A 57671-nucleotide genomic window follows, 5' to 3' on the forward strand; every position below is an offset into this window, starting at 1 on the left:
TGCGGGATCCGCGGACCCGGACGCCTCGGTGCCCGCAGAGGTCGCCGGGTCCTCCGACACCACGGATCCCGGGGACTCGGACGCCGGGGTGCCCGAGTCCGCGGATGCCGCCGGCTCCAGGCCGGGTCGCCGTCGTCGTCGCGCCACCCGCCGCCCGGCGGACGGGGCCATCGACCCGGTCGTCGCCGCGGAGGACGCAGCGGTGGCGGAGACGGCCGAGACGCCGGAGGACGAGGCGGCGGTGGTCGCGGAGGCGACGGAGGTCGTGAAGACCGTCGAGGCCACAGACCCGGCCACTGAGCCGGCCGCCGAGCCGGCCGCCGAGCCGACCACCCAGCCGGCCACCGACGCCCAGCCCGATTCGTCCGGCCGGCGTCCCCGTAGACGGTCGACCAGACGGGAGGCCGGCGCCGCCGCCGGCCAGGACACCGCGGGGGAGTCGGCCCCGGTGGCGGCGGCCGCGGTGGAGGCCGCCCCGCTCGCCGAGGCGCCTCCGGTCGTCGTCGCGGAGCCGCGTCGGCGACCGGCACGGCGACGCGCGACCAGGTCCACGACCGCCCCCGAGGGTGGCGATCGTTAGAGGTGTCGGGCCCGGTGACACGGTCGGTTTGACCTGCTGTGCCGCCGGGCCGTAACCTTGACAAGTCGCTCGTGGCGGCGCTATGTCGTCGCGCGAGAAGTCGCGGGCCGGGCCGTCAAGGCCGCGGGACCGGCGATCCCGGCTGACGAGAGTCGGCCGGTCAGAGAGAACACCGCACAGTAGTTGTGGACGTCCCAGCGGCGGCCACACACCCGAGAAGCAAGGGGAAGCCCTCGATGTACGCGATCGTCAAGACCGGCGGCAAGCAGTACAAGGTCGCCGAAGGTGACCATGTCAAGGTCGAGAAGATCGAGGGTGAGGCCGGTACCTCCGTGTCCCTGTCCCCGATCCTCGTGGTCGACGGTTCGACCGTCACCTCCGCTGCCGACGCCCTGGCCAAGGTCTCCGTCTCCGGCGAGATCGTCGAGCAGACCAAGGGCCCGAAGATCCGGATCCACAAGTTCAAGAACAAGACCGGGTACCACAAGCGTCAGGGCCACCGTCAGAAGCTGACGGTGCTCAAGATCACCGGTATCAAGTAAGCAACCACGGCCGCCAAGGCCACCAGCTCAGCGCCCTCGGGCGTCTTCCCTGAAGGAGGGGTTCGGACATGGCAAGTAAGAAGGGCGCATCCAGCACCCGTAACGGTCGTGACTCCAACGCGCAGCGTCTCGGCGTCAAGCGTTTCGGTGGCCAGGAAGTCAACGCCGGCGAGATCCTGATCCGCCAGCGTGGCACCAAGTTCCACCCGGGCGTCGGCGTCGGCCGTGGCGGCGACGACACGCTGTTCGCACTGGCCGCCGGTGCGGTCGAGTTCGGGACCAAGCGTGGCCGCAAGACCGTCAACATCGTGCCGGTCGGCGTCGAGGCCTGACCCGGCGACACTGACGCGATTCGCCCTCGGGGGCCGGGCGGGGTCTGATGACCCCACGCCCGGTCCCCGAGAGCATTTGCGCCACATCCGTTAGTCCCACCACCAGCAGGAGGAGTCCGCATATGTCGAGATTCGTCGACCGCGTAGTGCTCCACCTCGCGGCGGGGGACGGCGGCCGCGGTTGCACGTCCGTGCACCGGGAGAAGTTCAAGCCGCTCGGCGGCCCCGACGGGGGCAACGGCGGGAGCGGCGGGGACGTGGTGCTGGTGGTGGACCCCCAGGTCCACACGCTGCTCGACTTCCACTTCCGGCCCCACGCGCGCGCCGGTAAGGGAGAGCCCGGGATGGGCGCCAACCGGAACGGCGCCCAGGGTGATGACCTCGTCCTGGCGGTGCCGCCCGGGACCGTCGTGCTGGACCAGAACGGTGAGCTCTTGGCCGACCTGGTCGGTGCCGGAACGCGCTTCGTGGCGGCCGAGGGCGGCAAGGGTGGGCTCGGTAACGCCGCGCTCGCCTCCAGGGCCCGCAAGGCCCCGGGGTTCGCCCTGCTCGGTGAGCCCGGCGAGGTCCGCGACCTCACGCTCGAACTCAAGTCCATGGCCGACGTCGGACTGGTCGGATTCCCCTCGGCGGGCAAGTCCTCTCTCGTGTCGGTGCTCTCCGCGGCCAAGCCCAAGATCGCCGACTACCCGTTCACGACCTTGGCCCCCAACCTCGGGGTGGTCTCGGTGGGCGACGACACGTTCACCATCGCGGACGTGCCCGGGCTCATCCCGGGCGCCAGCGAGGGGCGGGGCCTGGGCCTGGACTTCCTGCGCCACATCGAGCGCACGGCCGTCCTCGCGCACGTGGTGGACTGCGCGAGCCTCGAGTCCGACCGCGACCCCATCTCGGACGTCGACGCCCTCGAGGCGGAGCTCGCCGCCTACCAGCCGGAACTCGCCGACGCCGGTCTCGGGGACCTGGCGGACCGGCCGAGGGTCGTGGTGCTGAACAAGATCGACGTGCCGGACGCCGCCGACATGGCCGAGATGGTCACCGCCCACTTCGAGGCCAAGGGCTGGCCGGTGTACGCCATCTCCGCGGTCGCGCACAAGGGCCTGGACGAACTGCGGTACGGGCTCTACGAGCTCATCAAGGCCCACCGCAAGGCGAACCCGCCGGCGGCGCCCGAGCGGATCGTCTTGCGGCCGAGGGCCGTCGACGTGGCCGAGTTCACGGTCCGGAAGGACCCGAACGAGGCCGGCGCCTACGTGGTCTCGGGATCCAAGCCCGAGCGCTGGATCCGCCAGACCGACTTCGCCAACGACGAGGCCGTCGGTTTCCTCGCCGACCGCCTGGCCCGGCTGGGCGTCGAGGACGCGCTCATCAAGGCCGGCGCGCAGGCGGGGTGCACGGTCACCGTCGGCGATGTCTCCTTCGACTGGGAGCCACAGACCCCGGCCGGTGTGGACCTCATGCGTACGGGCCGCGGCACCGACATCCGCTTGGAGTCCGACGAGCGCGTGGGCGCCCATGAGCGCAAGTACCGCAAGCGTGTGCGCCGCGGACTGATCGACCCCGACGAGGAGATCCTGGAGTGACCGACGAACCGGAGCTGCGGCGCCGGATCGGCACGGCCCGCCGGGTGGTGGTGAAGATCGGCTCCTCGGCGATCACGAGCTTCGGTGGCGGGATCCGCCGGCCGCAGCTCGACGCCCTGGCCGACGTCTGCCAGGCGCGCATGGCCGCGGGGTCGGATGTCTTCGTGGTCTCCTCCGGCGCGATCGGCGCGGGGATGTCACCACTGGGGATGACCACCCGTCCCGCCACCCTGTCCGCCAAGCAGGCGGCCGCCAGCGTGGGGCAGCTCGAACTGGCCCGGGCGTGGGGCGACTCGTTCTCCAGGTACGACCGCGTGGTGGGCCAGGTCCTGCTGACGGCGGGTGACATCGGTCGCCGGGAGAGCGCGGCCAACGCGCAGCGCACCCTGGACCGCCTCCGCACGCTCGGCGCGGTGCCGGTGGTCAACGAGAACGACACGGTGGCCACCAACGAGATCCGCTTCGGGGACAACGACCGCCTGGCCGCGCTGGTGGCCCACCTCATCAGCGCCGATGCGTTGGTCCTGCTCTCGGACGTGGACGCGCTCTACGATTCCGACCCCCGCAAGGGTGACGCCACCGCGGTGACGATGGTGTCGGGCGCGGCCGACCTCGACGGGGTGGTGGCCGGGGCCGGCGGGGCGCTCGGGACCGGCGGGATGGCCTCCAAGCTCGCGGCCGCGCGCCTGGCCGCCGACGCCGGCATCCCGGTGCTGCTCACGGCGGCCGAGCGGGCGGCGGAGGCGCTGGCCGACGACCCACAGGTGGGCACGGTGTTCGCGCCCAGGCCCGAGCGGATGACCGCGCGCCGGTTCTGGGTCCGACACGCGGCCGACGCGCGGGGTGCGGTGATCCTCGACGACGGCGCGGTGCGTGCCGTCACCGGTTCGCGGCGGTCGCTGCTGCTGGCGGGGGTGACCGGTGTCGACGGGTTGTTCCACTTCGGGGACGTGATCGAGATGCGCGACACCGCCGGCGACACCGTCGCCAGGGGGATCGCCCAGTACGACTCGATCGAGGTGCGCTCACGGCTGGCCGAGCGCGCCTCGGGCACCGGCACCACAGGCCAGGGGCGACCTCTCGTGCACGCCGACGACCTGGTGGCGCTCTGACGGCCCCGTGGCCCTCTAGAGTTCGACCCCGCCTTCGGTGTGGACCGGGGTGACCGTGCCCTCGGCCAGGTTGTACAGCGCCCCGACGATCGCGGTGCGTCCCTCGGTGATCGCGCGGTCCACGGCCGACGACTTCTCGCGGATCGCCGTGACCGCCTGGCGCACGTTCTCGATCACCACGTCCTCGTATCCGGCACCGGGGTCCCGCCGGGCCTCGAACACGGCCGGGGCGATCCGCTCCACCACGTCGCGCAGGTATCCCGAGGGGGTGGTGTGTGTGTCGACGGCGTTGATCGCCGCGCCCACGGCGCCGCACGAGGTGTGCCCGAGCACCAGCGCCAATGGGATTCCCAGCACGTCCACACCGAACTCGATCGAGCCCAGCACCGACGGGTCCACGATGTGGCCGGCGTTGCGGATGACGAACAGGTCGCCGAGGCCCTGGTCGAAGACGACCTCGGCGGGCACGCGCGAGTCGGCGCAGCCGAAGACCATCCCGAACGGGTGCTGCTCGCCGGTGAGTTCGGCGCGCCGTGCGGGGTCCTGGTGGGCGTGCAGGCCCGCGCCGTCGACGTAGCGGCGGTTTCCGTCGAGTAGTCGCCGCAGTGCGGCGTCGGGGGTCAGGTCGGTGCTCATCCCTGCAGTCTGCCGCTCCGCTCCCGGTTCGCCTACAGGGACCGGTCGACCAGGGTCAGCACCTCGACGCAGTCACCGTCGACCGTCAGCGTGGCCTCCGCGTGCGCCCGGGTGTGGCCGCGGTTGACCACGGCCACGGGGGTGCCGGTGGTCACCGCCCGCCGCACGAACCGGTAACCCGACCGGACGGTGAGGGAGGACCCCACGACGACGACGAGGTCGGACCCGTCGACCAGGGCGTTGGCCTCCGCCACCCGGTGCGCCGGGACGTTCTCCCCGAAGTAGACGATGTCGGGCTTGAGCACGCCCGAGCAACGGCGGCAGTCCACCATGCGGAAGTCCGCGGTGTCGTCGAGGACGGCGTCGGCGTCCGGGGCGACCTCGATGGCCCCGCGAGTGGCCACCCGCTCCGCGAAGCCGGGGTTGAGACGGTCGAGATCCTCGTGCAGGGCCCATCTGCTCTGGCGCAGGCCGCAGTCGAGACAGGTCACCACGGCGTAGCTGCCGTGTAGGTCCACGAGCCGGCGACTGCCGGCCTTGAGGTGGAGCAGGTCCACGTTCTGGGTGATCACCCCGCTGACCAGCCCCCGGCGTTCCCAGTCGGCCACCAGCGCGTGGGCCGCGTTGGGCCGGGCGGCCTCCATGTGTCGCCAGCCCAGGTGGTTGCGGGCCCAGTAGTGGCGGCGGTACCCGGGGTCGCCGACGAACTCCTGGAAGGTCATGGGGGTCCGGGCGGGGGAGTCCGGTCCGCGGTAGTCGGGGATTCCGGAGGGGGTGGAGATCCCCGCCCCGGTGATGATCGTCGCCCGTCGACCCCGCATGAGGTCGGCCAACGCGGCCGCCCGCGCCGGCAGGTCCCGGTCCGGGTCGGTGCGCGCGGCGGGCGTCCAGGCGGTGTCCCGGATCTTCATCCCGGGACGCCTCCCGGGCCGGTCGGGTCGTGGGCGCACACCACCCGCAGGTCCCCGCTTCGACGCCCGGCCAGCGCGGAGAGGCGGGCGTGGGTCAATTCCACGGCCGACGGGACCAGCGACAGGGCACGTTCGGCGACCGCGATCGTCCTCGGGTAGCCGACCGACGGGTCGATCTGACCGCGCAGGTAGAACGCGTCCCCGGCGTGCAGGACGTCGACCTCGCCGGGGTCCCCGGGATCACCGGGGACCAGGACCCCGGCGTGTCCCACGGTGTGGCCCGGTAGATCGACCAGGGCCATCCCCTCGAGCACGTGGTCCAGGGGGTGCACCCGGAAACCCTCCCACCGGTCGGTCCCGTACGTGTATTCGGTGAACGTCGGGCCGTGCGACCACTGGGCGCGGCGGTAACGACGCCGCTCGATCCAGCGCGGGGTGCGCACCGCCCACGTCAGCGCCTCGGACGCCACGTGCACTTCCGCATCGGGGAAGTCGGCGAGCCCGCCGATGTGGTCGAAGTCCATGTGGGTGAGGACGATGTGGCGCACCTCGCGGGGGTCGTACCCCATGTCCTCGATGCGCCGGTACGCGGTCTCGGACGGGTCCAGTCGGGGGCGCATCGCGTGTCGGGAGGCGCCCAGCCGCGCGGCGGGGTCCGCGATGTCGTGGAGCCCGATGCCGGTGTCCACCAGCACCAGACCCCCCGGGGCCTCCACCAGCAGCACGCGGGTGGGGACCCGTCCGGCGAACGTCCCGCAGTTCATCTGGTGGATCCGCATGTCGGCCACGGTACCGTGGCCGGGTGAGTCGAGACGGCGTGCTGGACCCGCGTCCGCTGGTTCGCGTCGCGGTGGACCCCGGTCTCGTCGCGTCGCCCGCGACGTGGCCGTACTCGGTGCCCGCGGTGGCCGATCTCGTGCGAGACGGGTTGGAGCTGGACGACCTCACCGTCCTGGTGGGGGAGAACGGGTCCGGCAAGTCCACGATCGTCGAGGCCGTGGCCATGGCGTTCGGCCTGAACGCCGAGGGCGGGTCCACCGGGGCCCGGAACTCGACGTGGGCGTCGGAGTCCCCGTTGCACGAGGCGCTGCGACTGGTGCGCGGGGGCGGGGCGCCCCGGTGGGGTTACTTCGTGCGGGCCGAGACCATGCACGGGTTGTTCACCTACCTGCAGTCGTCGGGGCCGGGCCAGGACTTCCACGCGCGCAGCCACGGCGAGGCGTTCTGGGACCTGGTGGACTCCTCACGGTTCTCCGGTGGCGGGTTGTTCGTGTTGGACGAGCCCGAGGCGGGACTGTCCTTCGACGCCCAGCTCCGCCTGGTCGCGCTGCTGCTCGAGCTGGCCGACCGGCGGGGAGCACAGGTGCTCATGGCCACCCACTCGCCGATTCTGGCCTCCGTGCCGGGGGCCGCGGTATACGAGCTGTCGGGGGACGGGATGCACCGCAGCCGCTGGGAGGACCTGGCGATGGTGGACCACCACCGCCGGTATCTCGCGGCCCCCGAGCGGTATCTGCGTCATCTGCTGGAGTGACCCGGCACACTGGACCCATGACCAACTCCGCGTCCCGTCCCGCCCGCACCGCCGGGGAGGCCCGGCCCGTCCACCCCGAGTACCCCTCCTACGCCCCGCCGTCCACCTCGACCGCGGCCAATGCCGGGCCGCTCCCGGCACCCGAACCCGGCTTCACTCCCGACATCATCGTGGTGGGCCACGGACTGGCGGGGCTGGTCGCCACCTACGAGGCGAGCCGGTCGGGCAAGAAGGTCCTCGTGGTGGACCAGGAGAACGAGAAGAACCTGGGCGGCCAGGCCTACTGGTCGCTCGGCGGCCTGTTCATGGTGGACACCCCCGAGCAGCGGCGCATCGGCGTCCACGACTCGCTGGACCTGGCGTGGCGCGACTGGCTGGGTTCGGCGGCCTTCGACCGGCCCGAGGACCACTGGCCCCGGCGGTGGGCGCGGGCGTACGTGGAGTTCGCGGCGGGGGAGAAGCGCACGTACCTCAACGCACTGGGGCTCAAGATCATCCCCACCGTCGGCTGGGCGGAGCGCGGTGGCGGGGACGTCGGGGGCCACGGCAACTCCGTCCCGCGGTTCCACGTGACCTGGGGAACCGGCCCCGAGGTCGTGCGCGTCTTCGAGGAGCCGGTCCGCACGGCCGCCGCCGAGGGGCGGGTGCGATTCGCGGTGCGTCACCGGGTCGACGAGATCGTGGTCGAGGACGGGCGGGCCGTGGGCGTCCGCGGCGCCACCCTCGTCCCGTGCGATCTGGACCGGGGCGTGTCCTCCCCCCGCGAGGAGACGGGGACCTTCGAGTTCCGGGGGGGAGCGGTGCTCGTGTCCTCGGGCGGGATCGGTGGTAACCCCGACCTCGTCCGCCGGTACTGGCCGGCGGACCGGCTGGGCGACGCGCCCCGGGACCTCATCCTGGGGGTCCCGGAGCACGTCGACGGTCGCATGCTCGAGATCTCGGGCACGGCCGGGGCGAACCTCATCAACCGCGACAGGATGTGGCACTACACCGAGGGGGTCGCCAACTTCGCACCCATCTGGCCCTCGCACGCCATCCGCATCATCCCGGGCCCGTCGACGCTGTGGCTGGACGCCACCGGCGCACGGATGCCGGTGCCGCTGTTCCCGGGCTTCCACACCACCGCGTCCGTCGAGGCCATCCGCCGGACCGGGTACGACCATTCCTGGTTCATCCTGGACTCGGCCATCGCGGAGAAGGAGTTCGTGCTCTCGGGTTCCGAACAGAATCCGGAGATGACCGACAAGGTGGTCAAGAAGTTCCTGTCCCGCGCCAAGAAGGGGCTGCCGCCCTCGGTGGGCGAGTTCGCCGAGAAGGGCGTGGACTGGGTGGTGGCCGACTCCCTGGAGGAGCTGGTGACGGGGATGAACGGGCTGGTGCGCGAGGGCGAGCCCGAGCTGGAGGTGGAGAAGGTACGCGAGTTCGTCCTGGCGATGGACGGCCAGATGGACAACCCCTTCGCCAAGGACGCGCAGGTGCAGGCCATCCACAACTCACGCCGGGTGCTCACCGACAAGCTCACCCGCATCGCCAAGCCGCACAAGCTCCTCGCGGACTCGGGCGCAAGCAAGGGCTCGGCCGCCGGCTCCGGTGGCCCGCTGATCGCGGTCAAGGTGCACCTCATGACCCGCAAGACCCTGGGCGGGATCGAGACCACCCTGGACTCCCAGTGCCTGCGCCCCGACGGCGAGCCCTTCCCCGGCCTCTACGCGGCCGGCGAGGTCGCCGGATTCGGTGGCGGGGGAGTGCACGGATACAACTCCCTCGAGGGCACCTTCCTCGGCGGCTGCATCTTCTCGGGGATGAAGGCCGGGCGGGCGATGGCGCGGGCGGTGTGACCGCCGCAGGGGGGAACGGTGAGGCCACGCGCTCGGCCGCCAGGATAGGACTCGCCGGGGCGGCTGTCGTCGGTGTCGCCTTCGGCATGGCGCGGTACGTCTACGGACTGACGCTTCCCGATATCCGCCGGGAGCTCGGGCTCTCGGAGCTGGTGCTGGGGCTCATCGCCAGCGCCACGTTCGCGGGCTACCTCGCCGGGCTCGTCCTCGCGGGGCCGCTGTCGGCGAGCCGGGGCTCACGTGCGCCGACGACGGTGGGAGGCATCTGCGGCGCGCTGGGGGCGGTGATCGTGCTGGCCGCGCAGTCGCCCGGGCTCCTCGCGGTCGGAGCTGTGCTGTGCGGCAGCGCGGGCGGCTGGGTCTGGGCACCGTACTCCGACATCGTGACCCGCGTCGTGGCACCCCGCCACCAGTCGAGGGCGCTGGCGATGATCACCACCGGCACCGGCGCCGGCCTGGTGGCGCTCGGGGGGCTGGCGGTCCTCGCCGCGTACACATCGTGGCGTCTGGTGTGGGCCGGGGTCGCGCTGGCAGCGGTGATCGCGGCGGTGGTGAACCTCGGCCTGGTGCCGCGGACGGAGCCGATCGGGCGCGCCCGAGGCACGCGCGATCTCGGCGCCCTGGCCAGGGCCCTTCCGGTCCCCGCCGGCTACTCGATCGTCTACTTCGCCGTCGTCGTGATCTACTTCACCTATGCCGCGGACGTCCTCGGCGGCACCGACCTGCCGGCGCTCGCGGTCCCGATCATCTACGTCCTCATAGGGGCGAGCGGTCTGGTCGCGCTGGCGACCGGAGCCATGGCGGGGCGGTGGGGCAGCACCCGCGTCGCCGCGATGTGCCTGATGATCGTCGCCCTCGCCCTCGCGTTGCTGGGCCTGGCCGGCGACTCCCTGGTCGCGACCGTGATCTCGGCATGCGTTTTCGGGGTGGGGTACATGACCGGCTCGGCGGTGCTGGCGGTGTGGACCGCCGAGCTGGTGCCGGATCGCGCGGGCGCGGCGTTCACCGGGTGCCTGGTCGTGGGGGCGGTGAGCTCCGTCGTCGCACCGGCGATCGCGGGCACCGTGATCCCGACAGTCGGGCTCGGAACGCTGCTCTTGATCAGTGCCGCGGTCTCACTGGTCAGCGGGGTGGGGCTGGCACTGCTCGGCGGAACCCGCAGGAACGCCACCGTTGCATCGGACACCACCGCCTCCCGGTCACCGCTGTCTCCCTGAATCCACCGTGCGGCACGGGCTCGTGCGCAAAGGTGACAGGTATGCAGAGCGCGGGCGACGTCATGGGCCTCCTCGATCCGTCACGTGTGTCGCCGGGGATCGAACGAGTCGGGGACTCGTCGTTCTTCGCGGTCCGGTCCTGGGACCTCATGGTGGAGGCGACAGCCCGGGTCGAGGACTTCTCGTCCAACCTCACCGCGACGATGGTCGTGGCGCCGGACGGGCAGGTCACCGAGTTCCCCGTCGCCGAACTCGGGTCCCCCGTGCACGTGTTGGCCACCGCGGACGGTGAGATCCACCGGGCCCACCGGACACTGGTCATGCCGTCGATCACCCCGCGCACGCTCCGGGCCTGGAGACCGGTCATCGACACCCGATTGCGCGAACTGTGGGCGGAGGGCCACCGGGACGGCGGCATCGACTGGGTCAAGGACATCGCCGAACGCCTCCCGGCCTCGGTCGTCGCCACCCTCATGGGTCTGCCCCAGCAGGACGGCGACAGGCTGTGCCACTGGGCGTTCGCCAGTACACGGATGCTGGACGGGATGGTCACGGCCGACGAGCTCGACGACTCGGTCCGATCGGTCGGGGAACTGATCGAGTACCTCTCCGAGAAGCTCGCAGAGGCGCGCGACACGCGTCCGGCCTCGGTGCTCGGGGACCTCGCCCGACTGGTCGACGACGCCGATATGACGCACGAGGTCGCGGTGCAGGTCCTGGTCCAGCTGGTGGCCGCGGGGATCGAGTCGACTGTCGGGCACCTGGGATCGCTGGTCTGGCGACTGGGTCAACACCCGGAATGGCTGGATCCACTTCGGTCGGACCCCGCCGGGCGTCCGCTCTTCATCGAGGAGACGCTCAGGCTGGAGGCGCCGTTCCGCGGGCACTATCGCCACGTCATCAGGGACACCGAACTCGGTGGGGTCGATCTCGCCGCCGGTACCCACCTGTTCCTGCTCTGGGGTAGCGCCAACCGGGACGACCGGCATTTCAGCCGACCGGGTCAGTTCAGGCCGGACCGCGGGGAGGGCTCGCACCTGTCGTTCGGGCGTGGGATCCACTTCTGCGTGGGCGCGGCGCTCGCACGGATGGAGTCGCTCGCCGCTCTCGACTTCCTCCTGGGCCTCGACCCGGTCCCCGAGATCGATTCCTCCCACGCCGAGTGGCACCAGAGTCTGCTGGTCCGACGACTCCGGACGCTCAGTCTCTTGATGTGAGGCGACCTCAGGGTGCGAGGGGGCTCAGGGTGTGAGAGGGCTCAGGGTGTGAGACGACGCAGCGGATCGCCCCACCGGGACAGGGCCTCGTCCACATGCGTGTGTCCCGGCGGTGGTGCTGCTCCGCGTGAGGAGCTCATCCGAGGGGCGGCGGCGGGCATCGGGTAGCCCCCCGCGTCGACGAAGGCCCCCCGTTGCACCGCATGGTCGTGGAGCGTGGCCTCCCGGAGCGAGAGCACCGGTGTCACGCACGCGTCCAGCTCGTCGAAGACCCCGGCCCAGGCGTCGCGGTCACGCATGGCGAACCGTTGACCGAAGGTCTCGGTCAACGCGTCCCAGCTGGCGGTGTCCCAGCGGTTCGGCAGGGCGGCGGGATCCAACCCGAGACCGCGTACGACGCGGTTGTAGAACACGTCCTCGAGCGCCCCCACCGCCACGAACCCGCCGTCGGCGCACTCGTAGGCCCGGTAGAACGGCGCCGACCCGTCGAGCAGGTTGGTGCCCCGCCGCATGGACCACCGGCCGGCGTGCTGCCACGAGCGGACCAGAGCGGTCAGCGAACCGGCACCGTCGACCATCGCCGCGTCCACGACCTGCCCGCGGCCGGTCCGCTGCCTCTCGTGCAGGGCGGAGAGGAGCCCCACCAGCAGGAACATCGACCCCCCGCCGAAGTTCCCGACGAGGTTCAGCGGCGGCGACGGCGGTCCCGAGGCCGGTCCGAGTTGCCCCAGCGCGCCGGACAGTGCGAGGTAGTTGATGTCGTGTCCGGCCACGCGGGCCAGAGGTCCCTCCTGACCCCAGCCGCTCATGCGGCCGTAGATCAACCCCGGGTTCTCCTCCTGCCACACGTCGGGGCCGAGACCGAGCTTCTCCATCGTGCCGGGACGGGATCCCTCCATCAGCACGTCTGCGCGGCCCACCAGGTCGCGCACCCGGCGCAGCCCGTCCGGGTCGGTCAGGTCGACCGCGACCTCGGTCCTACCCCGGAGCATCCCCGAGTTCGCGTCATCGTTGCCGTCGTCGGCACCCACCGGGACGGGTCGCACCACGCGGATCACGTCGGCACCGAGGTCCGCCAGCATGAGCCCCGCGTGCAGAAGCGGGCCGATGGCCTCCATCTCGACCACCCGCACGCCGTCCAGAGGCCCGCCGTGCGGGTCCCCGGCGGCCTCGTCCCGCACGCTCACCGTCCGGTGGTGAGGGCCGGGGACGATCCGGCGTGGACCGGTTCGGTGTGGAAATCCGCGGGGTCGACCGCGTTGGTCATGGCCCAGTAGTCGTTGATGCGCCAGGGGAGCACCGACACGACGCGACCATCCGGGTTGCGGTACCAGTTCTCCATCGCCGGATGGGTCCACACCATCTGCGCGTGTTGCCGATCGACGGCCTCGTTGTATCGATCGTTGACCTCACTGCGGCACTCCAGCGTCCCGAGGTTCTGCGAACGCATCATCTCCACGGCATCCATGATGTACCTGACCTGGCACTCCAGGATCGTGATGAAGCTCCCCCCGTGGCCGAGGCCCGTGTTGGGCCCGGTCATGATGAAGAAGTTGGGGAAGTCGGGAACCGTGATCCCCAGATAGGCGCGAGCGTCGTGTTCTCCCCAGATCTCGCGGGTGGACCGGCCTGATCTACCCACGATGTCCATCGGGTGCAGGATCCGCACGCTGTGGAAGCCGGTCGCCATGACGATGATGTCCAGCTCGTGCTCGACGCCGTCGGAGTCGATCAGTCCGGAGGGTGTCACCGCCCGGACGCCGCGGGGGACCAGGGTGACCTGGGGCTTGCGCAGCATCGCGAACCAACCGTTGTCCAGCAGCATCCGCTTGCCGAATGGGGGATAGTCCGGCAGTGACGCCTCGATGAGATCGTCGCGGTCGCCCAGCTGATCGCGGAGATAGCGTTCGTAGAACTTTCGGTGACCGTGGTTGGTCGCGTTGATCGAGGCGCTCGGCTCCGGCCACTCGGGGTCCACCTGGAGTGTCGGGTACACCTTGTCGTTGAAGATCCACGAGAGCCTGGCGCGGTACCACTCCCGGTACCCGGGCACGTGGTCCATCAGCCAGTGCACGTCCTCGTCGATGGGCGCGAAGTAGTCGTCGTTGGGGGCGATCCACTGGGGCGAGCGTTGGAAGATCGTCAGGGATCCGACGCGGTCCGCGATGGCCGGCCCGATCTGCATGGCGCTGGCGCCCGCCCCGACGATGCCCACCCTCTTGCCCCGGAGGGCGTCCGGGTCGTCGAGCTCACTCGGCCACTCGGCGGAGTGGAAGAGACGACCCCCGAAGCTCTCCATGCCCGGGAAGTCCGGGACCTTGGGGCGGTTGAGCAGGCCGACCGCGCTGATCAGGATCGGTGCCTCGAGGATCTCCGACCCGCCGTCGGGCCGCCGGACCGTCACCCGCCAGGACTGCCCGTGCTCATCGAATTCCGCGCGCGTCACCTCGTGGCGGAAGCGGACGTGCCGCCGGATGTCGTTCGCCTCGGCGAAGTCCTCGAGGTAACCCTGGACCTCATCGCGCTTGCCGAAGTGCGTCGACCAGTTGTGGTGGAACGAGGAGATCGAATAGAGGTGGCTGGGGGTGTCCACCCCGGCGCCGGGATAGCGGTTCTCCCACCAGGAACCGCCGACGTCCTCGTTCTTCTCCAGGATCACGTGGGGGATCCCGGCCCGGGTGAACTCGACGGAGGCCAGCATCCCCGCGATGCCGGCACCGATCACGATGGCGTGGAGACGCCCGTCGGGTTCGGAGGCGGCCGGCGCGACCCGCGGCCCGTTGACGATCTCCGCCATCATCGGCGCGAAGTCCGGCGGCACGGTCTCACCGCAGGTGAAATTGAGCAGCCGTTCGACGTCCGAGCTGTCCATCTCCCGTCGGGAGGGCGCGTCCGAGTCCCACCAGCGCTCGACCGCATCGACCAGCGCCTCCTGGATCTCTCCCCGGACCTCGTCCGGAAGGCCGCCGCTCGAGTTGTCGTCCATTCCCCGGCTGCGGGTGGGCTGGTATCGGGGGGCCATCCACCGCTCGTCGGCCGTCAACTCGAGCAGGACGGCGAGCATGGTCGGGACGTTGCCCCGGCGTACCGCCGAGCGGAGTCGGCGACGGTCCGAATCAGTGACTGTGGTCATACTCCGCAGACTAACAGCAGTTAGTCAGACGGCCAAGGGGTTGGAGGACTTCGCCGAACAAGATATGGCAACCTGCGTCTGCCTCGGGGTTGACCGCATCCGGCCGCAATGCAAGTATGAGCCAGATCATACTAACGGCGGTAAGTAGTGCGGGAGAGCGAGAAATCATGGAACAGCCGGTACGTGTCGAGTCGAGTGTCAGCGATCCGCGCCAACCCTCGGGCGACGGGGCCACCCCGGGCCGCTGCCTGACCTCGGCTCAGTCCGCTCCCCTGGGACGGGCGACCCTGGGTGACCAGCTCCGCCGCCATGCGCAGAGCCGGGCCGGCAAAGCCGCGATCGTGTCCTACGCACCCGGTGGCGGTCGGACCGTGACCACCTACGGCGAGCTCGACCGGGGCGCCAACCGGGCCGCCCACATGCTCCTCGGGCTCGGGGTCGCCCGCGGCGACCGGGTCGCGGTGATGGCGCGCAACCGTGTGGAGTCGGTCATCGCCTACTACGGAACCCTCAAGATCGGCGCCGCCTACTCCGGGATCAACGTGCTGTTGGGGGCGGGCGAGGTGGCGCAACAGCTTGACCACCTCGAGCCCGCCGCGGTGGTCGTGGCCGCGGAGTTCCTCCCGGTCGTCCGGGAGGCGCTCGGTGAGTCGGAGAACCGGCCCGAGATCGTCGTGCTCGACTGCACGGGACCCGACGGTACGGACCTCGTGAGCACTGAGGAGGCGGGCTGCCACGATTTCGACCGCCTCCTCGGGTCCTCCCCGGACACGGAGCCCGAGTGTGACGTCGACGAGCTCGACCTCGCGATGATCGTCTACACCAGCGGGACCGAAGCGGCCCCGAAGGGGGTCATGCTGCCGCACCGCAACTACCTCATCTCCACCGCGCCCGCGTACACGTGGGGACTGCGCTGCCTCGACGACGACGTCTGGCTGTTCGTCATGCCGTTTCACACCATCGCCGGGATCGGGTCCCTGACCTCTCTCATCCTGCTGGGCGCGACCCTCGTCCTGCCGGCCAGCCTCGCGCCGGCCGATGTGTTGACCATGATCAGGACGGAGCAGATCACGGTCCTGGCCCAGACTCCGACGTTCTTCATCTCCCTGGCGGACCATCCGGGCTTCGGGCCCGACGCGGTGGGGACCATCCAGCGGTGTCTGACCTACGGGGGACAGGTCTCCCCGCGGACGGTGGACGCGTGGCACCGCGCCGCCCCCTCGTCGATCTGGGGAACCTACTGGGGGCAGTCGGAGTTGACCCAGTTGGGATCGGTCGGCTGGTTCAAGCAGCTCGAGGACGTTCCCGGGCAGGACCCCACCTGGATCGGCAAGCCGGTCGGCCATCTGGAGGTCAGGGTGGTCGACGCCGACGGGAACGAGGCCGAGAGCGGGGAGCTCCTGTGCCGCACGCCCTCGGTGATGGCGGGGTACTACAAGGATCCCGAGAAGACCGCCGCGGTCCTCGACGGCGGCTGGCTCCACACCGGTGACATCGTCCGACGCGACGCCGAGGGCAACATGTTCTTCCTCGACCGCAACAAGGACATGATCAAGACAGGGGGATACAACGTGTCCTCCCAGGAGGTCGAGCGGGTTCTGCAGGCACATCCCGGGGTGGCACGCGCCGCCGTCGTCGGTCTCCCGGACGAGTACTGGTCCGAGGCCGTCACCGGCTTCGTCATCGCGGTCGACGGCAGCGACGTGTCGGGTCCGGAGTTGCGAGAGCACTGCAAGACGGTGCTCGCAGGCTATAAGGTCCCCAAGGTGATCACGATCGTGGACGAGCTCCCCACGGACCCACAGGGCAAACTGCTCAAGAGAGAGCTACGCCGCCTGCACGCAAAGGACTGAGACGCTGAACACCGAGCCCAGCAGACGCGATTCGATACTGGCCGCGGCGGCCGAGTACTTCGCCGAGCAGGGCTACCACTCGGCGGGGATGCGGGGCATCGCCGATTCGGTGGGGATCAAGGGGGCCAGCCTCTACAACCACTTCAGCTCCAAAGAAGAGATCCTCTACGCGATCGCACTCAAGATGACCCGGGTCCCGGTGGAGGATCATCTGCTCGTCCTCGACGAGGCCGGGACGCCGACCGAGCGGCTCACCTCGCTGGTCGACGTCCACCTCCGCCACCTGGCCGTGAACCGGGTGGAGCATCTGGTGAGCCTGCGGGAGCTCTCCGCGCTGACGGAGGAACACCGTGAACGCGTGGTCGAGTACCGGAAGTACTACCAGCGGCGGGTGCGCGACGTGATCGCCGCGGGCATCCGCGCCGGCGAGTTCGGCGTCGATGATCCGCTGCGCGCGGCCGTCGCCGTCCTGGACCTCATGAACGGTGTCAGCTGGTGGCTGCGGGACGACTACGACATCGATGCGCTGGTAACCACCTACGTGGACTACATCGTCGACGGCATTCTCGGGCCCCGGCGCGGGGTCCGAGGCGGGGCGGCGGAGGCGGCCCGGTAGCACTCTCACACGCCGCGCCCGCGCAGACGAACCGGCCCCCTCCGCCACAGGCGAGAGGGGGCCGGTTCGGTCCGTATCGCTGATCAGATCGCTCGGCGCAGCAGCGGGACCAGCGCGTCCGCGTCCGCGATCGGATTCGGGTTGGTCCCGCACCAGATGTCCTTGAAGGTGTACGCCGCGAGGCTGGGGAGATCGTCCTCGGACAGTCCGACCTCGCCCAGCGACCGCGGCATGCCGAGCCGCCGGATGAGCGAGTCGGCCAGCTCGTGCGCGGGCGTCTGCGGTTCGCCGAAGGCGACGCTGATCAGTGCCTGACGATGCTCGTTGACCTCTCGGTTGTACTCGAGGGCGAAGGGCGCCATGACGCACGAGGTGTACCCGTGCGGGACCTTGAACGACCCGCCGAGCGCGTGCCCGACCGCGTGGCTGATGCCCATGTCGAGACCCGCCACGATCGCGACCATCGAGGACCAGGCCCCGACCTGGCACATCCGCCTGGCCTCCAGGTCATCCGCGTCCTCCTTCACACGGACGAGCCCCTCGGAGAGCAGGCGGATGGCGTTCATCGCCATCCCGTCGTAGTACCCGTTCGACTCGAGTGAGCCCAGGGTCTCGAAGGCGTGGTCCAGGGCGCGCACCCCGGTCGAGAGCCACAGCCATTCCGGCGTGTGCCGCGTGAGCGCGGGATCGAGGATGACGGCCCGCGGGGTCATCGCCGGGTGGATGTAGCCCTCCTTGACGTTGGTCTTCTCGTCCGTCGATCCCGCCAGGGCGTTGAACTCGCCGCCGGCGAGCGTGGTGGGCGCCACGACCACGGGGATGCTCGGAGCCGAGAAGCTCGGGGCGGTCACGGAGGTGTCCGGATTGACCTGGAGGTGATATCCGTCCATATCGGACGCCTCGCGGATCCCGTGCTCCAGGGTGACCGCGAGGATCTTGGTCAGGTCCGTCGCCGACCCGCCGCCGACGCACAGCAGCATGTCCGGGTCCGCCTGGGCCGCGACCCGGGTCGCCGCGATGACGTCCTCGCGGGGCACGTGGGGCCGGACCGCGTCGAACAGGCCGACGAAGCGCTCACCCAGGGCTTCGATCACCCGCTGGATCTCGTCGGTCTGGGAGTTCAGGGTCCCACTGCAGACCACGAAGACACGGCTCGCGCCGAGCATCTCCGCTTCCTGCGCCGCGGCCTCCGCGACCGGGGTCCCGATGTGGACTCTCTCCATGGAGGACAGAGAGATGAGTGATGACTGCACGGCGGTACCGTCCTTCGTTGTCGTCCTCGACCCGTGGCGTCGGCCGGAGCGCTCCGGCACACCGGAGATGACGTCAGGGTTCGAGCGGGGATCGGGCGCAGCGCGATGAGTGGCGTTCCGCCCGTGGCTAACGGTGGTTATCCTACCTCAGGATTGTGGCGTGGGCCACAGTTGGTGGTCAACTATCTGAGGCAGTCCGCCGCGAAGGTTGCTGGGTGCGAATGATGGCGGTTTCTCCAGCGCCTTTGCGGGAGTTGCTGCGGTCCGCGACAAACGCCGTCAACGTGGTGTCGCTAGCGAGGGAGTCGCTTACCGACTCCCCTGCGTGTCTCGACTCTGCCTAACAGTGGATCGTCTACTGGTGTGGATATGACGGGTTCAGAGACCTCTGTCGGGAATCGTGGGTCTACAGTCTGTGGTCGTGACTGGTGGTGGCAGGCGGGTGTGGCCGTCCGGGGTGCGGCGGCTGTCCGGGTGGGTGGTGTTGAGCCCGGTCCGGGTCGTGGCGATGAGCTTCGCCGCGGCGATCGTGGTGGGTACCGCGCTGTTGCTACTCCCCGGAGCTGTCGAGCCAGGTGGCGGCACCGGGGTGACGGAGGCGTTGTTCACGGCGACGTCGGCGATGTGTCTGACCGGGTTGATCGTCGTGGACACCCCTGTGCACTGGTCAGGGTTCGGGCAGGTGGTCATCCTCGCCCTGATCCAGGTCGGAGGCCTGGGAATCATGACCATGGCCTCGATGGTCGGACTGATGCTGGCCGATCAGATCGGCCTCAAGGCCCGGATGAACACCGCAGCCGAGGCGCGGGCCTCCGAACTCGGCGACGTCCGCGACGTCGTCGTCGGTGTGATCCGGTTGAGCATCTTCATCGAGCTCGTCACCGCGGCGGCGCTCACCCTCCGTTTCGCGCTGGGCTACGACGAACCCGTGCTGCGGGCGCTGTGGCTCGGGGTGTTCCACTCCATCTCGGCGTTCAACAACGCAGGGTTCGCCCTCTACAGCGACAACATGATCGGGTTCGCCACCGACCCGTGGATCTGCGTCCCCCTGATGCTCGCGGTGATCCTGGGCGGCCTGGGGTTCCCGGTCCTGTTCGAGGTCGGTAGGCGGCTGCGACGGACCACGCCGAGGAGCCGGTCACGGGCGGGGTGGACCCTCCACACACGGTTGACGGTCTCGGTCACGGCGGTGCTGCTGGCTCTCGGCTTCGGCGCGGTCCTCGCGTTGGAATGGGCCCGCACCCTCCAGGGCTACAGTGCGGCGCAGAAGGTCCTGGTGGCCGCGTTCCAGGGCGTGATGCCCCGGACGGCCGGGTTCAACAGCGTCGACTACGCGGACCTGGACGACGCGACGCTGCTCGTCACCGATGTGCTGATGTTCATCGGCGGGGGCAGCGGCGGGACCGCCGGCGGGATCAAGGTGACCACCTTCGCTCTGTTGTTGTTCATCATCATCGCCGAGGTCCGTGGTGAGCGGTCGGTGACCATCCTCGATCGTCGCGTGGACACCCGGGTGCAGCGCCAGGCACTCGCGGTGGCGTTGATCGGAATCGGGCTCGTCATGACCTCGACCATCGTGCTGCTGGCCGGGACGCCCTTCGGTCTCAACGAGCTGCTGTTCGAGGTCACCTCGGCGTTCGCCACGGTGGGTCTGTCCACGGGGATCACCGCCGAGCTTCCCCACTGGGGCCAGTGGATACTGATACTTCTGATGTACCTGGGTCGAATCGGCCCGATCACCATGGTCAGTGCTCTGGCCGCGCGACAGCGTGGCCGACGGTACGACCTCCCCGCAGAGAGGCCCCTCATTGGCTAGGCGACGAGCCCCCGATGCTGTCGTGGTCCTGGGACTGGGCCGGTTCGGCAAGTCCCTGGCCCTGGAACTGATGGCGCAGGGCGCCGAGGTCCTGGGCGTGGACTCCAGCGACGCCGTGGTGCAGAAGATCTCCCACCGTCTGACCCACGCGGTGGTGGCGGACACCACCGACGACGAATCACTGCGCCAGTTGTCGGTCCACCAGTTCGACCGGGCGGTCGTGGGAATGGGCTCCGATCTCGAGGCCAGTCTGCTCACCGCCTCGGTGCTCATCAACCTGGGCGTGCCCAACATCTGGGCCAAGGCAACCAGCAACTCCCACGCCAAGATCCTGACCCAGATCGGCGTCCACCACGTCGTGCGACCCGAGCACGACATGGGTAAACGGGTGGCCCACCTGGTGCGGGGCCGGATGATCGACTACATCGAGTTCGACGACGGCTTCGCCATGGTCAAGACGTCCGCACCGACCTTCGCTCTGGGCCAGCCGCTCGGACAGAGCAGCATCCGCACCGACTTCGGCGTCACCGTGGTCGCCATCAAACGCCCGGGGGAGGGGTTCACCTACGCCACCGCCGAGACGGTTCTCACCGCAGGCGACACCATCATCGTCTCCGGCCGTGTGCGCGACACCGAGCGCTTCGCCGAGCTGGCCTGACCCCGGGCTGAACCGGGCTGGCCCGGCACCGGGCTGAACCGGGCTGACCCGGCACCGAGCCGGACCGATGCACGGCCCCGTGTCAGGCAGCGCTACTCCTCGGGGACGAGGTGTCGTCGCATCTGCCTCCGTCCCCGGATCACCCCGAGTTCGTAGGTCGCCAGCACGATCAGCCACACCGCGGTGAAGGGGATGACAAACCAGAGCATCGCGGTGCTGAACGGCTCCAGCGCGTCGTGGTCGGACGCCTGGAGCACCACGTAGGCGATGTAGGCCGCGTAGAAGCCGGCGAAGAGGAGCCCCTCCCAGCGCTTGATCGCCATGCCGGTGAAGGCGATGGGCAACAGGGCCAGCGCCACCGCCACCATGATCGGCAGGTCGAAGCGGATGGCCCCCGCCGCGACCTCGATCGGCGTGATGAGCGAGGTGAGCCCGAGGACGGCCCCGATGTTGAACATGTTGCTGCCGACGATGTTCCCGACGGCGAGGTCGCGCTCCCCCCGGAACGCGGCCACCAGGCTGGTCGCGAGTTCGGGGAGCGACGTGCCGATCGCCACCACCGTGAGGCCGATGACCAGATCGCTCATGCCCCATGCCGCCGCGAGGTCGCTCGCCGCGGTGACCAGCAGCCTCGCGCCGACGACCAGCATGAGCACGCCCAGAGCCACCAATGCGCTGCTCTTGAGCACCGAGTGCGACGCCCCGGCCTCGGCCGAGTCCACGCCGACCGCGCCTGCTGCGCTTTCCGGCGTCCCCGAGCCCGCTGGGCTCTGTTCGCCCGTCGTGCCCTCCGCACTCCCCGCGTCCCCCACAGTCGGCTCGACCTGCGGCGCGTCCGTCGGGTCGGCGGTGCGCCTTCGCGAGATGACGACGGTCGCCACCACGTACGCCACCACGCCGACGAACAACAGCAGTCCGTCGAGGGAACTGATCACCCCGTCCAGGGCGACCACCAACAGCAGGATGGAGAACCCCACCATGATGGGGATGTCGACGCGGACGATGCGGGAATTCGCGAGCAGCGGGGCGATCAACGCCGTGAGCCCCAGGATGAGCAGGATGTTCGCGATGTTGCTGCCCACCACGTTGCCGACCGCCAGTCCCGGGTGGCCGCTGAGGGCGGCGTCGACGCTCACCGCCAGCTCCGGGGTCGAGGTGGCAAAGGCGACGACGGTCAACCCGACCACCAGAGGCGAGATCCCCAGGGTGACGGCCAGCCTGCCGGCCCCCCGGACAAGTGACTCCCCGCCCGCGACGAGGAGCACGAACCCGACCGCAAGGGCGGCCACCGTCAGGGCGCTCACGTGAGCTCCCGTGTGTCGGAGGTGGCGAACCCGGGCCCGAGGCGCCGTGGCGGAGACGCTGAGAAGTCCATGGCCGCGATTATCCCGTGTCGACGGCTCGGCCGCTGCTGCACACCCGTCGGGTCAGCCGGCGGTGGCCACCGCCAGAGGCAGGACGGCCGGGGCCCCGGCGGACCGCAGATGCCTGGCGGACTCAGTGGTCGTCCAACCCGTCCCGAAGAGATCGGTGACCAGCAGGACGGGCCCGGTGGGGTCGGTCTCCGGGCCGGCCAGTGTCCCCCACAGCTGGGCGACCCGGTAGGCCGAGTTCTGGGCGGTCACCGCGGGGAGCGCGACGTCTCGGGTGAGCTCCCCGAGGTGGTCCATGCGACCCATCTGCGCGAGCGCGCGGGCCAGACTCCCCACGAGGATCGGTCGCTCGCCCGTGAGCAGGGCCACCACGCCGGTGGGTCGTTCCTCCCACCCCCAGTCGCGCAGAACCGGAACGCAGGCACGGACCACCCAGTCGGGCGCCTCCTGGTCGGGCCCGGCGAGTAGTCCGCGAAGTTTCTGGCCCAGGCCGAGGTCGGTCAGTCGGGCCAGCGCGCGACCCTCGGCGGGGCCATCGGAGATCTTGCCTTTCAGCGGAACGTCCAGCCGCGCGAGCCCGGTGGGCCACTGACGTCGGGGAGGGAGGACGACGCCCGGACGCTCCAGTGCCTCGCGTGCCCGGGTCAGCGCACCGTCGTCGACGGAGGTCGACCTGCGATCGCCGGTGCAGTTGTCGCATCGTCCGCATCCGCCGGAGGCCGGGTCGAGAGTGGGGTCGTCGAGTTGAGTGCGCAAGAACTCCATCCGGCACGAACCGGTCCGCTCGTACGCGATCATCGCCTCCTGCTCCGACCGCCGGGCCTCGGCCAGCCCCGCGTAGCGCTGGGCGTCGTAGTGCCACTGTCGCCCTGTGGCGATCCACCCGCCCCGCACGCGCTGGACCGCGCCGTCCACGTCGAGCACCTTGAGCACCATCTCCAGCCGGGTCCGGCCCAGATCGACTGCGGGCTCGAGGGCCTGGGTCGACTGCGGCCGGTCGGGTTCGAGGGCGTCGAGCACCCGGCGGACCACCTCCTCGGGGGGAAAGGCCAGGGAGGCGAAGTGGTTCCAGATGGCCCGGTCCTCGGGGCCGGGCAGCAGGACCACCTCGGCCCGGTCGGCCGCACGACCGGCGCGACCGATCTGCTGGTAGTAGGAGATGGGCGACGGCGGGGCTCCGAGGTGGACGACGAAGCCCAGGTCGGGCTTGTCGAATCCCATGCCCAGCGCGGAGGTCGCGACCAGTGCCTTGACCTCGTTGTCCAGCAGCGCGCGCTCGAGCTCCTCGCGCTCGCCCGCGTCGGTGCGGCCGGTGTAGGCGCTCACACGGTGCCCGGCGGAGGTGAGCAACTCGGCCATGTCCTGGGCCGCCGCGACGGTCAGGCTGTAGACGATCCCGCTGCCCGGCAGGGAGTCCAGGTTCTCCACCAACCACGCCGCGCGACGCTCCGAGTCGTCGATCGCCACGACCGACAGACGCAGCGACTCCCTGTCCAACCCGCCCCGCAGGACGAGGGTCTCGGACGCCGCGGGGTCGCCCTCCTCCGAACCCGGGCGATCCGGCCCGCCCGGCCGTTCGCCCACACCGAGCTGCTGCGCCACGTCGCGCACCACCCTGTCGTTGGCCGTGGCGGTGGTGGCCAACACCGGCACGCCCTCGGGCAGATCGGCCAGCAGCGTGCGGATGCGCCGGTAGTCGGGCCGGAAATCGTGCCCCCAGTCCGAGACGCAGTGGGCCTCGTCGACCACCACCAGGCCGGCGTCCGCGGCCAGGGCGGGCAGCACGGTGTCGCGGAAGTCCGGGTTGTTGAGCCGCTCCGGGCTGACCAGCAGAACGTCCACCTCGCCGGCGCGGACCGAGGCCCGCACGTCGTCCCACTCGGTCATGTTGGCCGAGTTGATGGTGGCCGCCCGCACCCCGGCCCGCGCGGCCGCCTCGACCTGGTTCCGCATGAGTGCCAGCAGCGGCGAGACGATCACCGTGGGCCCCGAGCCGAGTTCCCGGAGCAGACGGGCGGCGATGAAGTACACGGCCGACTTTCCCCAGCCGGTGCGCTGCACCACGAGGGCTCGTCTGCGGTCGGCCACGAGCGCCTCGATCGCGGTCCACTGGTCCTCCCGCAGCGCCGCGCCCGGCCCGGCGAGCGCGGCCAACAGTTCGTCGGCGCGCGAGCGGAGTGCGTGACGGTCGGGTCCTGTGGTGGAGACGGCGCCGGGAACTGAGGTCATGTCGCCCATCGTGCACCACGGCTCCGACACTCGGGATGCGGTGGGCGGCCGGATGCCAGAGACTCGGTTCTGTGGACGGCGAGGATGTTCCGGCCGGGGCCCGGAGGAGCGACCGCTCGGGGCTCGTGGCCAGCGTGACCGAACGGTTGGCGCGTCGGCGAGTCGGACTCGTGGTCGGCGGCGGGCCGTCCGGGAACGTGTCGATCTCCTGTGGGGGCGACGACGGCCACGGAGGGGTCCCGGACGAACGCACGCTGTTCGAGATCGGGTCGATCACCAAGACGGTCACCGCGCTCCTGGTCGCCGACGGCGTGATCCGGAGGGATTGGCGGCTCGACACCCCTGTACGGGAGCTACTCCCGGCCGGGGTGCAGGTTCCGAACCGGGACGGGGTGCAGATCACGCTGCAGCACCTCGCGACCCACACCTCCGGGCTCCCGCGGTCGCCGGTGCGTCTCGGCCTCCGGGAGAATGTCGCATACCAGCGCACCGGCGCCGACCCGTACGCGGCGCTGACCGAGGACGACGTACTCCGGAGTCTGGGCGACACGCAACTGAAGCGGGTGCCCGGGAACGGCACGCCGGCGTATTCCAACCTCGGGTTCGGCCTGCTCGGTATCGCGATGACCACGGCGACCGGTCTGGACTACGGCACGCTCGTGCGAGAGCGGGTCTGCGGTCCGCTCGGGCTGGTGGACACCGTGGTCGACGCACACATGACCGCCGATCAGCGGCAGCGGATGGCGGTGGGATTCCGGAGTCGTCGTCGTCCCGCGGCTCCCTGGCCGCTGGCCGGATTCCCAGGCGCCGGTGCACTGCGGTCCACGGCCTCGGACATGGTCCGGTTCCTCTCCGCACAGGTCGGCCCGGGGGGCACCGCGCTCCGTGACGCCATCCGTCTCACCCACGCCACGCCACGGGGAGGGCCGGGGCAGATGGGGCTCGGGTGGCACCGTGCGGGGGACAGGACCCTGTGGCACAACGGCGGGACAGGCGGATTCCGGTCCATTGCCCTCGTCAGTCCCGCCTCCGGCACCGTCGTCCTCGCGCTCGTCAACCAGAACCGGGGCGTGGACCTGACCGCGTTCCGACTGATGCGGCGGCTGGACGCATGACATCGGCACCGGTCGAGGCGCGGCACGGCCATACTGGGTGACATGACGCAGACGTGGAAGACGATCGTGGACGCCGACCCCGGGCACTCGCATCGGTACGCGAAGCGGTGGGACGACATGGTGGCCGAGGGCGTGGACATCGACGGCGAGGCGCGGTTGATCGATGCGATGGCGCCGCGTGGCGCCCGAATCCTCGACGCGGGGTGCGGACAGGGGCGCACGGGGGCCTACCTCCACGGGTGCGGGCACCGGGTGACCGGTGTGGACCTCGACCCCCACCTGGTGAACCGGGCGCGGGAGCTGTGCCCTGACGCCTCCTGGGAGGTCGCGGACCTGGCAGGGGAGGGGTGGGCGGCCGGGCCGTTCGACCTGGCCGTTTCCGCCGGCAACGTCCTGGCGTTCGTCGACCCCGCGGACCGAGGCAGCGTGCTGGCCAATCTCGCCGCGCGTCTGGTGTCGGCGTCCGACGACGTCGAGGGACGACCCGGGCGGCTCGTGGTGGGGTTCGGTCTCGACCGTGGGTGGTTGCGTGAAGAGTTCGACGCCGACGCCCGCGAGGCGGGTCTGGAGCTGGAGCAGCGCTGGTCGACCTGGGACCTCCGTCCGTTCGACGAGGACAGCGGTTTCATGGTGGCCGTGCTGGTACGCCGATAGCTCAGGGCCGGTAGCCCCGGCCTCTCGCTCCTGTTCGCTCAGTGATGGAAGTGCGATCCGGCGCCCCTGCGCGGCATCGGTGAGTCGAGCTCGTCGAGGAACGACACCTCTCCGGCCAGGTCCTTGATCAGGGCCGACGCCAGATCGCGGCTGAGGCCGACGCGGACCACGATGCGCAGTACGGTCAGGTGCGCCAGATCGTCGGCCAGGGGATACGCGGGCACGAGCCAGCCCTTCATCCTGAGTCGATCCGACAGGTCGTAGAGGGTCCACGTCTCCGTGTACCCCTCCTTGAGCCGCCAGGTGACGACCGGGATCGTGTCGCCACGGCTCACCAACTCGAACGGGGCGAGCCTCCCGATCTCCGTGGACAGCAACTGCGCGACGTCGAGGGATCCCTGCTGGACCCGGCGGTAGCCCTCCCGGCCGAGCCGCAGGAACATGTAGTACTGTAGGAGCACCTGCGCCCCGGGTCGCGAGAAGTTCAGCGCCAGGGTCGGCATGTCGCCGCCGAGGTAGCTGCAGTGGAAGATCATGCTCTCCGGGAGGGCGGCCGTATCCCGCCACACGATCCATCCCACACCCGGGTAGACGAGCCCGTACTTGTGGCCGGAGGTGTTGATGGACGCGACGCGCTCGATGCGGAAGTCCCACTCCAGATCGGGTTGGCAGAACGGCGCGACCATACCGCCGGACGCGGCGTCGACGTGGATCCTGACATCGAGGCCGGTGGCCTCCTCGATCTGGTCGAGCTTCCCCGCGATCGCGGCGACCGGTTCGTAGGCGCCCGTGTAGGTGACGCCCATGATGGCGACCACCCCGATGGTGTTCTCGTCCACGTACTCCTCGAGATCGTGGCCGTCGAGCATCGGGTGCTCCGCCGAGATCGGCACCCAGCGTGGCTCGACCTCGAAGTAGTTGCAGAACTTCTCCCAGCAGACCTGCACGGCGGTCGAGAGCACGATGTTGGGGCGCTCGGTGGGCTCGTTCCGCGCCCTGCGTCCGGCCTGCCAGCGTCGCTTCAGCGCGAGCCCGCCCAGCATGCAGGCCTCCGACGAACCGATGGTCGAGGTGCCGATGGACTCCTCGACATCCGGCACGTTCCAGAGATCGGCGATCATCCTCCAGCACCGCTCCTCGATCGCCGCGGTCTGGGGGTACTCGTCCTTGTCGATCATGTTCTTGTCGACGGTCTCGGCGTACAGGCGCCGGGCCTCGTCGTCCATCCATGTGGAGACGAACGTGGCCAGGTTGAGCCGCGCGTTGCCGTCGAGCATCGCCTCGTCGTGCACGATCTGGTAGGCCGTCTCGGGAAGAGACTGGTCCCTCGGCAGTTCGAAGCGGGGCAGTTCTGTGGCCTCGCCCGGACGGACGAACACGGAGTTGAGGTCCAGTGACTCACCGCCCTCGTTGGTGGTGTGACGCGCTGTGGTGTGACGAGCGGTGGTGTGAGGGATCTCGGCCACTGTCTCTCCTCGGATCGGGACTCGTCCCGCGGTGACTCATCGGGTTTCAGAGTGTGCCACCGATCACAGGTGGTCGTCGTCGACTTCCCGAGTTGCGCCTGATCAGCGGTGATCAACACCGCGAACGGTATCGGCCCCGCTCGGCCCGCGGTCGCAGCACACTGGGCCCATGGGCGCACAGAAGTGGACCGTGGACCGCCTCCCGGACCTGACCGGTAAGACCGTCATGGTGACCGGCGGCACGAGCGGGATCGGCAGGGAAGCCGCTCGCGAGTTCGCACGTCGCGGCGCCCATGTGGTTCTCCCTTCCCTCACCCGCGCCGAGGGCGAGTCGGCAGCGGCGGAGATCGGCGGATCGACGGAGGTTCACGAGCTCGACCTGAGCCGCCTCGACGCCGTGCGCGGGTTCGCGGCGGGATACGCGGACCCGATCGACGTGCTGCTGGACAACGCGGGGCTCATGAGCAAGAGCCGCAGGGAGACCGACGACGGATTCGAGCTGCACCTGGGGGTCAACGTCCTCGGGCCGTTCCTTCTCACCGAGCTGTTGCTGTCGCGGATCCGGGAGCGGGTCGTGATCACCTCCTCTATGGCCCACGCCAAGGGGAGGATCGACTTCACCGACCCCCACTTCCGCCGGCGACGGTATTCCATGGCGGCGGCCTATGCCCAGTCCAAACTCGCGTGCATGCTGTGGGGACTCGACCTGCAGAACCGGCTCCACGCTGCCGGGTCGCCGGTGGACGTCCAGCTCGCGCACCCCGGGTTCGCCGCCACCTCGATCCTCGATCCGACGCCGTTCCCGAAGGTCAACTCGATCCTCACACTGCTCGGTCGCCGGATCGTGCCGACCGCGTCCGACGGGGCGCGACCCCTCCTGTACGCCGCGACGGAGACGCTCCCACCGGCCTCGTACACCGGCCCGTCGGGCTTGCGCCAGATCGCCGGGGCGCCGGGCCCGTGCGAGCGCTCCGCGCCCGCCGCTGATCCGGACCTCGCCCGCCGCTTCCGCGAGTTCGCCGTGCGCGAGACCGGGGCTGATCTCGCCGTCTGACAGGTCCCGTCGGGCTCCCCGGTAGCATCGGTAAGCTGGCGCGCATGACCACGAGCCACCTCGACGCCCCCGACCTCTCCGGCCAGACGGACGCCGATCGGCCCGCCCACGACCCGACGCCCGACGCCGCCGACGACCAGACGCGCGAGGCCGTCCGCGACGCGGCCCGGCGCGCCCGGACCGCGTCGCGTGACCTGGCACTGCTCACCGCGGAACGCAAGAACGCGCTCCTGCTGGCGGCGGCAGACGCCCTGGTGGCCGCACAGGCGGAGATCCTCGGGGCCAACGCCCGCGATATCGAGGAGCAGTCGGCGGAGGGTACCGGCGAGGCCATGCTGGATCGCCTCCGTCTGACCGCCGACCGGATCGAGGGCATCGCCGGTGGCCTCAGGCAGGTGGCGGGGCTGGCGGACCCGATCGGCACCGTCACCCGCGGCTCGACCCGTCCCAACGGTCTGCAGTTGCGTCAGGTGCGGGTGCCGCTCGGCGTGATCGGCATGATCTACGAGGGCCGGCCCAACGTCACCGTCGACGCCTTCGGCCTGGCGTTCAAGTCGGGCAACGCGGCGCTCCTGCGCGGGTCGCGCTCAGCCCGGCACTCCAACGAGGCGCTGGTGACGGTACTGAGGGACGTCCTGGGCCGTCACGACCTGCCGGTGGAGGCGGTCCAGTTGCTGCCGTCGGCGGACCGATCGTCGGTCACCCACCTGATCCAGGCGCGCGGTCTGGTCGACGTGGTGATCCCCCGGGGCGGCGCGGGACTGATCCAGGCCGTGGTGGAGAACGCCAAGGTGCCTGCCATCGAGACCGGCACCGGGAACTGCCACCTCTACATCCACGGGGACGCCGATCTCGACGAGGCGATCAGGCTGCTGCTCAACGGCAAGACCCGCCGCTGCAGTGTCTGCAACGCCACCGAGACGGTGCTACTCGACGAGGCCCTCGGCGACGCCGCCGTGGACCGCGTGGTGGGGGCACTGCAGTCCGCCGGCGTCACCGTCCACGGCGACCGCGAGGGCCTGGTCCCCGCCGACGACGTGGACTGGGGCGAGGAGTACCTGAGCATGGACATCGCGCTGAAGGTGGTCGACGGCGTGGACGCGGCCATCGACCACATCGCCCGCTGGTCCTCGGGGCACACCGAGGCGGTGGCCACGCGGAGTATCGAGGTGGCCGACGCGTTCTGTGCCCGGGTCGACGCGGCCGCGGTGATGGTCAACGCCTCCACCGCGTGGACGGACGGCGAGATGTTCGGCTTCGGCGCCGAGATCGGCATCTCCACCCAGAAACTGCACGCCCGCGGGCCCATGGGTCTCGAGGAACTCACCAGCACCAAGTGGATCGCCCACGGCAAGGGTCACGTGCGTCCCTGACGCGCGGCACCCGGGTCGACGGCCCACTACACGCGATTCCCACTGAAAGGACCCACCCATGGACCGAGCCCGGACCGCGCAACGACCGGCTTTCGAGAGCATCGACCACGTGATCGAGAGTCTCGGAACCCAGGGCTACCTGGCCGACCGCTCGACCGCGACAGTGGTGTATCTGGCCGACCGGCTGGGCAAGCCGCTGCTCATCGAGGGGCCGGCGGGCGTGGGCAAGACCGAGCTGGCCAAGGCCGTCGCCGCGGCCACCGAGGCCGAGCTCATCCGTCTCCAGTGCTACGAGGGCGTCGACGAGGCCAGGGCCCTGTACGAGTGGAACCACGCCAAGCAGATCCTGCGCATCCAGGCCGGCCAGGGGGAGGGATGGGACTCCACGCGGGACGACGTCTTCTCCGAGGAGTTCCTCCTGTCCCGGCCGTTGCTCACCGCCATCCGTCGCAGCGAACCCACCGTGCTGCTGGTCGACGAGGTGGACAAGGCCGACATCGAGATCGAGGGCCTGCTTCTCGAGGTACTCAGCGACTTCGCGGTGACGATTCCCGAGCTCGGGACGATCGAGGCGGTCCGCAAGCCGTTCGTGGTCCTGACCTCCAACGCGGCCCGCGAGCTCTCCGAGGCGCTCAAACGGCGCTGCCTCTACCTGCACCTGGATTTCCCGACCCCCGAACTGGAGCGCAAGATCCTCGGTTCGCGGGTGCCGGAGCTCGACGACCGGCTGGCCGAGCAACTGGTCCGGGTGGTCGGGGTGCTGCGCGCGATGGCGCTCAAGAAGGTGCCGAGCGTGTCCGAGACCATCGACTGGGGCCGCACCCTGGTCGCCCTGGGTCTGGACACGATCGACGACGACACCGTCCTGCAGACCCTCGGAGTGGTGCTCAAACACCAGTCCGACCAGCTCCGCGCGGCCGCCGAGCTGCGGCTCAACTAGCGTGCGGCGATCAGGAGGTCAGGCGAGATGACCACGCGTGCGCCCGGCGGGCTGTCCGGGCACCTCGTCGACTTCGTCGACGCCCTGCGCCGCAAGGGCATCCCCGTGGGGCCGAGTGAGGCGGTCGACGCGGCCGCGGCGATGGTCCACATCGACCTGCTCGACCGTGCGGCGCTCAGGGAGGCGCTCGCGGCCACGATCCTGCACAAGCCCACCCACCGAGGGGTGTTCGACCAGCTCTTCGACCTGTGGTTCCCCGCCGCGATCGGGGCGCACTCCGCCTCGGACGGGGTGGCGCTCGAGGTGGAGATCCCGACGGACGACGAGGGCAAGGTGGACCCGGAGGCGCTCAACGACCTCATCGCCTCGCTTCTGCTCGAGGACACCGAGGAGTCGCGGGCCAGGGCCCGGGCGTTGGCCGAGCTCCTGGTGGAACAGCTCGGCTCATACGACTCGGCGGGCGGTCCGCGCTACTCCGCCTACCAGGCTCTCAGTCCGCTGGACACCACCGCGATCATGCAGAAGATCCTCGACGGCCTGATGGGGGCCGATCCCTTCGACCCGGACGGTTCCAAGCGTCACGCCGAGAAGTCCGCGGCCGCCAACTCGGCGGCGGACATGGTGCGGGGCTTCCTGCGCGAGGTCGCCGACGAGACCCGGCGCCGCACCGCGGAGACGGTGGGTCGCGACCGGGTGGCCGACTACGCGGTGGGCCCCGCGGCGGAGCAGGTGGATTTTCTGCGGGCCAACGACCAGGACCTGCAGACGCTGCGACGGCGGGTGGGTCCCCTCGCCCGTCAGCTCGGTAGTCGCCTGGCCGCGCGACGTCGTCGTCACCGCCAGGGTGCGATCGACATGCGCAAGACGATGCGCCGGTCCATGTCCACCGGCGGGGTGCCGGTGGAGCTGGTGCTGCGCAAGCCCCGGCCTGCGCGGCCCGAGCTGGTGGTGTTGTGCGACGTGTCCGGATCGGTGGCCGGTTTCAGTCACTTCACGCTCCAGCTCGTGCACTCCCTGCGTGAGCAGTTCTCCCGCGTGCGGGTCTTCGCCTTCGTCGACACCACCGACGAGGTGACCTCGTTCTTCGAGACCGGGTCGGACCTGGGATCGGCGATGAGCCGGATGGTCCGCGAAGCCGAGATCGTGACCTACGACGGGCACTCCGACTACGGTCACGCGCTCGAGGGGTTCGCGGACCGCTACGCCCACACGCTCACCCGCACGGGTTCGCTGCTCATCCTGGGCGACGGGCGCAACAACTACCGCGACCCGTCCGTGGAGGCACTCGAGTTCGTCAGCGAGCGGGTCGGGCACACCCACTGGCTCAACCCGGAGCCCAGGCGGCAGTGGGGAACCGGCGACTCGGCGGCCAGGCTGTACTCCCAGTACGTCCCCATGCACGAGTGCCGCAACGTCGAGCAGCTCACGGCGGTCGTCGCGGGCCTGCTGCCCGTGTGAGGGCGCGGAGACGCGAGGGAGCGGAACGTGGTGCCGGACCGATAGACTCGGCGACCATGACCACGACGGGGACCGCCGCGGGCGCTGGACGCCGCATCGGAGTGATGGGCGGGACCTTCGATCCGATCCATCACGGTCACCTGGTGGCGGCCAGCGAGGTCGCCCACCGTTTCGGCCTCGACGACGTGGTGTTCGTCCCCACCGGGGAGCCGTGGCAGAAGCGGGGGCGCACCGTCTCGCCCGCCGAGGACCGTTATCTCATGACCGTCATCGCGACGGCCTCCAACCCCCGGTTCTCCGTCAGTCGCGTGGACATCGATCGCCGGGGCCCCACCTTCACCGTCGACACCCTCAGGGACCTGTTGCGGCAGAACCCCGGGGTCGAGCTGTTCTTCATCACCGGTGCGGACGCGCTGGAGAAGATCCTCACCTGGCGCGGCTGGGAGGAGATGTTCGAGCTCGCCACGTTCGTCGGGGTCTCCCGCCCCGGCTTCGAGCTGTCCGACACCCACCTCGCGGAGATCGGTGACGGGCGCGTGCACCTGCTCGAGATCCCCGCCCTGGCCATCTCCTCGACCGAGTGCCGACGGCGTGCGGCCGAGGACGCCCCGGTCTGGTACCTCGTCCCGGACGGGGTCGTCCAGTACATCGCCAAACGCAACCTGTACCGCCCCGAGGGCTCCACCAGGCTCGACGGGACCCCCGCCGCGACGGCTCCGGCACACCGCGAGCTCGTCCCCACCGACCACCACACCGAGGAGAACCATCAGTGACCGCTAGCCCCGAGGCCCTGGAGATGGCGGGCATCGCCGCCCGCGCCGCAGACGAGAAGCTGGCCACGGACATCGTCGTGCTCGACGTCTCCGGCCAACTCATCATCACCGACTGCTTCGTCCTGGCCTCGGCCGAGACCGAACGTCAGGTCAACGCCGTCGTCGACGAGATCGAGGACAAGCTCCGCGAGGCGGGGCACAAGCCACTGCGTCGGGAGGGCACTCGCGAGGGGCGCTGGGCGCTGCTCGACTACAACGAGGTGGTCGTCCACGTCCAGCACGTCGACGAGCGCGACTACTACTCGCTCGACCGTCTGTGGAAGGACTGCCCGGTCGTGGAGATCGAGGGCGTCGAGACCTCCGGGCGGCCGGAGTCCGCGACGAGCGGTGCCGACGACTCGCTCGCGCCGGAGGAGCCGCAGCGGGATCAGGGGCTCTGACACCGCGGTGACCCGTCGTCTCATCCTGCTGCGTCACGGTCAGACGCACTACAACGCCTCGCTGCGGATGCAGGGCCAGTTGGACACCGAGCTCAGCGAACTCGGAGTCCAGCAGGCCCACGCGGTCGGTCGCGCCCTTGCGCACCGCCGGCCGTGGACGATCCTCTCCTCCGACCTGCAGCGGGCACGCGAGACGGCCCTGGCACTGGCCTCGGAGGTGGGTCTCGACGTCCGGACCGACCCGCGCCTGCGCGAGACCCACCTGGGCACGTGGCAGGGGATGAGCCATTCCGAGGTCGACGAGCTGTGGCCCGACGCGCGGATGCGGTGGCGCAGCACCCCTCGGTGGTCCCCGCCGGAGGGTGAGAGCCGACTCGACGTGGCTCGGCGGACCCGCCAGGTGGTCGACGAACTCGTGGACTCCTCGCCGGGGTGGAACGAGCACCCGGCGGTCCTCGTGGCCCACGGGGGTGCGATCGCCGCCCTCACCGCCGCTCTGATCGAGCTGCCGGTCGAGCAGTACCCGATCTTCAACGGTCTCGGGAACACCTGTTGGGTGCAGCTGTCCGCGCACCCGCGGCCCGGGTCCACCTGGAGTGGGCAGTCCTCGACCCCGGAGATCGGTCCGACGACCGAAGGTGCACGCGATGTGCTCTGGCGACTCGATCAGTGGAATGCCGGTCTCACGCCCCCGGTGGTGCAGTCATGACCATCCGCCTGGTCACCGACTCGAGTGCCGACCTCCCCGAGGAGTGGGTCCGCGAGTTCGGCATCACCGTGGTGGGCCTGCACGTGGTCGAGGAGGGGGACCGGGCGGTCTCGACGGCCGCGGTGACCCCGGACGAACTGTCGGCGATCTACCAGGAACTCCTCGACGATCCGGACTGCACGGGCATCGTCTCCGTCCACCTCTCACGTGATCTCTCCCGCACCTGGGAGTCCGCCGCCGACGCCGCCACGAGATTCGGCGGTCGCGTCCTGGTCTCGGACTCCAGGTGCGCCGGGATGGCGTTCGGCGCAGCGGTGGCCCAGTGCGCCTGGGCCGCGAACAACGGGCTCGGTCTGTCCGCCACCTACGAACTCGCCGAGCGGATCTGCCGGGGAGCGTCCACCTTCGCCGCTCTGGAGTCGTTGGAGAGCCTGCGCCGGGGTGGCCGGATCAGCGCCGTCGCGGCCCTCTTCGGCAGCGCGCTGGCCATGCGCCCGATCATCGTGCTGCGTAATGGTTCAGTCGACCTGGCCGCCAAGGCCAGGACCACGACCAAGGCCCACGAGCGGCTGCGCGCGCTGCTGCGGGACGAGGTCGGCCGGGGAGACGTGCTGGTGGTCGTCCACCAACACGAGGCACTGGAGCGGGCCCGGGAGATGGCCACCGAGATCCGCAAGGAGACCCCGTTCCCCGAGCGGGTTCTCGTCGTCGATTTCGACGAGGTCCTGGCCTGGCACCTGGGGCCCGGCACCGTGGGGGTCTCGGTGACCGACCTCGTCGACACCGCATTCCCCATCCCACCGGTCTCTCCACAGGACGACGACTGAGAGACCCCCGCGGGGTCCGGGAGTGGCCCCCGCCGGGCTAGCTTCGGCCCATGTTCCCCGACACCCGGACCCGAACCGCGGAACCCGGTGATCCCGCCCGCGAGTCCGCGCTGCACAGGCTCACGAGTGTGACCGCGCCGGCGGGCCCGGCTTCCATCCCCTGGGCCGACGCGGATCCGGACGGGGCGAGACCCGAACGGGTCCCGCCCGAGCGGCCGGATCCGGCGGCGTGGGCCGACCCGCCGTGGTGGCGCCGGGTCCGGTGGGCCCCGGACAGGGTCGCCGGCATCGCGCTGGTCGTGGTGGTGCTGGGACTCGGCGGCTTCTCCGTCCACCGGCTCCTTGCCGCGGTGCCCGAGGGGCCACCGGTACCGGACCTCCCGCTGGCCACCCCGGGCGAGACGGTCCCGGCCGACGGCTCGTCGGCCCCGGGTGCCCCGGAGCCCCCGGCCGCGACCGGGGCGGCCACGATCGGGGCCGGCGGGCCCGACGAGCCCGACGAGCCCGTCGTTGTCTCGGTGGTCGGTCTCGTGGGCCGCAGCGGGTTGGTCACGGTGGCCCCGGGGGCGCGGGTGGCGGACGCACTCGACCGCGCGGGCGGTGTCCTGGACGGCGGCGACCGAGACGGACTCAACCTGGCCCGCAAGGTGGTCGACGGCGAACAGATCCTGGTGGGACTCGCACCGGGGCCCGACGGCCCGCGGGGGCCGCGCAGCGGGATCGTCGGGGCCGGCGACCCACCGGTGGACGGCGGGCCGGCACCGGCGGCCGCAGCCGCACCCGGCGCGCCTCCTGCGCCGGGTGGGGGACTGGTCGACCTCAACACCGCGGACGCCACGGCCCTCGAGACGCTGCCGGGGGTGGGGCCGGTGACGGCCTCGTCGATCCTGGCCTGGCGGGCGGCCAACGGTGCGTTCGCCAGTATCGATCAGCTGGCGGAGGTCGACGGCATCGGCCCGGTGACGCTCGCCCGCCTCCGGCCCCTCGTCACGGTGTGAACACCGCCGACCCGCCCGCAGGCCCGCCGGGCGGGCCGTGTCCGCCGCGGGCACCCGCCACTCGTGACCTCCGGTTGGTCGTGCCGACGCTCGCGCTCTTCGTCACGACCGCGGCCACCGTGGGGATGCGGCCGGCGGCGGCCTCCGCGCTCGCGGTCGTTCTGCTCGCCGCGGCGGTGCTCGCGGCGGCCTGGTCTGTGGCCGTCGGGTCCGCCGACCGGATGGACCACACGGCCCTGGGGGTGCTCGCGATGGCGTGCGCGCTCGGGGCGGTCGGCGCCGGGGTCCAGGCGGCGCGATCGCACGCCCTCGCCGCGCATCCGTTGGCCGCTCTCGTGGACACCCGCACCGGGGTCGAGGGCGTCGTGACAGGGTTCGACCGCCCGGTCCGCAGTGGTGGAGTGATGGTCCCGTTCCGGGTGGAGATCACCGGTTCCGGCGACTCGGCGCGCGCGGCCGAACTCGACGTGGTGGTCCTGGCCCCCGAGGGGTGGCGGGGTCTGCCGCCCGGGACGAGGGTGCGGGCCTCGGTCGCGGTGCTCGAACCGCGCTCGGCCGGAGACCAGCCCGGCCTGCGCGCCCTGACACCTCCGCGGGTGACGGGCGACCCGGGATCGGCTGGCCGTGCCCCGGCCGCGATGCGCGAGCGGTTGCGGGTGGTCTCGGGCCGGGCCCTCGAAGGGGAGGCGGCGGGATTGCTCCCGTCCTTCGTCCTCGGTGACGAGGGCGGTGTCTCCACCGAGACCCGCGATGCGTTCCGGGCGTCGGGCCTCGCGCATCTCGCGGCGGTGTCCGGGGCCAACACCACCTACGTGGTGGGGGCTGTCCTGCTGGCCGCCGCCGCACTGGGGGCCGGAAGGCGCGCCCGAATCGTCGCCGCGGGAGTGGCGCTCGCAGGCTTCGTCGCGGTGGTGGGCCCGGAACCCGCGGTGCTGCGGGCGGCCGGGACCGGGGCCATCGGACTGGCCGCCCTCAGCTCCCGCCGGACCGGCCGCCCTCTTGCTGCTCTGGCCGGCGTGGTGCTGCTGGTGGCGATGCTCGACCCCGCCACCGCGACCGGGGCCGGCTTCATCCTGTCGGTCACCGCGACCGCCGCGCTCGTGCTGTTCGCCAGACCAGTGGCCGTGCGTCTGCGTCGGCCGTGGATGCCGGCCACCGTCGCGGACGTGCTGGCGGTCTGCGTGGTGGCGCACCTGGCCACCCTCCCGGTACTGGTGGCCACCGGGTTGGAGACGGGCCCGTGGGCGCTGCCCGCCAACATCGCGGTGGCCCCGGTGGTGCCGCTGGTGACGGTGCTCGGGACCGCCGCCGCGGCTCTCGGGCCGGTGTGGGAGGACGGGGCCGTCCTGCTGGCGCGGGCGTGCGCCCCGGCGCTGTGGTGGCTCGAGACGGTCGCGGACGTCACCGTGACGCTGCCGGGATCGCCCGACGTCGCGCCCGGGTGATCCCGGCCACCGATCGGGGTCCCGCGCGCGCAACCGCATGCGGGTGGCACCGGATGCGCCCCACGCATGTGGCGCGCAAGATGGCCCGCACGGTACTGCCCCACGATCATGGCGAGGAGATGGTATGAGCGGAAACGATGACCTGAGGGGAAAGACCATTGTCATCACAGGCGCCTCGAGCGGCTTCGGGCGCGGGACAGCGGTGGCGCTCGGGGCAAAGGGCGCCCGGGTCGTCCTGGCCGCTCGCCGCGGTGACGTTCTCGGGAAGGTGGTCGAGGAGATCAGGGCGGCCGGCGGTTCCGCGCTGGCCGTGCCCACGGACGTCAGCGATCCTGAGGCCGTCGAACACCTGGCGGCTGCCGCCGAGGAACGGTTCGGCCCCATCGACGTGTGGATCAACAACGCCGCGGTCGGTGTGATGGGCCTGTTCTGGGAGGTGCCTCTCGCCGACCACGCCCGACTCGTCGACGTGGACCTCAAGGGCATGATCTACGGCGCCCACGTGGCGCTGCGGTGCTTCACCTCCCGAGGTCGGGGAGTGCTGATCAACGTGAGTTCAGTCGCCGGTGAGGTGCCGCTGGCCTACCAGTCCACGTACTCCGCCGTGAAGGCGGGGATCACGAGTCTCGGCCGGTCTCTCAACGAGGAGTTGCGCCTGGCCGGACTCTCGGATGCGATCGAGGTCGGCACGATCCTGCCCTGGGCGGCCGATACCCCGTGGTGGGACCACGTGGGCAACTACACCGGCCACGCCCCGCGGATGACGGCGATGGACGATCCCGACCTGATCGTGGACGCCATCGTCGACGCCTGCACGAACCCGGGCCGGGAACAGCCGGTCGGCCCCAAGGGCCGCGCCGCCCACGCATCGCACCGTCTGTTCCGCGAACTCACCGAGCGGTTGTCGGGGAAGCTCTCCGAGTCCGAGATCAGCAACGGCGCGGGCGTGCCCGACACCGCAGGTGCCATCCACGAGCCGGTCGCGGCCGGCACCGCGGTCCACGGGGACACGAGGGAGCGGATGGTGCAGGAGGACGCCGAGCGCCGGAGCTGAGGGTCGGCGGCGCGTTCCTGTCGGCGTGACGTGGCACGATGTCGAGTGGATACGACGACGAGGAGCGCCCATGACACCCGGCTCTGCACCCGGCCCGCTGCATCTCGTCCTGGGCGAGGACGAGTTCCTCACCGAGCGCGCCACCGCCGGCGTAGTGGCGGCCGTGCGGGCAGCGGCACCCCCGGGGGAGGATCCGCCCGTCGTCTCCCGCCTGGGTGGGCCGGAGGTCGGCGCCCCCCAGCTTTTCGAACTGCTCTCACCGTCGCTGTTCGGGGAGGCCCGGATCGTGGTGATCACCGGTGCCGCGGAACTGGGCAAGGACGCCCAGGCGGCGGTGATGGGGGCCGCCGTCGACCTGCCGGACCAGACGGTCCTGGTGGTCCAGCACACGGGCGGGGGTCGGGCCAAGACGCTCGTGCCGGACCTGCGTAAGGCCGGTGCGCAGGAGCACGCGGCCGGCAAGCTCTCCCGCCACATGGACGTGGTGGGATTCGTGCGCTCGGAGTTCCGGGGCCTCGACGTCCGGGTCGCCCCCGAGGCGTGTGAGGCCCTGGTGGAGGCGGTGGGCACGGACCTTCGGCAGCTGGCGTCCGCGTGTGGCCAGCTGGTGGCCGACACCGGGGGGAAGGTCGACGTCGAAGCGGTGCGCCGCTATCACTCCGGGGTCGTGGGGGTCAGCGGCTTCACCGTGGCCGAGCGCGCGGTCACAGGGGATGTGGCCGGCGCGATCGAGGCCCTCGAATGGGCCATGCACACGGGGGTCCCACACGTCGTGTTGGCGGACGCCCTCGCGGACGCCGTGAACTCGATCGCCATGGTGGGCACCCAACGGGGCACCCCGCCGGCTGAACTGGCGCGGCAGGGCCTGCCTCCATGGAAGGTCAAGAAGGTCACCGCGCAGACCCGGTACTGGTCCATCGACACCCTCGGCAGCGCCCTGCAGGTGGTGGCCCGCCTCAACGGCGAGGTCAAGGGGCAGGCGGAGGACACCTCGTATGCGCTCGAGCGGGCGGTGCGGGAGGTGGGGTCACTGGCGGGCGCCGCCTAGAACGCGACGAGGGCCCACCACGCGCACTCGACCGGTGCGGGGTGGGCCCTCGGAGCCTCATCGCGGCAGCACACACCGCGGGGCTGTGCTCCCCGGTGAGAGGAGCGGGTCGCCTCAGAGCGCGTTGACGGCCTTGGCGAGCGACGACTTCTTGTTGGCGGCCTGGTTCTGGTGGATGACACCCTTGGTGGCGGCCTTGTCGAGCTGACGCGAGGTCGCGACGAGAAGGGCACCGGCCTTGGCCTTATCGCCGGCCTCGGTGGCCTCACGCAGGCTGCGGATCGCCGAACGCAGAGACGACTTGATCGACTGGTTGCGGAGACGGTTGCGCTCGTTGGTGAGGTTCCGCTTCTTCTGGGACTTGATGTTTGCCACTGGTCACACCTTCGGTCGTGTGTCGACGGCTCCGCGGGGGATCCGGTCGATCTGATGTCATGTCTCTAGTCCGCTCGAACACGCGTAGCGCGATCCGGTGGACACCGACGACCCACTTTACCAGCGGCGGCGTCACCGGCCAAAACGCGCGACGAGCGGGCGCGCGCCCGCCGGGGCCCCGATCCGGACGCTCGCCGCCATCCGCGTCAGCGCCCGCCGCCACCGGTGTCGGTGCTCGCCGCCACGGGTGTCAGCGCCAGCCGTAGTCCGAGCGCAACCGATCCGCGACCCGTTCGAACGTCGCCCGGGAGCAGACGGCGCCCTCACGCCGAATACCCAGTTCGGGAACGTCGAGCACGCGGTCCAGGCGGACCCAGCTCGGTCGGCCCTCCGCGTCCCACGGGCCGGTGCCGAGCCCGAGCCACCCCTCGTCGTCGTCCCGCCTGTCCTGAGAGGAGAGCATGAGGCCGAGCAGTCGATCGCCGTCGCGGCCCACCACCAGGACCGGACGGTCCTTCCCGCGACCGTCGGCCTCCTCGAATTCCACCCACGTCCAGACGATCTCGCCCGGATCGGCCCGTCCGTCGAGGTCGGGCGTGTAGGAGAGCGTCCGCGCGCGACTCGACGTCGGCACGGTCCCCGACGTGGTGGGCCGCCCCGCCCCGACGGCCTCACGCGGCGCGGCGGAGGAGATCCCTCGATCCTCGAGTCGCCGACGCACCTCGAGGGCCACCGTCGGTCCGTACTTGCGGCTCATCCGAGCCGCGGTGCGACCCATCCGGGCCCAGTCGATCGCCATGTCCGCCAGGGTAACGGCATCTAGGATCCCGACCCATGGACATGCTCTTCGCGGTGGTGTGGTCGGACGACCCGGAACGTGCGGTGCCCGGGGCCTCCGGGTTGCGGTCGGAGATCGCCCGCGCGGTGGACGGTCCGCTCGCCGACCTCGGGGTGACCGAGTACGTGGTGAACGTCCGTGACGACGCGGTGGCCGGCGCGATGATCGACGTGCAGGTGACACCGAGGCCCGTGCTCGCGGCGGTCCGTTCGCGGGTGCCGGTGGCCTCGGGCACCGCGTGCGCCGGCGTCCTCGACGCCCTTCGCGGGCTGGGACCGGTCTCCGCGTGGTCGGTGACCGGATCGGAGCCGCTCCGCGTGCCGGAGCCGGGGGAGGACGGGAGGTGTCCCGGGATGGCCAACCTCGCCTTCCTGCGTCGCCCCGGGCGGCTGGATCGCGACGAGTGGCTGCGCGTCTGGCTCGAGGAGCACACGCCGGTGGCGATCGAGACGCAGTCCACCACCGCCTACACACAGCACGTGGTGGTCCGCGCACTGACCGAGGGCGCGCCGGAGATCGCGGGGATCGTCGAGGAGGTGTTCCCGATCGAGGCGGCCCGGGACCTCGGGGTGTTCTTCGACTCCCGGGGCAGCGATGCGAGGATGAGCGACAACATCAAGGCCATGACCGCCTCGACGGCCCGGTTCCTCGACGACGGCACGGTCGACGCGATCCCCACGGGACGGTACGTGATGCGTATCCGGAGTCCGCACGTGTGACAATGGGGTCATCGCCCGGTCGGACCGCACCCCGCCACGCCCGGGCCCGCCTCCAGGAGTGATCGAGATTCCCAACTTCGCAGAGACGACGTTCACCGATCCGGCCAGGATCAGGAACTTCTGCATCATCGCGCACATCGACCACGGCAAGTCGACGCTGGCCGACCGCATGCTGCAGATCACCGGTGTGGTCGAGGAGCGGCTCATGCGGGCCCAGTACCTCGACCGCATGGACATCGAGCGCGAACGCGGCATCACCATCAAGGCGCAGAACGTCCGCCTGCCGTGGGTGCCGCGCTCCGGGGCCCACGAGGGGGAGGAGATCGTGCTGCACATGATCGACACCCCGGGCCACGTGGACTTCACCTACGAGGTCTCCCGGGCTCTCGAGGCGTGCGAGGGGGCGATCCTCCTGGTCGACGCCGCGCAGGGCATCGAGGCGCAGACGCTGGCCAACCTGTACCTGGCCATGGAGAACGACCTCGAGATCATCCCGGTGCTCAACAAGATCGACCTCCCGGCGGCGGACCCGGACCGGTTCGCCGAGGAGATCTCCCACATCGTGGGGTGCGAGCCGGAGGACGTCCTGCGGGTGTCCGGCAAGACGGGCGTGGGCGTCGAGGAACTGCTGGACAAGGTGTGCGACGTGATCCCCGCGCCGGTGGGCGACCCGGACGCCCCGGCCCGGGCGATGATCTTCGACTCGGTCTACGACACCTACCGCGGCGTGGTCACCTACGTCCGGGTGTTCGACGGCACCCTGAATCCGCGCGAGAAGGTCAAGATGATGTCGACGGGGTCGACGCACGAGGCGCTCGAGGTCGGGATCATCTCGCCGGAACCCAAGGTGACCAAGGGGCTGGGCCCGGGCGAGGTCGGGTACCTCATCACCGGGGTCAAGGACGTCCGTCAGTCCAAGGTCGGTGACACGATCACCAGCGCCCGCGGCGGGGCGGAGGAGCCTCTTGCGGGTTACAAGGAACCCAACCCCATGGTGTTCTCCGGGCTCTACCCGATCGACGGGTCCGACTATCCGGTCCTGCGCGACGCCCTGGACAAGCTGCAGCTCAACGACGCGTCGCTCGACTACGAGCCGGAGACCTCGGTCGCGCTCGGCTTCGGCTTCCGCTGCGGATTCCTGGGTCTGCTGCACATGGAGATCACCCGGGACCGGTTGGAGCGGGAGTTCAACCTCGCCCTGATCTCCACCGCGCCGAACGTGGTGTACCGCGTGGTCGCCGAGGACGGAAGCGAGCACCAGGTCACCAACCCGTCGTACTGGCCCGAGGGCAAGCACCGCGAGATCTTCGAGCCGATCGTCAAGTGCACGATCATCGTGCCCAGCGAGTTCGTGGGCACCGTCATGGAACTGTGCCAGTCCAAGCGCGGAGAGATGAAGGGCATGGACTACCTGTCCGAGACCCGCGTTGAGCTGCGCTACGTCATGCCGATGGGCGAGATCATCTTCGACTTCTTCGACTCGCTCAAGTCCCGCACCAAGGGGTACGCGTCGATGGACTACGAGGAGGCCGGCGAGCAGGCGTCCGATCTGGTCAAGGTCGACATCCTGCTGCAGGGGGAGGCCGTGGACGCGTTCTCCGCGATCGTGCACCGGGACTACGCGCAGGCCTACGGCAACAAGATGACGGGCAAGCTCAAGGAACTCATCCCGCGTCAGCAGTACGAGGTGCCCATCCAGGCGGCGATCGGCGCGAAGATCATCTCCCGCGAGAACATCCGGGCCATCCGCAAGGACGTGTTGTCCAAGTGCTACGGCGGCGACATCAGCCGCAAGCGCAAGCTGCTCGAGAAGCAGAAGGAGGGCAAGAAGCGCATGAAGTCGATCGGCCGCGTGGACGTCCCCCAGGAGGCCTTCGTGGCCGCGCTGTCCGCGGACTCGAGCGCGGACAAGAAGTAGCGGCCGTCGGGTCCGCCCGGGCTCACGCCCAGGCCCTCGCTCTGTGCCGCCGCACGGCGGACCGGTTGGTGCAGCGGGTCGAGCAGTACCGTTTGCGTCCGTTGCGGGTGGTGTCGGCGAAGACGTCCGCGCAGTCGTCGGCCGCACACCGGGACAGCCGGTCGATGCCGCGTGAGGTCAGGTGGAGTGCGGTGCCCACGGAGAACATGGCGGTGAGCAATCGGGCGAACGAGACGTCGTCCGCGCGGTAGTGGACGTGCCAGTGGCCGTCGTGGTCGGTCAGTCGCGGCGGCGCGGAGTGGTCGGCGAGCAGCACGTTGAGGGCGTCGGCCCGCACGCGGGGGTCGGTGGTGTCGACGACGACGAGCCAGTGGTCGAGGAACGTCAGTACCTCCGCGAGGTCCGCGTCGGACGCCCCCCGGTCGATGGTCACCCCCGATTCGCGGCAGCGGTCCACCAGTTCGCGGGTGCTGCGGGGGCGGCGGTTCGCCAGGTCGGCGGCGAGGGTCACCGGATCGGCCCCGTAAGGGTTGATATACACAAACCGATTACAGCACAGTACTCGGTATGCCTCAGTCATTCGCGGGTCTGGCCGCGTCCCCGGCCGTGGGGGTCTCCGTGTGGGTCCTGGCCGCGCTCGTGCTGGCCGCGTTCGTCGCCGGTTGGGTCGACTCGGTGGTCGGCGGGGGAGGACTCATCCAACTCCCGGCCCTGGTCCTCGGGCTGCCCGCGGATGCCTCGACCCCGGAGATCCTCGGGACCAACAAGCTCTCCTCGGTCGCCGGGACGCTGGTCGCCTCCGTGACCTATCTGCGCCGGATCCGGGTGCCGGTCGGGATGGTGCTCCCGCTGGTGGTCGCGGCGTTCGCCGGCTCAGCCGCGGGGTCATCGGTCGCCAGGTTCATCCCGAGGGACCTGCTCACGCCCGTCGTCCTGGTGGCCGTGATCGTGGTGGGCGCCTACACGTGGTTCCGGCCCACCATGGGACGCACCCACGAGAACCGGTACACCGGGTGGGCGCGCATCTGGCGTTCGGCGCTGATCGGCCTGCTGATCGGGTTCTACGACGGGGTCCTGGGGCCGGGGACCGGGTCGTTCTTCGTGATCGCGATCGTCGCGTTCCTGGGCTTCGGATTCCTGCAGGGGACGGTGGCGGCCAAGCTCGCCAACCTCACCACCAACATCGCCTCGATCCTGGTGTTCGGCATCCACGGCGAGGTGCTGTGGATCATCGGCGGCTGCATGGCGGTGGCCAACCTCACCGGTGGGTACATCGGCGCGCGCATGGCGATGAGGCACGGCAACGAGTTCATCAGGGTGGTGTTCCTGGTGGTCATCGGCATCCTGGCGGTCAAGCTGGCGTGGGACACGGTGGCCCAGTGGACGTGAGGCGTCCCGGGGAGCCGACGTAGACTCGCCGGCATGACCCTCCCGAGCTCCGAACCCGGCCGCCACCCGCTGCTCGACGAGTCGCCGTTGCCGTACGGGCTGCCTGACTTCGCGGCGATCGACGAGGCGGAACTGGAGCCGGCCATCCGGACGGCGATCGACGACCACGCGGCCGAGGTCGCGGCGATCGTGGCCAACCCGGAGCCGCCTTCCGTCGCCAACACGGTCATCGCCCTAGAGCGGTCGGGCCAGGCCCTCCACCGGGTCCTGTCCGTGTTCTACGGGCTCCTCGGTCCGGATGCGACCCCCGCCCGGCTCGACGTGGACCGGGTGGTCTCACCGATACTGGCCGCCCACGGCTCGGCCGTCATGACCGATCAGGGCCTCCACGCGCGGGTCGACGCCGTCCATTCGGCACTGGAGGCGGGGGAGCTGGAGGTGGACGACGAGACCGAGCGTCTGATCCGTCGGCATCACCGCGACCTCCTCCGGGCGGGAGCGGGACTCGACGAGGCGGGCCGCGAGCGGCTGACGGCGATCGACACACGGTTGGCCGAACTGACCACGGCGTTCGGGGAGAATCTGCTCGCCTCCACCGCCGAGCTCGCCGTCCCCGTGACCGATGAGGCCGAGCTGGCCGGGCTGCCCGCGTCCATGCGCTCATCGCTCGCCGCCGCGGCAGGGGAGGCGGGACGCGAGGGCTGGCTCATCCCGCTGGGACTGCCCACGGTGCAACCGATCTCCGCGTGGCTGGACCACCAGGGTCTGCGGCGGCGCGTCATGGAGGCCTCGCTGCGACGGGGTTCGACCCCGGAGCACGACAACTCCCCGATCGTCCTGGAGATCATCCGGCTCCGCGCCGAACGCGCGCACCTGTTGGGACTGGGCTCCCACGCCGAGCACGTACTCGCCGTGGAGACGGCCGGGTCGCCGGAGGCGGCACGAGGTCTGCTTCTCGACGTGGTCGACGCCGCCGTCACCAATGCCCGCAACGAGGCGAAGGACCTGCTCGGCGGGGAGGACCGCGAGTTGAACCCGGCCGACTGGGCCTGGGAGTCCGAGCGGCTTCGCGCCGACCGCTTCCAGGTGGATGACGCACGCGTCCGGCCGTACTTCGAGCTCGAGCGGGTGCTGCGTGACGCGGTCATGCACTCGGCCTCCGAGCTCTACGGCCTGCGCTTCGCGGAGCGGACGGACCTGCGCGGTTTCCTCCCCGACGTCCGGGTGATCGAGGTCTTCGACGACCAGCGGGACCAGCCCGACGCCGGGATCGGTCTGCTGCTCCTCGACTACTACGCCCGTCCGACCAAGCGGGGCGGGGCCTGGATGAGTTCGTTCCGCGACCAGTCCCGGCTCCTGGATTCGCGTCCCGTCGTCGTCAACGTCATGAACCTGTCCCGCCCCGCGGCAGGTGAGCCGACGCTGCTCACCATGGACGAGGTCACCACGATGTTCCACGAGTTCGGGCACGCCCTCCACGGCCTGCTGTCGGACGTGGAGTACCCGGTGTTCTCCGGGACCTCGGTGCCCCGCGACTTCGTCGAGTTCCCCTCGCAGGTCAACGAGATGTGGGCGCGCCGGCCGGAGATGCTCGCCCGGTACGCCCGGCACGTGGAGACGGGGGAGCCGATCGCCGAGGATCTCGTCGGGCGCATGCGGGAGGCCGAACGCTTCGGTGAGGGGCAGGCCACCGTCGAGTACCTCGCGGCCGCCCTGCTCGACCTGGCCTGGCACTCGCTGACCCTCGAGGAGGCCGAGGCGGTCACGGACGTCGACGAGTTCGAGGCCAGGGTGCTGGCCGAGGCGGGACTCGACGTCCCCGGCGTCGAGCCCAGGTACCGGTCGCGGTACTTCCAGCACATCTTCGCCGGCGGGTATTCGGCCGCCTATTACTCCTACTTCTGGGCCGAGGTGCTCGACGCGGACGCCGCGGAGTGGTTCGCCGAACGTGGCGGACTCCAGCGGTCATCGGGGGACGCGATGCGCCGCGAGGTGCTGTCCCGCGGCGGGGCGATCGACTTCCTCGACGCCTACCGGGCGATGCGCGGGTCGGACCCGAGTCCCTCCGCGCTGCTGCGTCGTCGGGGCCTGGACAGTTCGGTGGTGGGTGGCCGCGAGGTCGCGACCGCCGGCCGGTCGTAGGATCGATCCGTGACGGCCTTCCTCGAGTTCTGGGACAGGGTCGAGCTCTGGCTCGCCACCCTGCCGTTCCCCCTGCAGGTGTTCATCATGCTCGCTGCCGGAGTCCCGCTGTTCTTCCTGGTCGCGGTGGTGGTCGAGCGGGTGGCGGACGTGCTCGTGCACCGGTTCCGGGGGCTCGTCGCCGCCGGGGACCGCGAAACGGGGAAGGAGGTCCTCTGATGCCCCGGTCGCGTGTGACTCTCGCCCTGATCCTGCTGATCGCGCTCGTCGTGATCGCGTGGCTCATCCTCGACGTCTGGTGAGGACAGGCCGTCCGCGGAACCTGCTCTGCGGGACGGAGCCCGGACGTACACTCCCTCCATGCAGCGCCTGAGTGGACTTGACGCCAGCTTCCTCTACTTCGAGACCAGGGCCCAACTCCTGCACGTGTGCGGGTTGATCGTTCTCGACGGATCGGAGACGGAGGGCGGGTACTCGTTCGATGCCATGCGGTCCGAGCTGGCCCGCCGCGTCAAGGGGATGCCCAGCTTCCGGCGCAAGCTGCATGACTCGCTGCTGAACATCGATCACCCGGTCTGGGTGGAGGACGAGCACTTCGACGTCGATCACCATCTTCACCGGGTGGGCCTTCCCGAGCCGGGCGGGGACCGGGAGCTCGCGGAGTTGTGCGGCCATCTGGCCAGTCAACCCATAGACCGGTCGATGCCCCTGTGGCAGATGTACGTCATCGAAGGACTGCCCGACGGCCGGTTCGCCGTCTTCGCCAAGATGCACCACTCGACCGTCGACGGCGTCACCGGCGCCAACATGGTGTCCCAGTTGTGCACCCTCACCCCGGAAGACCCTGAACTGGACCAGGAACTGGTCGAGGAGACCGCCGGTGGATCCGGCGCTCTCGAACTGGCCGTCGGTGGAGCCTTGTCCCGTCTGGCCACCCCGTGGCGCCTGGCCTCGCTGGTGCCGGGGACGCTGGGAGTCCTGCCGTCGTGGATCAACAGAGCACGCAAGGGGCTCGCCATGCCGGCGCCGTTCACCGCGCCGAGGACCCCGTTCAACCGCACCATCACCGGGCATCGGTCCATCTCCTACGCCAGTGTGGACCTCGACCAGGTCAAGCGGATCAAGAACGCTTTCGGCACCACCGTCAACGACGTCGTGCTGGCCGTCTGCTCCACCGCCCTGCGGAAGTACCTCAACGGTCTGGACGAACTACCGTCGAAGCCGCTGATCGCGATGGTCCCCATGTCGGTGCACGCCGCGGAGTCACGCCCCGGCACCAACCGGGTGTCGGGCATGTTCATGTCGCTGTCCACGGACATCGACGATCCCGTCGAGCGTCTGGAGTCGATCCGGGACGCCAACACCGTCGCCAAAGACCACACCGATGCACTCGATGCCAACCTATTGACCGACTGGGCGCAGTTCGCGGCACCGTCGGTGTTCGGTTCGGCGGTCCGGATGTACTCGCGGCTCAGGCTCTCGGAGCGCCACCCGGTGGTCCACAATCTCGTGATCTCCAACGTGCCCGGGCCGAACATCCCGCTGTATTTCCTCGGGGCCAGGGTGACCAAGATGCTGCCGATGGGCCCGGTGTTCCACGGTGCGGGCCTGAACTGCACGGTCATGTCGTTGGACGGTGAGCTGCACTTCGGTTTCATCGCCTGCAAGGACCTCGTTCCCGACCCCTGGCCCCTGGCCGAGGCGGTGGAAGACGCCGTGGAGGAGCTCGTCCTCGCCGCGGCCGAGCGTGAGGCGAGCGGGACCCCCACGGCGGAGCGGATGTCCGCCGCCGAGTTGGCGCAGTTGCGGAAGGAGCTGAAGAAGGCGGGCCGTCAGTCGTCGGGGAGCAAGGACGGGGCCCCCACGGACGCCTCCGACCGGCAGCGCCCCGCAGAGAAGGCTCCGGCGAAGAAGGCCCCCGCGAAGAAGGCCCCCGCGAAGAAGGCTCCGGCGAAGAAGGCTCCGGCGAAGAAGGCGGCGGCGGAGACTAACCCGGCCACCACCAAGACCGCATCCGCCAAGAAGTCGACGGCGACCAAGAAGTCCACGGCGACCAAGAAATCGGCGGCCACCAGGAAGACGTCCGCCGCGACCAAGCCGACCGCCGAGAAAACCACGGGCCGGACCACACCTCCCGCGAAGTCGGCCGGTGAGAAGACGTCGTCCGGGGCCGCCCCCGCTAGGAAGACCTCGGCCCGGAAGACGTCCGACAAGCCCACGGGTTCCAAGCCCGTCACCCCCGTCGACGGCACCGCGAGCCCGTCATCCGGCACTGTGGGCTCCGTGCCAAGACCAGACAACCCTTCCGCGTCCGAGCCGGCGCGCGGTACCGCCACGGTGCCCGACGCCGCCGCACCCACCTACAGCGCCCCGGCCGCCACCGTTCCGGACGAGGGGCCCGCGACCTCCGAGTCAGGGGGCGGTGAGACCGGGGGCGACCGCGTGACCGGTCAGGCGTGACGACCGGGGCCCACGATCCCGCTAGTCTCGCCCTCTCCCCGCCGCCGCGCGACCCGCGAACGCCGTTCGGGATCTACCTCCACGTCCCGTTCTGCGCTTCCCGCTGTGGCTACTGCGATTTCAACACGTACACCGCCGGGGAACTCGGGTCCGCCACCTCGCCCGCCGACTGGGAACGGGCGGCCGCACTGGAGATCGAACGGGCGGCGTCGGTGCTGGCCGGGGCGGGCACCCCGCCGACGGTCGACACCGTCTTCGTCGGCGGCGGAACCCCGTCGCTGGTGGGCGCGGACGTCCTGGTGGGGATGCTTGATCGGATCCGGTCGACGTTCGGGCTCGCGCCCGGAGCCGAGGTGACAACGGAGAGCAATCCCGAATCCACCTCCCCGGAGTTCTTCGGACGATTGCGCGAGGGCGGATTCACGCGGATCTCGCTGGGGATGCAGTCCACGGCGGCGCACGTCCTGCGCGTGCTGGACCGCGCCCACACCCCCGGTCGCCCGCAGGAGGCGGTCTCCGAGGCCGCCCGAGCCGGGTTCGACCACGTCAACCTGGACGTGATCTACGGGACGCCGGGGGAGACCGACGACGACCTCGCCCGCACCCTCGACGCCGTGGTCGACGCAGGGGTGGACCACGTGTCCGCCTACTCGCTCATCGTCGAGGACGGGACCGCCCTGGCCCGGAGGATCCGTCGGGGAGAACTGCCCGGGACCGTCGACGACGTGCTGGCCGACCGCTACGAACAGGTGGCGGAGCGACTGTCGCGCTCGGGGTTCCACTGGTACGAGGTCTCCAACTTCGCGACCGACGAGTCCGGTTACTGCCGTCACAACATGGGGTACTGGCGCGGTGGAGACTGGTGGGGGATCGGACCCGGGGCGCACTCCCACGTCGCCGGTGCCCGGTGGTGGAACCTGCGCCACCCTGCGCGGTACGCCGCGGCGTGCGACGCCGGGGACCTCCCGGTCGAGGGCGGCGAACGACTGGAGGACTCCGACCGCCACCTCGAGCGGATCATGACCGGCCTCCGGCTGGCCGAGGGGCTCCCCGACGGGGCGTTCACGGCGCAGGAGAGGGAGCGTGCGGACCTCCAGGTGTCGGCGGGTCTGCTACGGCGGCGGCCCTCCGACGGGCCCGACGGCCCCGGGTACGCGTTGACGGAGTCGGGCAGGCTGCTCGCGGACGGTGTCGTGCGCGACGTCCTCCTGTAGAGCCGCTGGCCTAGAATCGTCAGTACTCAGGGCGCGAGGAGGGGGATCCATGTCGAGCACGGCCGATCGTAGGACCGAGGTCTTGCGCGCGATCGTCTCCGACTACATCGCCTCGCACGAGCCGGTCGGCTCCAAGACGCTGGTCGACCGCCATTCCCTGGGGGTCTCCAGCGCGACGATCCGCAACGACATGGCCGTACTCGAGGCCGAGGGCTTCATCGTCCAGCCCCACACCAGTTCCGGGCGGATCCCCACGGAGAAGGGCTACCGCCACTTCGTGGACTCGATCGAGGAGATCACACCCCTCTCGCGCGCGCAGCGGAAGGCCATCCAGGCGTTCCTCGAGGGCGCCGTCGACCTGGACGACGTCCTCCGGCGGGCCGTGCGGCTACTGTCCCAGCTCACCCGTCAGGTCGCCGTGGTCCAGTACCCGGTCCTGGGCCGCTCCACCGTGCGCCACCTCGAGGTGGTGAGCCTGGCCCCCACCCGCCTGTTGCTGGTGCTGATCACCGACACCGGCCGGGTGGACCAGCGGACCGTCGAGCTCGCGGCCCCGCTGACGGATGATCACCTGGCCGAACTCCGGACCCTCCTCTCGGAGGCGGTCGCGGACAAGCGACTCAGCGAGGCCTCCGAGGCCCTGGCGGCCACGCCGGACCGCGCTCGTCCGGACCACCGCGATGCCGCGGAACGGTGCGTGACGGTGCTGGTGGAGACACTGGTGGAGCAGCCCGACGACCGCATCGTCCTGGGCGGCACCGCCAACCTCACCCGCAGCGCAGCCGACTTCGACGGGTCCCTCCGGTCGGTCCTCGAGGCCCTGGAGGAGCAGGTCGTGATCCTCCGGTTGCTCTCGGCGGCGCAGTCCGTGGGGATGGGAGGGCCCGGAGGGGTCACCGTCCAGATCGGCGAGGAGACCCGGGCGGCGGAGATCCGCGGGGCGTCGGTGGTGTCCTCCGTGTACGGTTCCGAGCGCCAGATGCTCGGCGGGATGGGGGTGCTCGGGCCCACGAGGATGGACTACCCGGGAACAATCGCCTCGGTTGCCGCTGTTGCCCACTACGTGGGCGAGATCCTGTCCGGGCACTGACGCCCGTAGCCTCACCCGGGACCAGTACTTCCACTCAGTTCATTTGACGAAAGGCGACACGTGTCACGCGACTACTACGGGACCCTCGGGGTCGATCGGGGTGCCTCGGAGTCCGAGATCAAGCGCGCCTACCGCAAGCTCGCCCGCGAGCTGCACCCCGATGTCAACCCGTCGGACGAGGCGCGTGAGCGGTTCACGGAGATCACCGCGATGTACGAGGTCCTCACCGACCCCGAGAAGCGCCGCGTCGTGGACATGGGCGGCGATCCCCTCGACTCCTCGCCCGGCGGTGGGTATGGCGGCGGATTCGGTGGCGGCGGTTTCGGCGCCGGTGGCGGTCTCGGCGACGTGTTCGAGGCGTTCTTCGGTGGGGGCGGGGGCGGCGGCGGACGCGGCCCCCGGAGCCGAGTGCAGCCGGGTTCGGACGCGCTGATCCGCGTGAACCTGACCCTGGCGGAGTGCGCGACCGGCGTCACCAAGGAGATCCAGGTCGACACGGCCGTCCTCTGTGAGACCTGCCACGGCAAGGGGTCGGCGAGCGACGCGCCGCCCGCCAAGTGCGGCATGTGTCAGGGTCAGGGTGAGATCCAGTCGGTCCAGCGCTCCCTGTTGGGCAACATCATGACCAGCCGCCCGTGCCCCACCTGTGCGGGCACCGGCGAGATCATCACCGATCCGTGTGGTGACTGCACCGGCCAGGGCCGCGTCCGCAAGCGCCGCACCGTCTCGGCCAAGATCCCGGCCGGGGTCGGCGGCGGGATGCGGATCCGGCTGTCCGGCCAGGGTGAGGTCGGCCCCGGCGGTGGTCCCGCCGGAGACCTCTACATCGAGGTCAACGAGCGCACCCACCCGGTGTTCGTCCGGGACGGCGAGGACCTGCACTGCACGGTCCGCGTCCCGGTCGTGGACGCCATCCTCGGAGGCAGGGTGGATCTGGAGACGGTGGTGGGTGACGACCTCGAGATCGACATCCCGGCCGGCACCCAACCCGGCCACACGGTCACCCTGTCCGGCCGCGGGATGCCGCGGGTCCGCGGCGGCGGTGCCGGCGACCTCACGGTGCACATGGAGGTCGTGATCCCCGACAAGCTCGACCGCAAGCGAAGGGACCTCGTGGAGCAGCTCCGCCGGCTCGGTGGCGACTCGGCCGAGATCGTCAACGAGGACACCGCCCGCCGTGGCGGCCTGTTCTCGCGTCTTCGCGACGCGGTCGCGGGTCACTGAGCCGGTGACCCCGCCCCTGTTCCGGATCGACGCGGTTCCCGCCGTCGGCGAGACGGCCGTCCTCGACGGCGCCGAGGGTCGGCACGCCGGCTCGGCCCTGCGGGTGCGGCCCGGGGAACTCCTCCGGGTCGGGGACGGGCGCGGCCAGGTGGCTGACTGTTCGGTGTTGACGTCGGGGCCCGGCCGGGTCGAGGCCGAGGTCCTGGCCCGGACCGTGGTCGCGCGTCCGACGCCCCTGGTGACCGTGGTCCAGGCGCTCCCCAAGTCCGATCGCTCAGAGCTCGCCGTGGAACTGGCCACCGAGGCCGGGGCGGACCGGATCGTGCCGTGGCAGGCGGACCGGTGTGTGAGTCGCTGGGCGGGGCCCAAGCTCGACAAGGGCCGGACGAAGTGGGCCAACGCGGCCCGTGCCGCCGCCAAGCAATCCCGGCGTGAGTGGGAGCCGGAGATCGGCGACCCCCTCGACTCCACCGGTCTCGTGGCACTCGTGGCCGAGGAGGTCCGAGCAGGTGCGATCGCGCTGGTGTTGCACGAGGACGGTGCCGCCGGTTTCGCGGACGCCGTGACCGCGGCGGGTCCGGTGGAGCGCATCCTCCTCGTCGTCGGGCCCGAGGGCGGCGTCTCCGACGCCGAGATCGACTCACTCACCCACGTCGGGGCCCGCGCCGTCGTCCTGGGTCCCGAGGTGCTGCGCACCTCCAGCGCCGCCGCGGTGGCGCTCGGCGCCCTCGGAGTTCTCACACGGAGATGGGCCCGCGCTGGTACTACACTCGACCCGACCGCACCACCACCCAGGAAGTGATCCACGTCGGTACTTCAGAGAACGACGCAGTGAGTGACACGGGCGCCCGCACGCGGGGTGATGACCGCCGGGACCCCGGCGTCTCCCCCTCCCGCACGGCGGTCCAGCTCGATCCGGACCTGGCAATGGCGGTGCTCGGCGCCGCGGATGCCAACCTCCGGGCGCTCGAGGAGTTGCTCGACGCCGACCTGCACGTGCGGGGCGGCACCATGACCATCTCCGGCGACCCCGGCGCCGTCGACCAGGCCTCACGAGTGGTCTCGGACCTGCTCCGGCAGGCCGGACGTGGGGTGGAGATCACCCCGGCCTCGGTTCGACGCTCGGTCGAGATCCTCGCCGACTCCGGGCCGTTGACCCCCGAGGAGGTGCTGGGCACGGACGTGCTGTCCCGGCGCGGCGGGATGATCCGGCCCAAGACGGTGGGGCAGAAGCGGTACGTCGACGCGATCGACGACCACACGGTGGTGTTCGGGCTCGGACCCGCCGGAACGGGCAAGACCTACCTCGCGATGGCCAAGGCGGTCGCCGCGCTGCGGGCCAAGGACGTCAGCCGCATCATCCTCACCCGCCCGGCGGTCGAGGCAGGGGAGCGGCTCGGCTACCTGCCCGGCACCCTGCACGAGAAGATCGACCCGTACCTGCGGCCGCTGTACGACTCGCTGCACGACATGATGGACCCGGAGGCCATCCCCAAGCTCATGGCGGCCGGGGTGATCGAGGTCGCCCCCCTGGCCTACATGCGCGGGCGCACCCTCAACGACGCGTTCATCATCCTCGACGAGGCGCAGAACACCACGCCCGAACAGATGAAGATGTTCCTGACCCGCCTCGGCTTCGGCTCGAAGATCGTGGTGACCGGGGACATCACCCAGATCGATCTCCCGGGTGGGCAGCGATCCGGGCTCAAGGTGGTGCGCGACATTCTCAAGGGGGTCCCCGACATCCACTTCTCGGAGCTGACGTCCGCGGACGTCGTGCGGCACGCGCTGGTCGCCCGGATCGTCGACGCCTATGCGAAGCACGAGGAGCGCCTCGAGAGGGGCGAGGAACCCACCGCCGTACACAGGAACAGGGAGCACCGCCGCCGATGAGCATCGAGGTCGCCAACGAGTCGGGCGTGGAGGTCGACGAGGCCGAACTCATCGACGTGGCCGCGTTCGTGATCGCCAGGATGGACGTCCACCCCGCCGCCGAACTGTCGATCACCCTCGTTGACAAGGACACCATGGCGGATCTCCACGTGACGTGGATGAATCTGCCGGGTCCCACGGACGTCATGAGCTTCCCCATGGACGAGCTCTCCCCGGGAGGTCGCCCCGATCTCCCCGATCCCGGACCGGCGATGCTCGGCGACATCGTCCTGTGCCCGGCGTTCGCCGCCGACCAGGCCGCCAGCTCCGGCCATCCGCTCGCGCACGAGCTCGCCCTGCTCACCGTCCACGGGTGCCTGCACCTGCTGGGGTACGACCATGCCGAGCCGGCCGAGGAGCGCGAGATGTTCGGCCTGCAGAACGAGCTGCTGGGCGAGTGGTACGACCACCGGGACACCCCGCAGGACGACGCCCCGCGCGCGGACGCCTGACCCGTGGACCAGACCATACTCACAGCCGGCGCGGCCGTGCTGCTCATCCTGGTAGCCGGGGTCTTCGCCGCCCTCGACGCCGCGCTGAGCACGGTCTCGGTGGCCCGGGTCGAGGAGATGGCCAAGGAGCCCCGCTACGGGGCGGCGAGGCTCTCCCTGATGCTGCGTGACCGGCCGCGCTACATCAACGTCGCCGTACTACTGCACCTGTTGAGCCTGATCTCGGGTGTCGTCCTCCTGACCGTCGTGTTCGCCGAGGTCATCGAGTCCACGGTCTGGGCACTGGTCGGGGTGATCGCGGTGACGACCATCGCGGCGTACGTGGTGGCCGGTGTCGGTCCCCGCACGCTGGGGCGCCAACACGCCTACTCACTGGCGCTGGGCGCCTCGACCCCGATGAGGGTGCTCGGGATGGTCCTGGGTCCCGTCGCCAGCCTCCTGGTGGGTGTCGGCAACGCCGTCACCCCTGGCCGGGGCTTCCGCAACGGCCCGTTCGCCTCGGAGATCGAGCTCCTCGAGATCGTGGACATGGCCCGTGAGCGCGGGGTCGTGGCCGACGACGAGTCGCGCATGATCCAGTCGGTGTTCGAACTCGGGGACACCACGGCGCGCGAGGTCATGACCCCGCGGACCGAGATGGTGTGGATCGAGTCGGACAAGACGGTCGGTCAGGCGGCCCGGCTGACCGTCAAGTCCGGATACTCCCGGATCCCCGTGGTGGACGGCGACAACTCGGACGACGTGGTGGGCGTGATCTATCTCCGCGATATCGTGGCCCGTCTCGACGACCCCGACGGCCGCGCGGCCCCGGTCGCCGACGTGATGCGTCCTGCGGTGTTCGTGCCGGACGCCAAGCGGATCGACGACCTGCTGTCGGAGATGCAGCGGGACCACAACCATCTGGCGATCCTGGTCGACGAGTACGGCGGGACCGCCGGGCTGGTGTCCATCGAGGACATCCTCGAGGAGATCGTCGGGGAGATCGTGGACGAGTACGACACCACCGAGGTGCCCCCCGTCGAGGAGTTGGAGGACGGGAGGTACCGGCTGTCGTCCAGGCTCGGTCTGGACGAGGTCGCCGAGTTGTTCGACGTGGAGTTCCCGGACGAGGTGACCGAGGAGGTCGAGACCATCGGTGGACTGATGGCCCTCGAACTCGGTCGCGTCCCGCTGCCCGGGGCACACGTGGTCGCCGAGGGGCTCGACCTGCGCGCCGAGGGCGGGCACGACCGTCGCGGCCGGGTCAGGGTGGTCACCGTGGTGGCCGAACGGGTCGGCCTCGCCACCGACAGCACACACGAGAACGACGACGAGGAGAACCGATGACCACGCCCGAGGGCTTCCGGAGCGGTTTCGTCAGCTTCGTGGGCCGGCCGAACACCGGCAAATCCACCCTCACCAACGCGCTGGTGGGCGAGAAGATCGCCATCACCTCCTCGCGGCCCCAGACCACCCGGCACGCCATCCGCGGGTTGGTTCACCGGCCCGACGCCCAGATCATCCTGGTCGACACCCCGGGCCTGCACCGTCCACGCACCCTGCTGGGCGAGCGGTTGAACGCCCTCGTGGAGGACACCTACTCCGATGTCGACCTGATCGGGTTGTGCATTCCCGCGGGGGAGCGGATCGGCCCCGGCGACCGCTGGATCCTCGAGCAGGTGCGCAAGCTCTGTCCCACCACGCCGATCCTGGGCCTGGTCACCAAGATCGACACCGTGTCCAAGCAGAAGGTCATGGAGCAGTTGGTCGCGGTCTCCACGCTCCTCGGGCCGGACTCCGAGGTCGTCCCGGTGTCCGCCGCGTCCGGTGAGCAGGTCGACGTGGTGGCGGACGTCATCGCCTCACTGCTCCCCGAGGGGCCGAGGTTCTACCCCGACGACGTGATCACCGAGGAGTCGGACGAGACCCGGATGTCCGAACTCATCCGCGAGGCCGCCCTCGAGGGCGTGCGGGACGAACTGCCCCACTCGATCGCAGTGTCGATCGAGGAGGTGCTGCCCCACGAGGGGCGTGACGACATGGTGGACGTCCATGCCACCGTCTACGTGGAGCGGCAGAGCCAGAAGGCGATCGTCCTGGGTAAGGGCGGGTCACGCATGCGCGAGGTGGGCACCCGGGCCCGGGCGGGTAT

52 protein-coding genes and 1 pseudogene (2 of these 53 cut by a window edge) are annotated in these 57671 nt (G+C 70.6%); 41 read left to right on the forward strand and 12 right to left on the reverse strand.

The genetic code is table 11. The features are described from left to right. The 5 genes from ABIE38_RS02045 to proB all read left to right on the forward strand — a co-directional run. Positions 1-580 carry the final stretch of an Rne/Rng family ribonuclease gene (locus ABIE38_RS02045; protein WP_354053780.1) on the forward strand. Its footprint begins 3020 nt before the window's first position, so 580 of the gene's 3600 nt are visible here — the last part of the coding sequence; the start codon falls outside the window, past its left edge; its stop codon occupies positions 578-580. A 236-nt stretch (positions 581-816) separates the two neighbouring features. Beyond that, positions 817-1122, forward strand: a complete 306-nt coding sequence (rplU, locus tag ABIE38_RS02050) for a 50S ribosomal protein L21 (protein ID WP_017835684.1) — start codon at positions 817-819, stop codon at positions 1120-1122. 68 nt (positions 1123-1190) lie between these two features. Next, positions 1191-1454 carry a 50S ribosomal protein L27 gene (gene rpmA / locus ABIE38_RS02055; RefSeq protein ID WP_107748170.1) on the forward strand — a complete coding sequence of 88 codons (264 nt, stop codon included), beginning with the start codon at positions 1191-1193 and terminating at the stop codon, positions 1452-1454. 122 nt (positions 1455-1576) lie between these two features. After that, positions 1577-3037: a GTPase ObgE gene (gene obgE / locus ABIE38_RS02060; protein WP_354053781.1), complete on the forward strand. Its 1461-nt coding sequence runs from the start codon at positions 1577-1579 to the stop codon at positions 3035-3037. Next, positions 3034-4149, forward strand: coding sequence for a glutamate 5-kinase (gene proB / locus ABIE38_RS02065; protein ID WP_354053782.1), 1116 nt, complete (start codon positions 3034-3036; stop codon positions 4147-4149). Before obgE ends, proB begins: the two co-directional genes overlap by 4 nt. Positions 4150-4164: 15 nt before the next feature. Here the strand turns inward: proB and ABIE38_RS02070 are convergent, their stop codons facing one another. Genes ABIE38_RS02070 through ABIE38_RS02080 form a run of 3 tightly spaced genes read right to left on the reverse strand, consistent with a single transcriptional unit; the run spans position 4165 to position 6475 of the window. Beyond that, positions 4165-4785 carry a carbonic anhydrase gene (locus ABIE38_RS02070; RefSeq protein WP_354053783.1) on the reverse strand — a complete coding sequence of 207 codons (621 nt, stop codon included), beginning with the start codon at positions 4783-4785 and terminating at the stop codon, positions 4165-4167. Positions 4786-4817: 32 nt separating this feature from the next. Then, complete coding sequence (locus ABIE38_RS02075) at positions 4818-5696, reverse strand: Sir2 family NAD-dependent protein deacetylase (protein WP_354053784.1); 879 nt, start codon at positions 5694-5696, stop codon at positions 4818-4820. Then, positions 5693-6475 carry an MBL fold metallo-hydrolase gene (locus ABIE38_RS02080; RefSeq protein ID WP_354053785.1) on the reverse strand — a complete coding sequence of 261 codons (783 nt, stop codon included), beginning with the start codon at positions 6473-6475 and terminating at the stop codon, positions 5693-5695. Before ABIE38_RS02080 ends, ABIE38_RS02075 begins: the two co-directional genes overlap by 4 nt. Positions 6476-6498: 23 nt before the next feature. Between ABIE38_RS02080 and ABIE38_RS02085 the strand changes: the two genes are divergently transcribed. From ABIE38_RS02085 to ABIE38_RS02100, 4 genes are read left to right on the forward strand one after another with little or no spacing between them, the layout of a single operon-like run. Further along, complete coding sequence (locus ABIE38_RS02085) at positions 6499-7230, forward strand: AAA family ATPase (RefSeq protein ID WP_354053786.1); 732 nt, start codon at positions 6499-6501, stop codon at positions 7228-7230. A gap of 17 nt (positions 7231-7247) precedes the next feature. Then, positions 7248-9068, forward strand: a complete 1821-nt coding sequence (locus ABIE38_RS02090) for an FAD-binding dehydrogenase (RefSeq protein ID WP_354053787.1) — start codon at positions 7248-7250, stop codon at positions 9066-9068. Then, the gene (locus ABIE38_RS02095) at positions 9065-10285 is read left to right on the forward strand and encodes an MFS transporter (protein ID WP_354053788.1); all 1221 of its coding nucleotides are present in this window, start codon (positions 9065-9067) and stop codon (positions 10283-10285) included. The genes ABIE38_RS02090 and ABIE38_RS02095 overlap by 4 nt, the downstream gene beginning before the upstream one ends. A 41-nt stretch (positions 10286-10326) precedes the next feature. Then, entirely contained in the window at positions 10327-11502 is a 1176-nt protein-coding gene (locus tag ABIE38_RS02100) for a cytochrome P450 (RefSeq protein WP_354053789.1), read from the forward strand. 41 nt (positions 11503-11543) lie between these two features. Here the strand turns inward: ABIE38_RS02100 and ABIE38_RS02105 are convergent, their stop codons facing one another. Together ABIE38_RS02105 and ABIE38_RS02110 are read right to left on the reverse strand one after the other, a co-directional pair. After that, positions 11544-12689, reverse strand: a complete 1146-nt coding sequence (locus ABIE38_RS02105; RefSeq protein ID WP_354053790.1) for a CaiB/BaiF CoA transferase family protein — start codon at positions 12687-12689, stop codon at positions 11544-11546. Beyond that, positions 12686-14635, reverse strand: a complete 1950-nt coding sequence (locus ABIE38_RS02110) for a flavin-containing monooxygenase (protein ID WP_354053791.1) — start codon at positions 14633-14635, stop codon at positions 12686-12688. The genes ABIE38_RS02105 and ABIE38_RS02110 overlap by 4 nt, the downstream gene beginning before the upstream one ends. A gap of 167 nt (positions 14636-14802) precedes the next feature. On the opposite strand from ABIE38_RS02110, the gene ABIE38_RS02115 reads away from it, so the two are divergent. Further along, the gene (locus ABIE38_RS02115) at positions 14803-16488 is read left to right on the forward strand and encodes a class I adenylate-forming enzyme family protein (RefSeq protein ID WP_354053792.1); all 1686 of its coding nucleotides are present in this window, start codon (positions 14803-14805) and stop codon (positions 16486-16488) included. Between the two features lie 4 nt (positions 16489-16492). Continuing rightward, on the forward strand, positions 16493-17104 hold the full coding sequence (locus ABIE38_RS02120; protein ID WP_354054067.1) for a TetR/AcrR family transcriptional regulator: 612 nt from the start codon (positions 16493-16495) through the stop codon (positions 17102-17104). An 83-nt stretch (positions 17105-17187) separates the two neighbouring features. On the opposite strand, the gene ABIE38_RS02125 is transcribed toward ABIE38_RS02120, so the two are convergent. Next, on the reverse strand, positions 17188-18357 hold the full coding sequence (locus tag ABIE38_RS02125; protein ID WP_354053793.1) for an iron-containing alcohol dehydrogenase: 1170 nt from the start codon (positions 18355-18357) through the stop codon (positions 17188-17190). Between the two features lie 508 nt (positions 18358-18865). On the opposite strand from ABIE38_RS02125, the gene ABIE38_RS02130 reads away from it, so the two are divergent. After that, on the forward strand, positions 18866-20173 hold the full coding sequence (locus ABIE38_RS02130) for a TrkH family potassium uptake protein (RefSeq protein ID WP_354054068.1): 1308 nt from the start codon (positions 18866-18868) through the stop codon (positions 20171-20173). Between the two features lie 22 nt (positions 20174-20195). Next, on the forward strand, positions 20196-20831 hold the full coding sequence (locus ABIE38_RS02135; RefSeq protein ID WP_502914701.1) for a potassium channel family protein: 636 nt from the start codon (positions 20196-20198) through the stop codon (positions 20829-20831). Positions 20832-20923: 92 nt separating this feature from the next. Here the strand turns inward: ABIE38_RS02135 and ABIE38_RS02140 are convergent, their stop codons facing one another. Further along, the gene (locus ABIE38_RS02140) at positions 20924-22135 is read right to left on the reverse strand and encodes a calcium/sodium antiporter (protein WP_354053795.1); all 1212 of its coding nucleotides are present in this window, start codon (positions 22133-22135) and stop codon (positions 20924-20926) included. A gap of 123 nt (positions 22136-22258) precedes the next feature. Further along, positions 22259-24442 (reverse strand): RecQ family ATP-dependent DNA helicase, encoded by a 2184-nt coding sequence (locus ABIE38_RS02145; RefSeq protein ID WP_354053796.1) that lies wholly within the window; start codon positions 24440-24442, stop codon positions 22259-22261. A 62-nt stretch (positions 24443-24504) separates the two neighbouring features. On the opposite strand from ABIE38_RS02145, the gene ABIE38_RS02150 reads away from it, so the two are divergent. Both ABIE38_RS02150 and ABIE38_RS02155 read left to right on the forward strand, forming a co-directional pair. Further along, the gene (locus tag ABIE38_RS02150) at positions 24505-25548 is read left to right on the forward strand and encodes a serine hydrolase domain-containing protein (protein ID WP_354053797.1); all 1044 of its coding nucleotides are present in this window, start codon (positions 24505-24507) and stop codon (positions 25546-25548) included. Between the two features lie 42 nt (positions 25549-25590). Continuing rightward, a complete protein-coding gene (locus ABIE38_RS02155; RefSeq protein WP_354053798.1) occupies positions 25591-26202 on the forward strand; it encodes a class I SAM-dependent DNA methyltransferase in 612 nt (203 codons plus the stop codon). 38 nt (positions 26203-26240) lie between these two features. On the opposite strand, the gene gad is transcribed toward ABIE38_RS02155, so the two are convergent. Continuing rightward, positions 26241-27659, reverse strand: a complete 1419-nt coding sequence (gene gad / locus ABIE38_RS02160; protein ID WP_354054069.1) for a glutamate decarboxylase — start codon at positions 27657-27659, stop codon at positions 26241-26243. Positions 27660-27837: 178 nt separating this feature from the next. Here gad and ABIE38_RS02165 point away from each other — a divergent pair, with 178 nt between their 5' ends. The 12 genes from ABIE38_RS02165 to holA all read left to right on the forward strand — a co-directional run bounded on the left by ABIE38_RS02165 (position 27838) and on the right by holA (position 39787). Further along, on the forward strand, positions 27838-28722 hold the full coding sequence (locus ABIE38_RS02165) for an SDR family NAD(P)-dependent oxidoreductase (protein WP_354053799.1): 885 nt from the start codon (positions 27838-27840) through the stop codon (positions 28720-28722). Positions 28723-28766: 44 nt separating this feature from the next. Further along, the gene (locus ABIE38_RS02170) at positions 28767-30095 is read left to right on the forward strand and encodes a glutamate-5-semialdehyde dehydrogenase (RefSeq protein ID WP_354053800.1); all 1329 of its coding nucleotides are present in this window, start codon (positions 28767-28769) and stop codon (positions 30093-30095) included. 58 nt (positions 30096-30153) lie between these two features. Further along, a complete protein-coding gene (locus ABIE38_RS02175) occupies positions 30154-31035 on the forward strand; it encodes an AAA family ATPase (RefSeq protein ID WP_354053801.1) in 882 nt (293 codons plus the stop codon). Positions 31036-31062: 27 nt separating this feature from the next. Further along, positions 31063-32493: a vWA domain-containing protein gene (locus ABIE38_RS02180; protein ID WP_354053802.1), complete on the forward strand. Its 1431-nt coding sequence runs from the start codon at positions 31063-31065 to the stop codon at positions 32491-32493. A gap of 56 nt (positions 32494-32549) precedes the next feature. Then, positions 32550-33266: a nicotinate-nucleotide adenylyltransferase gene (nadD, locus tag ABIE38_RS02185; protein WP_354053803.1), complete on the forward strand. Its 717-nt coding sequence runs from the start codon at positions 32550-32552 to the stop codon at positions 33264-33266. Further along, entirely contained in the window at positions 33263-33706 is a 444-nt protein-coding gene (gene rsfS, locus ABIE38_RS02190) for a ribosome silencing factor (RefSeq protein WP_354053804.1), read from the forward strand. Before nadD ends, rsfS begins: the two co-directional genes overlap by 4 nt. Positions 33707-33713: 7 nt before the next feature. After that, positions 33714-34415 carry a histidine phosphatase family protein gene (locus tag ABIE38_RS02195; RefSeq protein ID WP_354053805.1) on the forward strand — a complete coding sequence of 234 codons (702 nt, stop codon included), beginning with the start codon at positions 33714-33716 and terminating at the stop codon, positions 34413-34415. Continuing rightward, positions 34412-35242 carry a DegV family protein gene (locus ABIE38_RS02200; RefSeq protein ID WP_354053806.1) on the forward strand — a complete coding sequence of 277 codons (831 nt, stop codon included), beginning with the start codon at positions 34412-34414 and terminating at the stop codon, positions 35240-35242. Before ABIE38_RS02195 ends, ABIE38_RS02200 begins: the two co-directional genes overlap by 4 nt. Positions 35243-35292: 50 nt before the next feature. Further along, positions 35293-36240 carry a ComEA family DNA-binding protein gene (locus ABIE38_RS02205; protein WP_354053807.1) on the forward strand — a complete coding sequence of 316 codons (948 nt, stop codon included), beginning with the start codon at positions 35293-35295 and terminating at the stop codon, positions 36238-36240. A gap of 80 nt (positions 36241-36320) precedes the next feature. After that, positions 36321-37685 (forward strand): ComEC/Rec2 family competence protein, encoded by a 1365-nt coding sequence (locus tag ABIE38_RS02210; RefSeq protein WP_354053808.1) that lies wholly within the window; start codon positions 36321-36323, stop codon positions 37683-37685. Between the two features lie 124 nt (positions 37686-37809). Further along, positions 37810-38739 (forward strand): SDR family NAD(P)-dependent oxidoreductase, encoded by a 930-nt coding sequence (locus ABIE38_RS02215; RefSeq protein WP_354053809.1) that lies wholly within the window; start codon positions 37810-37812, stop codon positions 38737-38739. Between the two features lie 70 nt (positions 38740-38809). Beyond that, the gene (gene holA / locus ABIE38_RS02220) at positions 38810-39787 is read left to right on the forward strand and encodes a DNA polymerase III subunit delta (protein WP_354053810.1); all 978 of its coding nucleotides are present in this window, start codon (positions 38810-38812) and stop codon (positions 39785-39787) included. A 114-nt stretch (positions 39788-39901) separates the two neighbouring features. Here the strand turns inward: holA and rpsT are convergent, their stop codons facing one another. Both rpsT and ABIE38_RS02230 read right to left on the reverse strand, forming a co-directional pair. Then, positions 39902-40162 (reverse strand): 30S ribosomal protein S20, encoded by a 261-nt coding sequence (gene rpsT / locus ABIE38_RS02225; protein ID WP_179524952.1) that lies wholly within the window; start codon positions 40160-40162, stop codon positions 39902-39904. A 250-nt stretch (positions 40163-40412) separates the two neighbouring features. Continuing rightward, positions 40413-40961, reverse strand: coding sequence for a type II toxin-antitoxin system PemK/MazF family toxin (locus ABIE38_RS02230; protein ID WP_354053811.1), 549 nt, complete (start codon positions 40959-40961; stop codon positions 40413-40415). A gap of 35 nt (positions 40962-40996) precedes the next feature. Here ABIE38_RS02230 and ABIE38_RS02235 point away from each other — a divergent pair, with 35 nt between their 5' ends. Both ABIE38_RS02235 and lepA read left to right on the forward strand, forming a co-directional pair. After that, positions 40997-41719, forward strand: a complete 723-nt coding sequence (locus ABIE38_RS02235) for a hypothetical protein (protein WP_354053812.1) — start codon at positions 40997-40999, stop codon at positions 41717-41719. Positions 41720-41777: 58 nt separating this feature from the next. Beyond that, positions 41778-43637, forward strand: a complete 1860-nt coding sequence (gene lepA / locus ABIE38_RS02240; RefSeq protein WP_354053813.1) for a translation elongation factor 4 — start codon at positions 41778-41780, stop codon at positions 43635-43637. 22 nt (positions 43638-43659) lie between these two features. Here the strand turns inward: lepA and ABIE38_RS02245 are convergent, their stop codons facing one another. Next, on the reverse strand, positions 43660-44178 hold the full coding sequence (locus ABIE38_RS02245; protein ID WP_354053814.1) for a CGNR zinc finger domain-containing protein: 519 nt from the start codon (positions 44176-44178) through the stop codon (positions 43660-43662). Positions 44179-44204: 26 nt separating this feature from the next. On the opposite strand from ABIE38_RS02245, the gene ABIE38_RS02250 reads away from it, so the two are divergent. The 12 genes and pseudogenes from ABIE38_RS02250 to era form a co-directional block, all read left to right on the forward strand. Further along, positions 44205-45026, forward strand: coding sequence for a TSUP family transporter (locus ABIE38_RS02250; RefSeq protein ID WP_354053815.1), 822 nt, complete (start codon positions 44205-44207; stop codon positions 45024-45026). Between the two features lie 33 nt (positions 45027-45059). Then, entirely contained in the window at positions 45060-47168 is a 2109-nt protein-coding gene (locus ABIE38_RS02255; RefSeq protein WP_354053816.1) for a M3 family metallopeptidase, read from the forward strand. A gap of 9 nt (positions 47169-47177) precedes the next feature. Then, positions 47178-47387, forward strand: a complete 210-nt coding sequence (locus tag ABIE38_RS02260; RefSeq protein ID WP_354053817.1) for a hypothetical protein — start codon at positions 47178-47180, stop codon at positions 47385-47387. Between the two features lie 141 nt (positions 47388-47528). Then, a pseudogene (locus ABIE38_RS02265) lies at positions 47529-48917 on the forward strand (WS/DGAT/MGAT family O-acyltransferase); the annotation flags it as partial. 707 nt (positions 48918-49624) lie between these two features. After that, entirely contained in the window at positions 49625-50842 is a 1218-nt protein-coding gene (gene hemW / locus ABIE38_RS02270) for a radical SAM family heme chaperone HemW (RefSeq protein ID WP_354053818.1), read from the forward strand. A gap of 49 nt (positions 50843-50891) precedes the next feature. After that, positions 50892-51932: a heat-inducible transcriptional repressor HrcA gene (gene hrcA / locus ABIE38_RS02275; protein WP_354053819.1), complete on the forward strand. Its 1041-nt coding sequence runs from the start codon at positions 50892-50894 to the stop codon at positions 51930-51932. A gap of 60 nt (positions 51933-51992) precedes the next feature. Continuing rightward, on the forward strand, positions 51993-53156 hold the full coding sequence (gene dnaJ / locus ABIE38_RS02280) for a molecular chaperone DnaJ (protein WP_354053820.1): 1164 nt from the start codon (positions 51993-51995) through the stop codon (positions 53154-53156). 4 nt (positions 53157-53160) lie between these two features. Next, positions 53161-53958, forward strand: a complete 798-nt coding sequence (locus ABIE38_RS02285) for a 16S rRNA (uracil(1498)-N(3))-methyltransferase (protein ID WP_354053821.1) — start codon at positions 53161-53163, stop codon at positions 53956-53958. Positions 53959-53987: 29 nt separating this feature from the next. Beyond that, positions 53988-55049: a PhoH family protein gene (locus ABIE38_RS02290; RefSeq protein WP_354053822.1), complete on the forward strand. Its 1062-nt coding sequence runs from the start codon at positions 53988-53990 to the stop codon at positions 55047-55049. Then, positions 55046-55540 carry an rRNA maturation RNase YbeY gene (gene ybeY / locus ABIE38_RS02295; protein ID WP_354053823.1) on the forward strand — a complete coding sequence of 165 codons (495 nt, stop codon included), beginning with the start codon at positions 55046-55048 and terminating at the stop codon, positions 55538-55540. Before ABIE38_RS02290 ends, ybeY begins: the two co-directional genes overlap by 4 nt. A gap of 3 nt (positions 55541-55543) precedes the next feature. After that, positions 55544-56866, forward strand: coding sequence for a hemolysin family protein (locus ABIE38_RS02300; protein ID WP_354053824.1), 1323 nt, complete (start codon positions 55544-55546; stop codon positions 56864-56866). Further along, positions 56863-57671, forward strand: partial view of a GTPase Era gene (gene era, locus ABIE38_RS02305; RefSeq protein WP_354053825.1) — the 5' portion only. 100 nt of this gene lie beyond the right edge of the window; 809 of the gene's 909 nt are visible here — the first part of the coding sequence; its start codon is at positions 56863-56865; its stop codon lies beyond the right edge, outside the window. The genes ABIE38_RS02300 and era overlap by 4 nt, the downstream gene beginning before the upstream one ends.

This window comes from Dietzia sp. 2505 (assembly GCF_040546785.1).
Taxonomy (GTDB): Bacteria; Actinomycetota; Actinomycetes; order Mycobacteriales; family Mycobacteriaceae; genus Dietzia.

Coding starts and splice junctions, on each gene's coding strand:
- ABIE38_RS02070 (WP_354053783.1), bottom strand. CDS start 4,785: ATGAGCACCGACCTGACCCCCGACGCCGCACTGCGGCGACTACTCGAC.
- ABIE38_RS02235 (WP_354053812.1), top strand. CDS start 40,997: ATGGACATGCTCTTCGCGGTGGTGTGGTCGGACGACCCGGAACGTGCG.
- ABIE38_RS02180 (WP_354053802.1), top strand. CDS start 31,063: ATGACCACGCGTGCGCCCGGCGGGCTGTCCGGGCACCTCGTCGACTTC.
- ABIE38_RS02155 (WP_354053798.1), top strand. CDS start 25,591: ATGACGCAGACGTGGAAGACGATCGTGGACGCCGACCCCGGGCACTCG.
- obgE (WP_354053781.1), top strand. CDS start 1,577: ATGTCGAGATTCGTCGACCGCGTAGTGCTCCACCTCGCGGCGGGGGAC.
- ABIE38_RS02250 (WP_354053815.1), top strand. CDS start 44,205: ATGCCTCAGTCATTCGCGGGTCTGGCCGCGTCCCCGGCCGTGGGGGTC.
- hrcA (WP_354053819.1), top strand. CDS start 50,892: ATGTCGAGCACGGCCGATCGTAGGACCGAGGTCTTGCGCGCGATCGTC.
- ABIE38_RS02080 (WP_354053785.1), bottom strand. CDS start 6,475: ATGCGGATCCACCAGATGAACTGCGGGACGTTCGCCGGACGGGTCCCC.
- ABIE38_RS02130 (WP_354054068.1), top strand. CDS start 18,866: ATGAGCTTCGCCGCGGCGATCGTGGTGGGTACCGCGCTGTTGCTACTC.
- ABIE38_RS02100 (WP_354053789.1), top strand. CDS start 10,327: ATGCAGAGCGCGGGCGACGTCATGGGCCTCCTCGATCCGTCACGTGTG.
- ABIE38_RS02110 (WP_354053791.1), bottom strand. CDS start 14,635: ATGACCACAGTCACTGATTCGGACCGTCGCCGACTCCGCTCGGCGGTA.
- ABIE38_RS02115 (WP_354053792.1), top strand. CDS start 14,803: ATGGAACAGCCGGTACGTGTCGAGTCGAGTGTCAGCGATCCGCGCCAA.
- ABIE38_RS02255 (WP_354053816.1), top strand. CDS start 45,060: ATGACCCTCCCGAGCTCCGAACCCGGCCGCCACCCGCTGCTCGACGAG.
- ABIE38_RS02170 (WP_354053800.1), top strand. CDS start 28,767: ATGACCACGAGCCACCTCGACGCCCCCGACCTCTCCGGCCAGACGGAC.
- ABIE38_RS02145 (WP_354053796.1), bottom strand. CDS start 24,442: ATGGGCGACATGACCTCAGTTCCCGGCGCCGTCTCCACCACAGGACCC.
- nadD (WP_354053803.1), top strand. CDS start 32,550: ATGACCACGACGGGGACCGCCGCGGGCGCTGGACGCCGCATCGGAGTG.
- rplU (WP_017835684.1), top strand. CDS start 817: ATGTACGCGATCGTCAAGACCGGCGGCAAGCAGTACAAGGTCGCCGAA.
- ABIE38_RS02090 (WP_354053787.1), top strand. CDS start 7,248: ATGACCAACTCCGCGTCCCGTCCCGCCCGCACCGCCGGGGAGGCCCGG.
- ybeY (WP_354053823.1), top strand. CDS start 55,046: ATGAGCATCGAGGTCGCCAACGAGTCGGGCGTGGAGGTCGACGAGGCC.
- ABIE38_RS02230 (WP_354053811.1), bottom strand. CDS start 40,961: ATGGCGATCGACTGGGCCCGGATGGGTCGCACCGCGGCTCGGATGAGC.
- ABIE38_RS02205 (WP_354053807.1), top strand. CDS start 35,293: ATGTTCCCCGACACCCGGACCCGAACCGCGGAACCCGGTGATCCCGCC.
- ABIE38_RS02165 (WP_354053799.1), top strand. CDS start 27,838: ATGGGCGCACAGAAGTGGACCGTGGACCGCCTCCCGGACCTGACCGGT.
- ABIE38_RS02175 (WP_354053801.1), top strand. CDS start 30,154: ATGGACCGAGCCCGGACCGCGCAACGACCGGCTTTCGAGAGCATCGAC.
- holA (WP_354053810.1), top strand. CDS start 38,810: ATGACACCCGGCTCTGCACCCGGCCCGCTGCATCTCGTCCTGGGCGAG.
- rpmA (WP_107748170.1), top strand. CDS start 1,191: ATGGCAAGTAAGAAGGGCGCATCCAGCACCCGTAACGGTCGTGACTCC.
- ABIE38_RS02075 (WP_354053784.1), bottom strand. CDS start 5,696: ATGAAGATCCGGGACACCGCCTGGACGCCCGCCGCGCGCACCGACCCG.
- ABIE38_RS02215 (WP_354053809.1), top strand. CDS start 37,810: ATGAGCGGAAACGATGACCTGAGGGGAAAGACCATTGTCATCACAGGC.
- ABIE38_RS02200 (WP_354053806.1), top strand. CDS start 34,412: ATGACCATCCGCCTGGTCACCGACTCGAGTGCCGACCTCCCCGAGGAG.